Genomic DNA, 57,433 nt, shown 5'->3' on the forward strand with positions numbered 1-57,433 from the left:
GACCATAGCGTCAAAGGCTTCAGCGACGTTTGAGATCTCGTCGTGCCGCTTACGCATGATCGGAAACAGCCGCACGCTTAAATCGCCCTCAGCCACGCGGGAAAATCCTTCCCGCAGCTGACGCATAGGTCGCGTCAGATTCCAGGCCAGCAGCAGACTGAACAGCAATCCCACCGAGCCGGCGAAGACAAACATCGGCTCAGGAATATTCAGAAATTTGCGCGGCATCATGTTCAGCGTGCTGTCTTTACGCATGCCATCCAGGTCGTAGCGCAGCTGATAGGCTTTGCCATCCGCGCCGCGAACCCAGCTCACCACCTCTTCAGGAAAGCGCCCTCTGATATCCAGGTTGCCGCTGTTTTCTGATTGGGACGGCTTTGTCTGTTGGGTGACGTGGAAGAACTGCCGATCGCTGTTATCCCAGTCCGAGAGCATCGCGTTCAGCGCGTCAGGCCCGCCCCGCTCCAGCACTGACGCGGCGGAGGTCATCTGCAGATCCACAATACGGCGGATAGCCACGAGTTCAGGCGGTTCATGCCGTTTACCGGAGAGCGTAAAGCCGAGCCAGATAAGCTGGCTCATGATGACAAAAACGATCCAGAAGCCGATAAAGATCTTCCAGAACATGCGTCCACGGTAACTCTGCTTCATCGAATACGGTAACCGATGCTGCGAACGGTTTCGATGTTGATGCTGTCAGCGGTTAATGCACTGAGCTTCTGACGAATGTTACTGATATGCACATCGACGCTGCGATCATAGGCTTCACGCGGACGACCGAGTCCCTTTTCGGAGAGCTCATCTTTTGACACCACTCTGTCCGGCGCACGCAGCAGAAGATCCAGCAGATTAAATTCCGACGCCGTCAGATCAAAGGTTTTACCCTGCCATTCGCTGATGCGGGTGGCGGGATTAAGCATCAGCTCTCCCCAGCGCAGCGGCTCTCTGGCGTCTGGCTGTGGCGCCTGCTCTTCGAAACGGCGCAATACGGCGCGCAGACGCGCCACCAGCTCTCGGGGATAGCAGGGCTTGGGCATATAGTCATCCGCGCCCATCTCCAGACCGATCACGCGATCAATATTATCGCCTTTGGCGGTCAGCATAATCACCGGTATCCGGCTGTTCTGGCGCACCTGACGCAACACATCAATGCCGCTCATGTCGGGCAGCATAATGTCCAGGATCATGGCGGTGAACTCTCCTGATAACGCGCCCTGCACGCCGGCGCTGCCGGTCAGAACCAGCTGAGCATCAAATCCTTCCCCGATCAGGTACTGGCTTAACATCGTGCCTAATTCAACATCATCATCAACAAGCAAAATTTTCATGGTTATCTCTCTGGAGAATTGCCGCTATTTTGTCCTGTGCTGAACATTCGCGCAGCCTGATTTACGCGATCCTTACAGATTCAGTCTATCTGGCACCGAAAATTGGGGTTAAAAAAAAGGCCTGTGGGCAGTAAATGCACGCACAGGCCTGATTCCGCATTGGCAGAGGTTACTGATGATAGAGTCCGGTAGAGAGATAACGGTCACCGCGATCGCAGGCGATCGCCACCACCACGCTGCCAGGATTGGCCTGCGCAATGCGCAGCGCACCCGCCACCGCGCCGCCTGAACTGACGCCACAGAAAATGCCTTCACGGCGTGCCAGCGCGCGCATCGTCTCTTCCGCTTCCTTTTGCGTCATATCCATCACATCATCCACCAGATCGGGACGGTAGATCCCCGGCAGATAGGCCAGCGGCCAGCGACGAATACCCGGAATACTGCTGCCTTCGCTGGGCTGCAAACCGATCACCTGCACGCCCGTGTTGAGCTCTTTCAGATATCGTCCTACGCCGGTAATGGTGCCGGTGGTGCCCATGCTGGAGACAAAATGGGTCATGCGCTGGTTCGACTGCTGCCACAATTCCGGGCCGGTGGTCTGATAGTGACCCAGCGGATTATCGGGATTATTAAACTGGTCCAGCACCCGGCCTTCACCGCGCGCCGCCATCGCCTGGGCCAGATCGCGTGCGCCCTCCATGCCCTGTTCACGTGGCACCAGGATTAACTCTGCGCCATAGGCGCGCATCGCGTCCTGCCGCTCCTGACTCATGTTGTCGGGCATCAGCAGGCGAAGTCGGTAGCCTTTCATCGCCGCGATCATCGCCAGCGCAATCCCGGTGTTGCCGCTGGTGGCTTCAATCAGCTGATCGCCAGGTGCAATATCACCACGCAGCTCAGCCTGATTGATCATCGACCAGGCCGCGCGATCTTTTACCGAACCTGCCGGATTATTGCCTTCCAGCTTGAGCCAGACCTCGCTGCCGTTGGCGGGCGTCAGGCGCTGCAACTTAATCAGCGGGGTATTGCCGATGGTATTTTCGAGAGTCGTCACGGTGCGGTTCCTGGCATCTTACAAAACAGATGCGAAAAAAAGGCGGGAGTGTCACTCCCGCCCGGTGTTGAAGAGAAAATATCAGGCGCTTTGTGCAAAGGCAACTGCGCGCAGTGGCGTATCGCCCTTATAGAGACGCGCCTGCTGCAAGCCAACAAACAGACGCTCGCCGCGAATCGGCGCTGTCTGCTCACCTTCAAACACCACCGAGACCGGCTCGCTTTGCCAGCCTGCAGGCTGGACGACCAGCTGCCAGAAGTGTCCACGCGGGCTCACTTCCAGTACCTGTACCGGCAGCGGGGTTTCCAGACTGCTGCGGCGTGACACGTCGATTTCCCACGGACGCAGGAACAGCTCAACCGCGCCCTGGTGGGCCGAGGTATAGCCCAGCGGCCAGTGGTGCGCGCCAACGTGGAACTGTGATCCCTGAATCTCGCCATCAAAGCGGTTCACTTCACCCAGGAATTCCAGCACAAAACGGGTCGCCGGATCGCGCCACACATCATCTGGCGTGCCGACCTGCTCGATGTTGCCCTGGCTCATCACCACCACGCGATCCGCCACTTCCATCGCCTCTTCCTGGTCGTGGGTGACAAACACGCTGGTGAATTTCAGCTCTTCATGCAGCTGACGCAGCCAGCGGCGCAGCTCTTTACGCACCTGAGCATCCAGCGCGCCAAAGGGTTCATCCAGCAGCAGAATCTGTGGTTCAACCGCTAACGCACGCGCCAGCGCCACACGCTGTTTCTGGCCGCCCGACAGCTGTGCCGGGAAGCGATTCGCCAGATGAGCCAGCTGCACCATCTCCAGCAGACGGGTAACACGCTGTTTGATCTCCGCCGTTGAAGGACGCTCACGACGCGGCAGCACGGTCAGGCCAAAGGCGATGTTGTCGAATACCGTCATATGACGGAACAGCGCGTAGTGCTGGAAGACAAAACCGACCTGACGATCGCGCGCATGCAGGCGGCTGACATCGTTGCCATGAAAACGGATGTGACCGCTGTTCTGATGCTCCAGCCCGGCAATAATGCGCAGCAGCGTGGTTTTACCCGAGCCTGATGGGCCAAGCAGCGCCACCATTTCACCCGAGGCAATATCCAGAGAGATATCGTTCAGCACCGATGTGCGACCAAAGGATTTGTTGATCTTGTTAATCTCAATGCTCATGATTTCCCTCCTGTTGCAGGCGTTTGTGCTGTTGCTCTAAACGCCACTGCACAATGCTTTTCAGAAACAGCGTCACAATTGCCATCAGGGTTAACAGGGCGGCCGCGGTGAATGCGCCAACGGTGTTGTAGTCCTGATGCAATAATTCAACCTGAAGCGGTAATGTGTAGGTCTCACCGCGAATCGATCCCGATACCACCGAGACCGCACCAAATTCACCAATCGCACGGGCGTTGGTCAGCACGATGCCATACAGCAGCGCCCAGCGAATGTTCGGCAGCGTTACGCGGCGGAACATCTGCCAGCCAGAGGCGCCCAGCAGCACCGCCGCTTCATCTTCATGACTGCCCTGACTCAGCATCACAGGGACCAGTTCGCGCACCACAAACGGACAGGTCACAAACACCGTCGCCAGCACCATGCCAGGCCAGGCAAACATAATCTGGATGTTATGCGCATCCAGCCAGCCGCCGGCCGGGCCATTAACGCCCCAGAACAGCAGATACATCAGACCGGCCACAACCGGCGACACGGCAAAAGGAATATCAAACAGGGTCAGCAGCAACTGACGCCCCGGAAAGGTGAAGCGCGTCACCAGCCAGGCGAGCAGCGTGCCGAACACCAGGTTAACCGGTACGGTGATCAACGCCACCATCACGGTCAGCCAGATGGCGTGCAGCATGTCCGGATCCGCCAGATTGCTGAGAGCGACAATCAGCCCCTGATTCAGCGCTTCCCAGAAGATGGAGGCCATCGGCACCACCAGCAGCAGAATCGAGATCAGCGCGCCGATACTAATCAGCAGCCACTTGCCCCAGTTCACTGGCTGACGTGCAGCGTGATTAATCTGTGAAACCTCAGCCATTAGTGACCTCCCAGACGACGGCCAAAGCGGCTCTGTAATGTGTTAATCGCAAATAACAGAATCAGCGATGCCGCCAGGATCACCGAGGCGATGGCGCTGGCCGCCGGATAGTCGAACTCCTGCAGCCGGACAAAAATCATCAGTGAGGTGACTTCCGTTTTCCAGGCGATGTTACCGGCAATAAAGATCACCGCACCAAATTCACCCAGGCTGCGGGTAAAGGAGAGCGCCGTTCCGGCCAGCAGCGCCGGTGCCACTTCCGGCAACACGACGCGGCGGAAGCTCTGCCACGGCGTAGCACCCAGCGTTTCGGCCGCCTCTTCATACTCCGGGCCTAACTCTTCCAGCACCGGCTGTACGGTACGCACCACAAACGGAATGCTGGTAAAGGCCATGGCGATGGCGATACCAATCCAGGTATAGGAAATTTTGATGTCGAACTGAGCGAACCACTGTCCATACCAGCCGTTGACCGAAAAGAGTCCGGCCAGGGTCAGACCCGCCACCGCCGTAGGCAGTGCAAACGGCAGATCCATCAGGCCATCCAGCAGCGTCCGGCCCGGAAAACGGTAACGGGTCAGGATCCATGCCATCAGCATGCCGAACACCGCATTAAACAGTGAGGCGACGCCTGCAGAGAGCAGCGTTACTTTATAGGCGGCAATCAGCTGCGGATTGGTCACCACATCCCAGTACTGTTGCAGCGTCATCTGCGACAGCTGCATGATCACCGCGCTGATAGGCAGCAGCAGAATCAGACAGGTAAAGAGCAGACTGGTGCCGAGACTGAGACCAAAGCCGGGCAACACGCGTTTCTGGCTGGCTGCAAACATTATCCGCGCCCCGCCGCTAACAACTTATCAAGCTCACCGCCGCTGACGAAGTGCGTCTTCATCACCTTATCCCAGCCGCCAAACGCCTCTTCCACCCGGAACAGGTTGGTCTGCGGGAAGCGATCTTTCTGCTCCGCCATCAGCTGTGCATTGTTCACGCGATAGTAGTAGTGAGTAATAATATTCTGCGCTTCAGGCGTATAGAGATAGTTCAGATAAGCGCTGGCCGCATCAGCGGTTTTATTGGTGGCGACGTTTTTATCCACCCATGCCACCGGAAACTCCGCCAGAATGTTGGTTTTCGGCACCACCACTTCATACTCATCTTTGCCGTACTGGTTGCGGATGTTATTCACTTCGGACTCAAAGCTAATTAATACGTCGCCCAGGCCACGCTCAGCAAAGGTCGTGGTCGCACCGCGACCGCCGGTGTCGAATACTTCAACGTTTTTCAGAAATTGCGTCATAAAAGCACGGGTTTTGGCCTGATCGCCCCCGTCCGCTTTATCTGCTGCGCCCCAGGCGGCCAGATAGGTGTAGCGGCCATTCCCGGAGGTTTTCGGATTCGGGAAAATCAGCTTCACATCACTGCGGGTCAAATCTGACCAGTCGTGAATCTGTTTTGGATTTCCTTTGCGCACCAGAAACGCCATGGTGGAGTAGAAAGGCGAGCTGTTATTCGGCAGACGGCTTTTCCAGTCTGCGGCAATCAGGTTGCCTTTATCGTGCAGCACCTGCACATCCGTAACCTGATTGTACGTGACGACATCCGCGCGCAGTCCCTGCAGGATTGCCAGCGCCTGCTTCGATGAACCGGCGTGCGACATCTTAATGGTCAGTGGATCGCTGGGATGGCTGGCATCCCACTGTTTAACGAAGGGAGCATTCAGGGCGACAAACAGCTCCCGCGAAACATCGTAAGAGCTATTGAGGAGTTCAGTGGCATTGGCTGCGCCGGCCAGGCTCAGCGACAACGCGATACCGCTCACGATTTTTTTCATCGCTTGTAATGTCATTTGGCACCCTGAAAAAGTTTGATGCGGATCTCACCCGCTGAGGCACCAGTTTATTTATAACTCAGTGAAAACCAGTAACGGTTTTATATATCGTTTGATGATTTCAAAGTCGAAAAAAGCATAAGACGACGGCAGTGTTTATGCAGAAATCAGCAAAAGCCGATGGGGAGGAGGAACCCCGTGCCGTGCGCGCCGGCAAAGGTTTTGGGAGGCTCAGCGGCCGCCTGACGGGCGGCGCGCTGAAGACGAGGGATTAACGCTGCCAGACAATCTTGCTGATTTTCCAGCTTTTCAGCGTATCGTCCGAGGGCATTAAGCCCTCCGGTCCATGCCAGTCACCCTGATAAACATAGGTCAGATGCTGACTGCCAGGCGCACGGCATGCCACGTCACGCGCATCGGTGCCGCTGGCTAAGGTGCAGTTGTCGAAGGCTTTGCTGAACTTATTACTGAAGACATCACCCACTTTGCTGCCATCGCTGCTGGCGATTGCGCTGTCCATGACCTCAATACGTTCGACCTGCGACTGCCCGTAAATCACCAGCTTAACGTTACCATCATCCAGCGCCTGCCAGAAAGAGACCACCTGACCATTCTGGCTGCGCATGCCCTGACGCAGGCTATAGTCACCGTTCAGTCCGGCATTAATCGCGTCCTCTTTCATGGCGGTCGAGGCAGTTAACCCACCCACACCCTGTTCTGTCGCGGTCAGCGAGGAACCGAACCAGTTCCACGGCAGCGCCGAAGACCAGTGATACGTCAGCGGATTCCACCAGCTTGCCTGCTGGCTGCTGTCAGCGCCGGAACCCGAACTGGCACAGCCGCTCAGTACAACCGCGGCGATCAGTAGCGTGGAACGAACAGCTTTCATGAGAACTCCTGTAAATGCGATGCCGGAAAGGCGGAACTGATTGGAGTCGCAAAGCGACAAAAAGTTTAGTGAAGATGATGTTCGGGCAGAAAGCAGTCGCGACAGCGGCGGCTGGATTGCAGCCAGATCAACGCCAGCAGGTCAAAGAGCGTCAGCAGCAATGGCAGCGGTGAGGTGAGCAGATCGCCCTGCACAAACTGCATTCCCTGCCAGAGCAGATTCACCAGCAGCGACAGCGCCAGCACGCTGCGCCAGTGCTGCCAGAGTCGCGGCAGGCGGGTGCGATAGCCGGTCAGCAGCAGGCCTGCCAGCGCCGGTAAACCCAGCGCAAGGCCGATCCAGAACGCCTGACGATCCGGATAGAACAGCGCCAGCAGATCGTTGCCCTGCTGCCGTGACGCCCCGGCCATTACCAGCAGCAGCCAGGTCCGTGCCTGGAGTAACAGGATCAGCCAAAAAAGAAATGGCAGCCGCAGCTGCCCTCTGGCGTCATACTCGTCCGGCAGATAGCCCGGTGACGGCTTAGTATTCACGATCTTCGATCAGACGTTTACCAAACAGCAGCGCATCGACCGGCTCATAATCAAGCTTCTCATAGAACGCCACCACCTGATCATTCTCTTCACGGATCATCAGATGCAGTTTCGGACAGCCGCGCGCGATAAGCTTCTTCTCCAGACGGTTCATCAGCGCATTCGCAAAGCCGCGTCCCTGATAGTCGGGATGCACGGCCAGATAGTAAGCCGCGCCGCGATGGCCATCATAGCCGCCCATCAGTGTGCCAACGACCACGCCGCCCACTTCAGCGACCAGAAAGAGATCGGGGTCGTGATTCATTTTGCGTTCGATATCCAGCTCAGGATCGTTCCATGGCCGTAACAAATCGCAACGTTCCCATAAGGTGATCACTTCTTCAAAATCTTCCTGGCGGAAGGCGCGGATTTCCATCTTCATTACCTGCAAATAAGCACAATTTGCTGATTATCACGCATTCTCTGCCGCACGCAACCCTCCATGACGGGCGACAAATAAAAAAGCGCAAATTTACTGTTCGCGACCTGCAATACAAAGTAATGCCCTGAAATGGTTCTGTGATCGCAGGCAGCAGCCCCTTAGGCTATAACACCGGCAAGATTCCTGTTACCGGACCCGCACATGCACCTGCTTAAACGTTTGATTCATCGCCGTCAGTTACTGCTTTCCGGGCTGGCTCTGGCCATTTTATCGCCGCGCGCGGTTCAGGCTAAAGAGCAGTCTGCGCTTACTGGTGCAAATCGTCACTCGCGCCCTGCCCCGCCCGCTAAGAACGGGAAACGTATCGTGATGATCGATCCAGGTCACGGCGGCATCGACTCTGGTGCCGTTGGCGAAGAGGGTTCCGAAGAGAAACACATCGTGCTGGAGATTGCCGGTAACGTGCAGCGTCAGCTACAGAGCCATCCGCGCATAGAAGTGCGTCTGACCCGCGACAGCGACCACTTTATTCCGCTCTATCAGCGGGTAGAGATCGCCCACCAGCACGGCGCAGATCTCTTTATGTCGATTCATGCCGACGGTTTTACCAGTCCCGATGCCAGCGGTGCCTCGGTGTTTGCGCTCTCTAATCGCGGTGCCAGCAGCTCGATGGCGCGTTATCTGTCACAGCGGGAGAACGATGCGGACAAGCTGGGTGGCGTGAAAGCGCAGCAGCAGGATCACTATCTGCAGCAGATTCTGTTCGATCTGGTGCAGACGGACACCATCAAAAACAGCCTGACGCTGGGCAAGCATGTCCTGGATCAGATCCGCCCGGTTCATCATCTTCACAGCCAGCACACCGAGCAGGCGGCCTTCGCAGTACTCAAGTCACCGTCGATCCCCTCGGTGCTGGTCGAAACCTCCTTTATTACTAATCCGCGTGAAGAGCAGCTGCTCGGCACCACCGCGTTTCGTCAGAAAATCGCCTCTGCTATTGCCAGCGGCATCGTCAATTACTTTGATGAGTTTGATCGCCGCAACGCCTGATGCATGTCGTCGGTTCAGGCCGTGCGACTCGCCGCACTCATGCAAGCGGCGCGGTTTTGCGTATAATCGCGTCAGACTTTGACAAACCATAAGCGAAAAAATGGCTGATATTTCCCGCGTAAAAGCGTTCCTGCTCGCATTGCAGGATGAGATTTGTAACCAGCTGGCGGCTGAAGATGGCGGCGCAGCGTTTGCTGAAGATAGCTGGCAGCGCCCTGGCGGCGGCGGCGGTCAGAGCCGCGTGCTGCGCAACGGCGCGGTGTTTGAGCAGGCGGGCGTCAACTTTTCGCACGTGCATGGCGATCAGATGCCGGCATCCGCCACTGCACACCGGCCGGAGCTGGCGGGTCGCAGTTTTGAAGCGATGGGCGTGTCGCTGGTGATCCACCCGAACAACCCTTATGTGCCCACCAGCCACGCCAACGTGCGCTTTTTTATCGCGGAGAAACCGGGTGCCGATCCAGTCTGGTGGTTTGGTGGCGGATTTGACCTGACCCCTTTTTATGGCTTCGAAGAAGATGCGCTGCACTGGCACCAGACCGCCGCTGACCTCTGCCAGCCTTTTGGCGAGGATGTCTATCCGCGCTATAAAAAGTGGTGTGATGACTATTTCTATCTGAAGCATCGTGATGAGCAGCGCGGCATTGGCGGCCTGTTTTTTGACGATCTCAACACGCCCGACTTTGAGCAGAGCTTCAGCTTTATGCAGGCGGTAGGCCGCGGCTTTATGGATGCCTATCGGCCGATTGTGGCGCGCCGTAAAGATCACCCGTGGGGCGATCGTGAGCGTCAGTTCCAGCTCTATCGCCGTGGCCGCTATGTGGAGTTTAATCTGGTGTGGGACCGCGGCACGCTGTTTGGTCTGCAGACCGGCGGTCGCACTGAGTCGATCCTGATGTCGATGCCCCCGCTGGTGCGCTGGGAATATGATTATCAGCCCGATGCCGACTCACCTGAAGCCGCCCTCTATCGCGATTTCCTGCCGGTGAAGAACTGGCTGAACCTGCCAGTCTGATCGTTTCTGCCGCTGCAGCGCGGGTCTCAACCCGCGCTGCGCTTACCTCTCGCCTGATCGGCCTCTTCTTTTTTACAGGGCACAGATTGCTACAGTGTGGCCTGCGTCATTCCTCCTGACTGCTATGCTTATGGGTGGAATATGGCGCACCCCACGGTTAACACCGCATGACGGCTCCTTCGCACCGCCTCGCAGCGCAACAATCAGAGAAACCGCATGTTCATCAGAAACTCTCTGTTGCAATGTTATGGGTTCGCGTTCCCGGTAGCAGAACATGCCACAGACCGGCTGCGAGGCCTGAGGTGCCCCCTGTTCGCTTTCATTTTTCTTTTCAAGGAGTTTAGAGATGAACCAGCTAGAAGCCCTAAAACAGTTCACCACCGTGGTGGCGGACAGTGGTGATATCGAATCGATTCGTAATTACCATCCGGAAGACGCCACCACCAATCCCTCACTCATTCTGAAAGCGTCCGGTCTCGAAGGGTATAAGCACCTGATGGATGACGCGATTGAGTACGCCAAAAAACAGGGCGGCAGCAAAGAGACGCAGATTATCAACGCCAGCGACAAAGTGGCGATCAACCTTGGTATGGAAATCCTGAAAAGCATACCGGGCCGTGTTTCGACCGAAGTGGATGCGCGCCTCTCCTTCGATCGTGGCATGTGTGTGACCAAAGCAGAAAAACTGATTCGGATGTATGAAGAGCACGGTATCGATCGCTCACGCGTACTGATTAAGCTGGCCTCAACCTGGGAAGGCATCCGCGCAGCGGAAGAGCTGGAGAAAAACGGCATCCAGTGCAACCTGACACTGCTCTTCTCCTTTGCTCAGGCGCGTGCCTGTGCCGAAGCGGGCGTGTTCCTGATCTCCCCGTTCGTTGGCCGCATCTACGACTGGTATAACTCGCGCAAACCCATGGACCCCTACGTGGCAGATGAAGATCCGGGCGTGAAGTCCGTGCGTCGCATCTACGATTACTACAAAAAGCATCGTTACAGCACCATCATCATGGGCGCCAGCTTCCGTAAAGTGGAGCAGATTATCGCGCTGGCAGGCTGCGACCGCCTGACCCTGTCACCTAATCTGCTGGAAGAGTTGCAGAACAGTGATGCGCCGCTTGAGCGCAAACTGGAGCCTTCAACTGAAGGTTTCCACCAGCCGTCGCCGCTCTCCGAGGCGGAGTTCCGTTGGGAACATAATCAGGATCCGATGGCAGTTGAAAAACTCTCTGACGGCATCCGCCAGTTCGCGGTTGACCAGCAGAAGCTGGAAGATGTGCTCGCCGCACGCCTGTAGTCTTTATTTTAGTCGGGCGGGACTTTCCCGCCCTGATGCATAACAAGGGAGAACTTTATGTCCTCACGCAGAGAGTTGGCAAACGCGATTCGTGCACTGAGCATGGATGCGGTACAGAAGGCAAATTCAGGCCACCCCGGAGCGCCAATGGGAATGGCCGATATCGCCGAAGTGTTGTGGCGCGACTTCCTCCAGCATAATCCGACCAATCCCGCCTGGCTTGATCGCGACCGCTTTATCCTCTCCAACGGCCACGGCTCGATGCTGCTCTATAGCCTGCTGCACCTGAGCGGTTATGACCTGCCGATTGAAGAATTGAAAAATTTCCGTCAGCTGCACTCTAAAACGCCAGGTCACCCGGAAATCGGCTACACCCCAGGCGTTGAAACTACCACCGGCCCGCTGGGTCAGGGACTGGCTAACGCCGTGGGCTTAGCCATTGCAGAACGCACGCTGGCCGCGCAGTTTAACCGTCCGGATCATGAGATTGTCGATCACCACACCTATGTGTTTATGGGCGATGGCTGTCTGATGGAAGGCATCTCGCACGAAGTCTGTTCACTGGCGGGGACCCTGGGTCTCGGCAAACTGATCGGCTTCTATGACCATAACGGTATCTCGATCGATGGCGAGACCGAAGGCTGGTTTACTGACGACACCCATAAACGCTTTGAGTCCTACAACTGGCATGTGATTGGCGACATTGACGGCCATGACGCTGATGCCATTCGTGAGGCGATCAAAGAGGCGCAGAGCGTCACCGATAAGCCTTCACTGATTATCTGCCGCACTATTATCGGTTTCGGTTCGCCGAACAAAGCCGGTAAAGAGGAGTCGCACGGCGCGGCGCTGGGTGAGGCAGAAGTTGCCCTGACCCGCAAACAGCTCGGCTGGAACTATCCGGCGTTTGAGATCCCGGCTGAAATCTACCAGCAGTGGGATGCCAAAGCGGCGGGTGCTGAACGTGAAAAAGCCTGGGATGCAAAATTTGCGGCTTACAAAGAAGCCCATCCAGAGCTGGCGAAAGAGTATGAGCGCCGGATGAATGGCGAAATGCCCGCCAACTGGGAAACCGAAGCGACCCGGTTCATTCAGGAGTTGCAGGCTAACCCGCAGAAAATCGCCAGCCGTAAAGCGTCACAAAACTCGCTGGAAGCCTATGGCAAAATGCTGCCGGAGTTCCTCGGCGGTTCTGCTGACCTGGCACCGAGTAACCTCACCATCTGGTCTGGTTCTAAATCGATCAAAGAGGATCCGGCCGGTAACTATATTCACTACGGCGTGCGTGAATTTGGTATGACGGCGATTGGTAACGGTATCGCGCACCATGGCGGTTTCGTTCCCTACACCGCAACCTTCCTGATGTTTGTCGAATATGCGCGTAACGCCGCGCGTATGGCTGCGCTGATGAAGGCACGACAGATTCTGGTCTACACCCATGACTCCATCGGTCTGGGCGAAGATGGCCCGACGCACCAGCCGGTAGAGCAGATCGCCAGCCTGCGTCTGACGCCAAATATGAGCGTATGGCGTCCGTGCGATCAGGTCGAAACGGCCGTAGCGTGGAAAGCCGCCGTCGAACGCCATCACGGCCCGACAGCACTGATCCTTTCGCGTCAGAATCTGCTGCAGCCGGAACGTACCCCGGAGCAGATCGAAAACATCAAACGCGGCGGCTACGTGCTGAAGGATTGCGACGGCACACCAGAAGTGATTCTGATCGCGACCGGTTCAGAGATTGAGATCACCCTGGGTGCAGCGGATAAGCTCACTTCAGGCGGTCACAAGGTGCGGGTGGTTTCACTACCTTCTACTGACCTGTTTGATGCGCAGGATGCCGCTTACCGCGAATCCGTACTGCCGAGCGGCGTGAAAGCGCGTGTGGCGGTAGAAGCGGGTATTGCTGACTACTGGTTCAAGTATGTCGGTCTGGACGGTGCGATTGTCGGTATGACCACCTTTGGTGAATCCGCCCCGGCCAGTCAGCTGTTCCCGGAGTTTGGCTTCACGGTTGAGAATATCGTCAGCCACGCTGAAGCATTACTCAAGCCAGTTTAATGCTTATGCCCTTCCCGGCTCACCGGGAAGGGCCATTTCCACTTATAGCCTGATACATAAAAAAAACTCCATTCCCCTCTTCCCGCCCTGCGCAAACTCATTACTATAGAGCCGTCATACTTAATGCTGCCTGTGCGCTGGCTGTCCGTCTGTTCCTGCTGTTGTTCTGCCGGGATAACGCGGTTCTGTCCTGATGCATCCCGATGAGTGAAGGCAGATTTCCTCCGATTTTATAGCGAAGCCACTTCCGTTGAACATGCGCACACCCTATTTACTGGCCCTGATGGTTTCACTGCTTCCATTAAAAAGCATGGCGCAGGTCGCGCCCGATCCGCTGCTGGCCTCTCAGATTGTTGATCGCTATGCGGAACATATCTTTTACGGCAGCGGTGCAACCGGCATGGCACTGGTGGCGATTGATGGTAATCAGCGGGTGTTCGCCAGCTTTGGTGAAACCCGTCCCGGCAACAATGTCCGTCCGCAGAAAGATTCGCTGATTCGCATCGCCTCGCTGAGTAAGCTGATGACCAGTGAAGTGATGGTGAAGCTGGCTGAGCGCGGACAGATCCGCCTCGACGATCCCCTGAGTAAATATGCGCCGCCGGGTTCACGCGTGCCCACCTACAATGGTCAGCCCATTCGCCTGATCAACCTCTCGACCCACACCAGCGGACTGCCGCGCGAACAGCCAGGCGGCAAAGCGCAGCGTCCGGTATTTGTCTGGCCGACCCGTGGTGAACGCTGGGCGTGGCTGTCACGCGCTAACCTCAAAGCAGCACCGGGCAGCAGTGCCGCCTACTCCAACCTGGGCTACGATCTGCTGGGTGATGCGCTGTCGCGCGCCACCGGCAAACCCTATCCGGCGCTGTTTCAGCAGCTGATTACCCGCCCGCTCGGCATGAAGGACACGACGTTTACGCCGTCGCCTGAGCAGTGTGGACGCCTGATGGTGGCGGAAAAAGGGGCCAGTCCGTGCAATAACACCCTGGCGGCGATTGGCAGCGGCGGCGTTTACTCCACGCCGGATGATATGGGCCGCTGGATGCAGCAGTTCCTTAACTCTTCGGTTAACCACCGCACGCCGCAGATCGATCGACTGCAGACGCTGATCTATCGTCGCGATCAGCTGAGCAAGGTAGAAGGCATGGATGTGCCGGGTAAAGCGGATGCGCTGGGAATGGGCTGGGTCTTTATGGGGCCGAAAAATGGTCGCCCTGGCATTATTCAGAAAACCGGCGGCGGCGGCGGTTTCATCACCTATATGGCGATGGTGCCGCAGCATAACGTGGGGGTATTTGTGGTGGTGACTCGCTCGCCGCTGACCCGCTTTACGCCAATGAGCGACGGCGTGAATAATATGCTGGCCGAACTGGTCGGTAATCAGCTTGGCTCACCGATGATGGTGCAGGCGATTCATTAACGCTGCTGTACGCCACCGTCAGACTGGCTGACCCACAGGGTTGGCCAGTCATCACTGCTGTGCCAGGCGTCACAGGTCGACTCTTCCGCATACTCCGCTAACACAAAACGCGCGCCATCAAACTGCCAGCGTGTGGCACTGCCACAGTCACCCAATCCACGCCCTTTACCAAAGGTGTAGAGCTGGCCGCTGGCCGCATCATATTCGGCGTTAATCAGCTCAAGCTGCCGATCACTGGCACCTGGTGGGGTAAACGGCAGAGTTAAGGTGATGCCGCGCGCGACATACGGCTGGCTGCGCGTCACTTCAAACGCCAGATCGATCACGTTATAAGCCCCCATTTCACAACTCACCAGCAGCAGCGCGCGCTGATCGGTGAGTGGCGCCACGCTGACTTCACGGCGCAGTGGATCGAGTGAGCAGGAGTCGGTATTGACCCGCCAGGTGCCGTAATCAATTAATCCGCTGGTCTCGTCGCGCGTCAATGCCGCGGGTGGCTCGACAGCAGGCGGCAATGGCGGCAGCGCAGGCGGTGGTGGAACATCCCAGCTGGCGCGATCGCCACGTTTGACCCATGCGCTCATGCTGTTGACCCGCCCCTGGGTGTCATCCATCAGCAACAGCGCGGCCTTCATACCGCGCAGGGAGATCAGCGCATTGGGATCGAAAGTGAGCTGAAGGGTTTTCGCCTCCATCACCAGATCAAGAAACTCATCAATTGCGATGGCATTGCTGGTGGCGAGATGATGCGGTTCAACCGTCCAGTGTTTGAGGTCGGGTTTCAGACGGCGCTGATCCAGTAGCAGGTTATCCTGAAGCGAACCGCCAGGCAGCGCGCCACTGTAGGCACTGCCGTAGTCGATTCGCAGCAAGGGGCGATCGTTGACGCCCGCATGCCGCGAAATCGTCATCACTAACCCTTTGTCGCCCGGAATATTGCGCGCCACGCAAAAGGCTTCATTGTTGCAGGTGATTTGCCAGTCGTTGAATGACTTTTGCAACGGTTCCGCCTGAACACAGGCAACCCACAGAGACGGCAACAGCCACAGCGATTTCATCCAATACGACATTAAGAAAATCGATCCCCGAATACCCAGAGTGGAGAGGATAGCGCATCAACGGGCCTGCCAGGGTTCCCATTCTGTGAACCTGTGCAAAAAGCGCAGTTAACTGCTTAAAAAGCGTGCATGAAAAGTGGATTATGCTTCACTTTCCACGCTCAACGCCGTCACGCTGCAACAGGCTAACTGCATGATTTTTTATGGTATCAGCCAGCCAGCAATCTGCGCATGCTGCAACAGCATGACGGTTTTGCCGTCGCGAATGCGGCCATCGGCGACCATTGCCAGTGCGTCAGGGAAAGGCAGTTCCAGCACGTCGATCGACTCATCTTCAACGCCGCCGCCCGCATTGTCGCGCAGCGATTCATTATATTCCGCTGCGAAAAAGTGGATCAATTCAGTGACGCCGCCCGGCGACATATAGCAGGCATAGAGTTTCTCCACCTCGCCCACCGCATAACCGGTCTCTTCAATCGCCTCTTTGCGAATGCAATCTTCCGGAGAGTCGTCGTCCAGCAAGCCGGCACAGGCTTCAATTAACATGCCGCCCACGTTACCGTTGACGTAAGTGGCGATACGGAACTGGCGCGTCAGGACCACGCTGTTCTTTTCACGGTTATAGAGCAGGATGGTCGCCCCGTTTCCACGATCGTAGACTTCACGTTTATGGCGGATAACCTCGCCACGGCCATCGGTGATCTCATAGGTGTAGTTACGCAGCACAAACCAGTTTTCGGACAGGAGCTTATCTTTGATGATGTTGATCTTAAACGACATGAGGACTCCGCTACCGCATAAAGGGAGCCTTTCATCATAGGGGCAAGCTTGCGGGAAAACTATCTTAATTCTCGCGGTGAATGAGGCGGTTTACGCCAAAAAAAAGCCAGCCCCAAGGCTGGCCTGATTGCTGCAGCGCTTATCAGCGCGAGGTGTCGTCAGCCAGTCGGGTCGGCTGAGGCTCCTCTTCGTGATGATCCTGTTCGGTCTCAGCTATGGCGTGAACACGCTTACGCACGCCAAACCATCCCAGCACCAGCAGTACCGCGATCAGCGGAATGGAGGCGATGGTGTAAGTCCCGTTCGGGTAGTCAAACGCCATCAGCACCAGCACGCTGAACAGGAACAGCAGCGTCAGCCATGAGGTAAACGGCGCGCCTGGCAGCTTGAAGCTGACATCATCCGCCTTGCCCTCTTTAATCGCTTTGCGCAGACGCAGCTGACAAACCACGATAAAGGCCCAGGAGGAGATAATCCCCAGCGAGGCGATGTTCAGGACGATCTCAAACACCTGAGAAGGCACATAGTAGTTAAGCACCACACCAATCACATAGACGGCGATGGTCACCAGAATACCGGCATAAGGCACCTGCTGACCGTTCATCTTAGACATGAATTTCGGTGCAGAGCCACCCATCGACATGGAACGCAGAATACGCCCGGTTGAGTAGAGGCCCGAGTTCAGGCTGGAGAGCGCGGCACTCAGCACCACGATATTCATGATGCTGCCAACGTAAGGCACGCCCAGCTTCGAGAAGAAGGTAACAAACGGACTCTGACCCGCCTGATAGGCGTTCCACGGCAGCAGCAGCACCAGCAGGACCACAGAGCCAACGTAGAACAGGCCGATACGCCAGATCACGCTGTTGATCGCTTTCGGCAGCATGGTTTTCGGGTCTTTACATTCTCCCGCCGCCGTACCTACCAGTTCGATAGAGGCAAAGGCGAACACCACACCCTGAATCAGCACCAGCGCAGGCAGTAAGCCGTGCGGGAACATGCCACCGTTATCGGTGATCAGATGGAAGCCGGTGCTGTTGCCATCCAGCGGTTTGCCGGTGCCAAGGAACACCACGCCCACCACCAGGAAGATCACAATCGCCAGCACTTTCACCAGCGCGAACCAGAACTCCATCTCGGCAAACCACTTTACGCCGATCATGTTCATGGTGCCGACAATCGCCAGCGCGCCCAGGGCGAACACCCACTGTGGCACATCACCAAATGCGCCCCAGTAGTGCATGTAGAGCGCGACGGCGGTGATATCGACGATGCCGGTCATTGCCCAGTTGACGAAGTACATCCAGCCCGCCACGTAGGAGGCTTTTTCACCCAGGAATTCACGGGCGTAGGAGACGAAGCTGCCGCTGCTGGGACGGTGTAACACCAGTTCGCCCAGCGCACGCAGAATAAAGAAGGAGAAGATGCCACACACCAGATAGATGATGGCTAAGGCGGGGCCAGCAGCCTGCAAACGGCCACCTGCGCCCAGGAACAAACCGGTACCGATGGCACCGCCGATCGCAATCATCTGTACGTGACGGTTACCCATCGCCTTCTGGTAGCCGGCGTCATGAGAGTTGAGCCAGCGTCGTTTCGCAGCGCGCATCTCGCCTGGGGTTTTGTTTTTAGATTTCATAGCATTCCTGTTTGTCCTGACTATCAGTCGTCGCCCCCATTTCAGGCGTAATGCCCTGTGAAATGGGGTATTTTCCTCTGTGCGTTTGCCTGTGAGTGAGTGCCAGGCAGCGCGGGAATTTACGGCGATGAATCCTACCCGTTCTGCAAGAACGAAGCAAAATATACCGGGCAGATGCACAGGCTGATTTGTAAGAATCCATCCTGATGCACAAAAACAAAAAAACCGGCCATTTTCAGGCCGGTAAAAGCTACAGGGATGGAAACAGGAGGGTTGGGTTAGCGATAAATCTCTGCGGTGCCGCTCCACAGGCTGGAGTCGCCTGGGTTATCGACACCGATAACGCGGTAATGGCTGGCGCCCATCTCTTCCGCTTTTTGCGACAGCTGGCGATTCGCATCGTCCAGCGAGCCGCGAACACCGGAAACCGAAACGCTACCGATGCTCTGCATACTCTGCGCCTGCGACTGATCGACCGGCGCGGCGGCGAAAGTGGCAAATGAGGCGGTAGCCAGTAATGCGCCCGCCAGGACAGCATTCAGCTTTTTCATTGGATGCTCCTTAATCTGTGATCGGGGTTGAGTTGATGACTGGATGAATTATTAGCGCTGCAATGAAAAGCAACATCGGGACGATGTAAACCTGTTCCTTTTTTAAGCGTTGAACAGCAGCACGTCCTGGGAACTGTCAGTTGCGGTCATTTTATGTGCGATGTGTAACGTCCTGTGCGATAAACAGGGAATGGATCATTTGCGTTACGTTAATGCGCTCTTATAATTCCCGCACTCTCAACAGGGCCATTCATGTGATTGTTAAACGTTCCGTAACTCAAAGCATCGCTCAGGCGCTCAGCGCCATTGTCCTGCTGTCGCTGCTCACCACCGGTCTGGCATTAGTCACGCTCCTGAGCAGCCAGCGCGACGCGGAGGCGATCAATCTGGCGGGTTCACTGCGCATGCAGAGCTATCGCATGGCCTGGGATGCCAGCCGGCAGCCGCAAAATCTGGCTCATCATCTGGCGCGCTATCAGCAAACGCTGGATGCCCCGGTGCTGCAGAAACTTGATCGGCCCTGGGTACCCCGTGAAGTAAGTGTTCGCTATCAACGGCTGCGTGCCGCCTGGCCCTCGCTGCAGCAACAGTTGCAACAGGGCGATACCGTGGCTTATCAGCAGCAGGTGCCGATCTACGTCGGTGAAATCGATCGCTTTGTGCTGGGTCTGCAACGCTATACCGAGTTGAAAATGCATCTGGTGGCCGCCAGCAGCCTGGTGGGGGTCATTGCGATTGTGGCGCTGGCACTGATGACGATTCGCTTTACCCGACTGCAGGTGGTGCGCCCGCTTAATGCGCTTGTCACCGCCAGTCGCTATGTTGAGAGCGGCAACTTTGCTTTTCCGCCGCTGCACGTTGAGCAGCAGAATGAACTGCGGGTGTTGTCGCATGCCTTCAGCGGCATGGCGGCACGGCTGCATTCGCACTACCAGCTGCTGGAAAGCACGGTGCGCGCCAAAACAGAAGATTTAACCCAGGCGAATCGCACGCTGTCGCTACTCTATGACAGCTCACAAATGCTGACCGCCAGCCCGCTGCATCCGGCACTGTTTGAAGCCGTGTTAACCAATGTACTGACGCGCGAGAAACTGACGGCGATCCGGCTCGACAGCGACCAGTTTCAGTTTCGTGCCGGTGATGATCAGGCAGCCGGTCAGTGGCAACGTCTGCCGTTACAGCAGGACGAGCAGCAGATTGGCGAGCTGCGCTGGCAGACAGCTGGTGCCTCGCCTCCGGACGAACTGATGCGCAGCCTGGCGGCGATGCTGGGACGGGCTATCTGGATCTGGCAGGCACAGCAGCAGTATCAGCAGATGCTGCTGATTGAAGAGCGCACGACCATTGCCCGGGAATTACATGACTCGCTGGCGCAGTCGCTCTCGTTTTTACGCATTCAGCTGACCCTGCTGCGCCGCGCCGTTGATAAAGACGATAGCGCCGCCCATACCATTATCGCGGACTTCGATCAGGCGCTGGCCGAGGCCTATCGTCAGCTGCGTGAGCTGCTGACCACTTTCCGTCTGACCATTGAGCAGGCGGATCTGGTGGCGGCCATGCAGGCGATGATCGCCTCGCTGCAGGAGAAGAGCAGCGCAGAGATACACTTTAACTATCAGACCGGCCTGCAGAGTCTGGAAGCACAACAGCAGGTGCATGTGTTGCAGATCGTCCGTGAGGCGCTGCTGAATGCGATTCGTCACGCCAGTGCGCAGGTTATCCGTGTGGATTATCAGCACAGTGAAAAAGGTGAGCACTTACTGACAATTACGGATGATGGCGTGGGGATGAACAGCACTGACGAACCGCCGGGCCATTACGGCCTGACTATTATGGCGGAGCGCGCTCAGCGCCTGAGCGGCCATCTGACCCTCCACGCACAGCCACGGGGTACCAGGGTGGAGTTGCGCTTTCCACCGCAACCGGCGCGCCCGCTGGAATAGCAGGCCAGAGCGGGTCTTAATTCATTAAAATAATCTATCGGTTTGCGACCGCGGGCTATTCGATACAGAACAGGGTGTTGTCCCTGAACAATACCGTCTGATCTGCCGCAGTCTGAAACCAATGCAACGGAGAAAATATGCAACAGCCCGCATTAACATTGATGATTGTGGATGACCACCCGCTGATGCGCCGCGGTGTCCGTCAACTGCTGGCGCTCGATCCCCGGCTGGAGGTGATCGCCGAAGCCAGCAACGGCACTGAAGCGCTGGCGGAGGCCCGCCATCAGGAACCGGACATCATTCTGCTCGACCTGAATATGAAAGGCATGTCCGGACTGGATACGCTGAAGGCGCTGCGCCATGAAGGGATCAGTTCGCGCATTCTGGTGCTGACCGTTTCTGACGCCCGCAGCGATATTTTTGCCATGGTGGATGCCGGTGCTGACGGCTATCTGCTCAAGGACAGCGAGCCGGAGGTCCTGCTGGGGCATATCCTGCAGGCATCACGGGGCGAAAAGGTCTTCAGCGAGGGCGTCACCCGCTATCTGGCTAATCGCCAGCACAGTGCCGATCCTCTGCGTCAGCTCACCGAGCGCGAACGGGATGTGCTGCAGGAGGTGGCGCGTGGACTGTCGAATAAAGAGGTTGCCGCTATTCTGCATATCTCTGAAGAGACGGTAAAAGTGCACATTCGTAACCTGCTGCGGAAACTGGATGTCCGCTCACGCGTCGCCGCCACGGTGATGTGGCTTGAAAGCCGCAAATAGCCAACGAATTTACATTTTCTCCTCAATTTCTCCACGATTTCCCCCGCTGCCGCACGTAGAGTAAACGGCGGCGGAGAAACGTGGCAAAGACCCGCCGATTTTCCTGCCAGAGCGCCCGTTGCTGGTGGGCCTGACCAACGATAAAAGTAGTGAGGAGTGTCGATTTAATGTCGAATTTCTTTATCGACCGCCCTATCTTTGCCTGGGTTCTGGCGATTCTGCTGTGCCTGTGTGGCACGCTTTCGATTATTTCGCTGCCTATTGAACAGTACCCCGATCTGGCACCGCCCAACGTGCGCATCACCGCTAACTATCCGGGCGCATCCGCCCAGACGCTGGAAAACACCGTTACCCAGGTGATCGAGCAGAACATGACCGGCATCGATAATCTGATGTACATGTCCTCTAACAGCAGCAACACCGGCCAGGCACAGATCACCCTCACCTTTACCGCCGGGACCAATCCCGATGAAGCCCGTCAGCAGGTACAGAACCAGCTGCAATCCGCACTGCGCAAATTGCCACAGGCGGTGCAGTCGCAGGGTGTGACCGTCAATAAAACCGGTGACAGTAATATTCTGATGGTGGCATTCGTTTCAACCGACGGCAGCATGGATAAGCAGGATATTTCAGACTATGTCGCCAGTAATATTCAGGATCCGCTAAGCCGTATTGATGGCGTCGGCCAGGTTGACGCTTACGGCTCGCAATATGCGATGCGTATCTGGCTCGATCCCAATAAACTGATCGCCTATTCGCTGACCACGGAAGATGTGGTCAGTGCGATCCAGTCGCAGAACACCCAGGTTGCCGTGGGACAGGTGGGTGGCCTGCCGTCGGTAGAGAAACAGGCGCTTAACGCTACGGTCAACGCCCAGTCGATGCTGCAGACCCCTGAGCAGTTCCGGGCGATTACCCTGAAGAACAATCCCGATGGTTCGGTGGTGACGCTGGGCGATGTCGCCAGCGTGGCGCTGGGCGCTGAGAAGTATGATTATCTGAGTCGTTACAACGGCCAGCCCGCGTCAGGCCTGGGGGTGAAGCTGGCGTCCGGTGCCAACGAGATGAACACCGATAAGCTGGTGCGGGCGCGCATTGAGGAGCTGTCCCGCTACTTCCCGCACGGTCTGGAAGCAAAAATCGCCTATGAAACCTCCCCTTTCGTTAAAGCGTCAATCACCGATGTGGTGAAGACGCTGCTGGAGGCGATTGTGCTGGTATTTGGCGTGATGTACCTGTTTATGCAGAACTTCCGCGCCACCTTAATTCCTACTATTGCAGTGCCGGTGGTACTGTTCGGCACCTTCAGCGTGCTCTATGCCTGCGGGTTCAGCATCAATACCCTGACCATGTTTGCCATGGTGCTGGCAATCGGGCTGCTGGTGGATGATGCCATCGTGGTGGTGGAAAACGTTGAACGTATCATGCATGAAGAGGGACTCTCGCCGCGTGCCGCCACCCGAAAATCGATGGGCCAGATTCAGGGCGCGCTGGTGGGTATCGCGCTGGTGCTCTCTGCGGTGTTTGTGCCGATGGCGTTTTTCGGCGGCACCGTCGGCGCCATCTACCGTCAGTTCTCAATTACCATTGTGTCGGCGATGGTGCTGTCGGTGCTGGTGGCGATGATCCTGACACCGGCGCTCTGTGCCACGCTGCTCAAACCCGTTTCACAGGGCGAGCAGCCTGAGCGTCGCGGCTTCTTCGGCTGGTTCAATCGTCACTTTAATCGCAATGCTGACCGCTACGAGCGCGGGGTCGCGGGTATCCTGCGCAAGGGCGGTCGCTGGCTGCTGCTCTATCTCGGCATCATCGGCCTGATGGCCTTTCTGTTTCTGCGTCTGCCGACGTCGTTTCTGCCGCTGGAAGATCGCGGCGTATTCCTGACGCAGGTTCAGCTTCCGGCAGGCGCGACACTTGAGCAAACTGCCAGCGTCGTCGCCAAAGTTGAAAACTATTATCTCACCGAAGAGAAGGCCAACGTGCTGTCGGTCTTCTCCACCATCGGCGCAGGTCCGGGCGGCAATGGACAAAACGTGGCGCGTCTGTTTGTGCGGCTGAAAGACTGGGAAGCGCGGCCCGGTGCCGATCGCACCTCGTTCGCGATTATCGATCGCGCGACGAAGGCATTTCAGAAGATCAAAGAGGGCCGGGTGATTGCCAGCAGCCCGCCAGCCATCACCGGCATGGGCAGCAGCTCCGGCTTTGACCTGCAACTGCAGGATCACGCGGGCGTCGGTCATACCCAACTGATGGCGATGCGTGACAAACTGCTGGAGATGGCGGGCAATGACAACGCGCTGTCGCGGGTACGGCACAATGGACTGGATGACAGCCCGCAGCTGCAGATCGATGTTGATGCACGTAAAGCGCAGGCGCTGGGCGTGTCGCTGGATACCATCAACGACACCCTGACCACCGCGTGGGGTTCCAGCTACGTGAATGACTTCCTGGATCGTGGCCGGGTGAAGAAGGTCTATGTGCAGGCTGCGGCTGAATTCCGCATGCTGCCAGACGACATCAACAAATGGTACGTGCGCAATAGCAGCGGCAAAATGGTGCCCTTCTCCGCGTTTGCCACCAGCCGCTGGGAGACCGGTTCCCCACGTCTTGAACGCTACAACGGCTATTCGTCGCTGGAGATTGTCGGCGAAGCGGCCAGTGGCGTCAGCAGCGGCACGGCGATGGATGAGATGGAAAAACTGGTTAATGCCCTGCCCCTGGGCGTCGGGTTCCAGTGGACCGGTGCCTCTTATCAGGAGCGGCTCTCCGGTTCGCAGGCGCCGGCACTTTATGCGATTTCGCTGCTGGTGGTCTTTCTCTGCCTTGCCGCGCTGTATGAAAGCTGGTCGATCCCGTTCTCGGTGATGCTGGTGGTGCCGCTGGGCGTGGTCGGCGCGCTAATCGCCACCTGGATGCGTGGGCTGGAAAATGACGTCTATTTCCAGGTTGGCCTGCTGACAGTAGTGGGGCTATCCGCCAAAAACGCCATCCTGATTGTAGAATTTGCTAATGAGATCAACAGCCGTGGACGCGAGCTGGTGGAATCTACGCTGGAGGCATCGCGTCAGCGCCTGCGGCCGATTCTGATGACCTCGCTGGCCTTTATCTTTGGTGTACTGCCCATGGCGATCAGCAGCGGAGCGGGCTCCGGCAGCCAGCATGCCGTAGGAACCGGTGTGATGGGCGGAATGATCTCTGCCACACTGCTGGCGATCTTTTTTGTGCCGCTGTTCTTTGTGCTGGTACGCCGCCGCTTCCCGCTCAAAGAGAAGCCGCTCGACTAAGTAGAGGCGCAAATAAAAAGCGGTCACTGATATCAGTGGCCGCCTTATTTCTGTGTGTGGTAAGAATTCCAGCAAGCGGGATTAACCTGCTTTTTTCTTCGCGCGTTACTTGTTGCGTAACATCGCTTCGATAAATTCTTTCCAGGTTCCCATTTCGGTGTCAATCATAATGCCCTCTCTTATTGTGCTGGCAATGTTACGCTCTTTTTTTATACAGGTGAATACGTTTACACCTGTTATATCTATCGGCATACGCCATAAAAACATGAATGTTGCTGGTTTTGCAAGCTGACGCACACTTCAGCAACTCCTTAACCCCGTTGAAAATAATTTATTTTAAACCCAGCGGTAGACTATTTTATCAACATGGCGAAATTCCTAAGCTCTTATTGATAAGCAGGGTAATGGTTAGCTGCGAAATTGATAGCGTTTACCCGATGCCGGACGATGACCTTGCTGCCGTGCTCTGTGGCCCGATTCCCGCGCCTGTGCAGATGCCGCAACGGATCACACTATGGTAAACTCGCACTTTGGCTGCTTTTTTCAGCTTTCACTTCTCACAGGACAATAAGGATCGGGCAATGAGCACGCAGTGGGTGATGTTCGGGATTAAAAATTGCGACACCATAAAAAAAGCCCGGCGCTTTTTAACAGACGCAGGCGTTGACTATCACTTCCACGACTACCGTGCGGATGGCCTGAACGATGCCCTGCTGCAGGAGTTTATCGATGCACTGGGTTATCAGGCTCTGCTTAACACCCGGGGCACCACCTGGCGTAAATTGCCTGAGAGTGATCGCGACGCGGTTACCGATGCCAGCAGCGCCAAAGCGCTGATGCTGGCGCATCCCGCCATGATTAAGCGTCCGCTGTTGCGCGCCCCGGATGGCTCCCTGCTCGCCGGTTTCAGCGAAGCCACCTATCAGAATGCTATCCAGGAGAAGTCATAATATGTTTTGCCCGGTCATTGAGCTGACGCAGCAGCTTATTCGTCGCCCCTCTCTCAGCCCCGATGATGCCGGATGTCAGGCTCTGCTGATCGCCCGTCTTGAAGCTATTGGCTTTAAGATTGAAACGATGAACATCGACGACACCCTGAATTTCTGGGCCACCCGTGGCGAAGGTGAAACGCTGGCGTTTGCCGGTCACACCGATGTGGTGCCGCCTGGCGATGCCAGCCGATGGATTAATCCGCCATTTGAACCCACCATCCGCGACGGTATGCTGTTCGGTCGCGGCGCGGCCGACATGAAAGGATCGCTGGCGGCAATGGTGGTGGCTGCCGAACGTTTTGTTGCGGTGCGTCCCAATCACCGAGGGCGACTCGCCTTTATGATTACCTCTGATGAAGAGGCCAGCGGGGCCAATGGCACGGTTAAAGTGGTTGAGCGGCTGATGGCGCGCCGCGAACGGCTCGACTATTGCCTGGTCGGCGAGCCCTCCAGCACGGAAGTGGTGGGTGATGTGGTGAAAAATGGCCGTCGCGGTTCGATCACCGCTAACCTGATGGTGCATGGCGTGCAGGGCCACGTCGCCTATCCACATCTGGCGGATAACCCGGTTCACCGGGCGATGCCGGCGCTGAACGAGCTGGTCGCGACCGAGTGGGATCAGGGGAATGAGTTCTTCCCGGCGACCAGCATGCAGATTGCCAACGTCCAGGCGGGCACCGGCAGTAACAATGTGATCCCCGGCGAGCTGTTTGTGCAGTTTAACTTCCGCTTCAGCACCGAACTCACCGATGAGATGATTCGTCAGCGGGTCGCAGAGCTGCTGGATCGTCACCAGTTGCGTTACACCATTGAGTGGAAACTCTCTGGCCAGCCCTTCCTGACCACGCGCGGTAAGCTGGTTGATGCCGTCGTGAAAGCTGTAGCGCACTATAATGAAATTAAGCCGCAGCTGCTGACCACGGGCGGAACCTCCGATGGCCGCTTTATTGCCCGGATGGGTGCACAGGTGGTGGAACTGGGGCCAGTGAATGCCACCATTCATAAAATCAATGAGTGTGTGAAAGCCTCCGACCTGCAGATGCTGAGCCGGATGTACCAACGCATCATGGAACAACTGATCGCCTGACGGCGGTTTTAAGGAGCAGCAAATGGAATTTATTAAAGATTACTGGTGGATCCTGGTGATCCTGCTGATGGTTGGCGTGCTGATGAACGTTTATAAAGATCTGAAACGCATCGATCATAAAAAATTTATGGATAACAAACCCGACCTGCCGCCGCATCGTGATTTCAACGATAAATGGGATGACGACGACAACTGGCCGAAGAAGAAGTAAACGAAAAAGCCCCTGCTATGCAGGGGCTTTTTTATGGTTCTTCACAAAGTCAGCTCTCATCAGCGTTAAGATCGGGCTTGCGCAGGGGCTTTTTTACATCATCACGATAACATCATCGTCACCCGGTTTTGCGCCGCTTAACGCCTCATCAAAGTAGCGTTTTGGCACCGTATAACGCAGATGATTCAGCGCCAGCTCCATGCTGCGGTGATCGATGGCATGCTCCAGATCGTCAACGATATCCAGGGTAACGTCGCCACCGCAGGCGGTCAGCCGATGCTCCGCCTGCTGCGCATGGTGCAGCGGGACCTGCTCATCATAATCACCGTGGATCAGGTGGATGGTGGTGCGGGTACTGGCCTTCTCCGGCAGGGTAATAAACCGGCCATTAAATACCACCGCGCGGCCCGCCAGATCCGGATGCGCCTTAACCCCTTCCAGCACCATACTGCCGCCCTGCGAAAAGCCGATTAAGGCTGTCGCTTCCGGCCGCACGCTGCTCTTTTTTTGCCAGTGACGCACAGACCCAACAAACTGCGGCATGGCCGCATCAACCCGCTGCTGGACGGTCTGATCGTGCAGGTCGGTTTCGCCGAACCACTGACGACTCGCACCAGGCGAGCCGACGGACACCACCAGCGCGTCGGGAAACGTTCGGGCAAACCAGTTGCCAATCTCGCCCATTGAATCCGGGTTATCGCCAACGCCATGGTAGAGCAGAAACAGCTGTGCTGTGGTGGCAGGCTGTTGAACGATTACATATTTCAGTGTCATGTTGACCTCCTGTGTTCACTCTACGCCGCCTGGCATAAAATCATATGAGGATAATTTGAACCAGCTGGTCGAATTATTTCAACGGCAGGTGCAGCAAGGCTGCATCAACGCCCAGTGTCTGGAGGGCCGCTGCCGCCTGCTGACGCAGCGCTGCGACTAGCGCTTTGCGCCCACTCACTCCCGCCTGCTGGGCCAGTTCGCCCAGGGCTGTGGGTGTGGCAACCGCCGCAGCCAGCAGCGGTAAAGAGGCTGAACTGGCCTGCACCAGACGCTGCAACACCGGCAGGCTCGCTTCCAGTGGCCGCTGCGCCCAGGCAAAACCCGCCGCCAGACGAATATCCTGCGCGGTCAATCCGTCGTCAGTAACCTGATCAAACTGCAGTTCCAGTGCGATATGCTGGCGCAACAGCGGCCAGTCTCGCGCCAGCTGTTCTGCCGCGCGGTGCTGCAATGCCTCACCCGCAGCAGAACAGGGCAACATGGCCATCGCCGCGTAGCAGCCGCTGCTGGCTTCGCGCTGACTGCCAATCCGCACCAGGCTAAAGCCACAGGCGCGCCAGAACGCCCAGAGAGATTCAGTGTAGCCGAAGCTGACGGAGAGGTAGTCATATCCGGCTGCCGCACTGGCCGCTGCCGCAACCAGCTGCTGTCCGGTTCCCAGACGACGCCGCTCCGCCGCCACGGCAATACGGCTGATGCGCAGCGAGCGCAATGTCGCCGCCTCAGCCAGACCAGCGTGGGCTGCCAGCGACTGCGCCACCAGATTCCCGCGGGGTCGCCGGGTGCCCGCCCAGACCGCCTGTGCCAGTGCAGGTTCAAGACCGCCCTCTTCCACCAGCCAGAGCGCGCCCTGTAACGCCGACGCGTCGCCGGCCCGCCACAGCTGCATGCCCGGAGCATCCAGCAGGCGGCGCAGATCAAGTGGCGAGGTACGATAGTGTGCACTGGTCAGCAGACGATACGCGGCCTCCAGCGCGCTGAAATCGTGGCGCTCAACACGATGAGGCGTTACAGGAGAATCGGGTGCGGTCGCGGCGGCATCGTCAAACAGCAGCGCCTGGTTCAGCCACTGCTCCAGCGGATCGAAACGCGACCAGCGCAGTGGCTCATCGAGCGTAAAATAGTGTGCATCAGGAAGCCCGGCGCAGAATTTAAGGATAAACCCGCGCCCGCTTCCTTCATAGCCCTGTACGGTGGTGGTGAGCAATACGCGGGGATATCGACTGACCAGCGCCTGCAGCAGCGGTGCCGGGATCGCCGCCGCTTCATCCACAATCAGCCATTCCGCCTGCGGCGGCGTCTCCAGCGCCAGCAGCGCATCGGGTGCCATAAAGTGAAAAGCGTCAGCGGCGAAGGTGCTCAGCACCTCCGTTGAGGCTTTGGCCGGAGCCGTCACCAGACAATGTCCGTTCAATCGCGCCAGCATACCCGCCAGCGCCGATTTACCGCGTCCGCGGGGCGCGGTCAGCACGGCAACCCCCGATGGCAGCCTCATCAGCTGATCGAGTATCGCCTGCTGCTGCTGCGGTGCCTGACAGTGCCACTGCGGCCAGTCCGGCTGCGCCGGAAACCGGCATGGCTGATGCTGCCGCTCCAGCAGCACCTGGTCATCCGCTAATATCAGCTGTTGCAGGTGGTGAACAAAATAAGGGGTGGCGATGGGTTCAGCGACATCGGCCCAGCGCAGGCTGTCGCTGTCAGGCTGCTGCGCCCACTGTTCCCAGGGCGGCACCAGCAGTAACAGCCAGCTACCGGCGGTGAGCGTGCCAGCCAGCGCAGCGAAAGCGTCGGCATGAAAGCCCTGACGAGCGTCAAACAGAGCATGACGAAATTCACGGCCAAGCAGCGTGCGCACCGCAGCAGGCTGTTTGTGCAGGACCGGCGTTTTATACTGACCCGGCCCTTTATCCGAAGCAGAGAACAGCGGTTCCGGGCTCAACGCCAGCCAGTCGCCGGTCAGCGTTTCACGCCACGCCGCAGCCCGTAGTAAACACCAGGCCGGGTCGCCGCTGATCACCGCCAGACGACGCACACCGGCCTGCTGCATAAGCTGCGTAAGAGGCTGCAGACTCATTAGTTGCTGGCGAAGGTGTTGCACTGTCCTGGATTGCCACCATCAAACCCGCGCTTGAACCAGGTATAGCGCTGCTCAGACGTGCCGTGGGTGAAGCTGTCCGGCACTACGCGGCCCTGACCTTTCTGCTGCAGGCGGTCATCGCCAATTGCCTCGGCGGCATTCAGCGCTTCCTGCAGATCGCCCGCTTCCAGGATGTTTTCCTGCTGCATATAGTGTCCCCAGACACCGGCAAAACAGTCCGCCTGCAGTTCCATTTTGACGGAGAGCTGATTGACCTGCGTCTGGCTGGCACCCTGCTGCATCTCACGCACTTTCGGTTCAATACCCAGTAGTTTCTGGACATGGTGGCCAACTTCATGCGCGACGACGTAGCCCTGGGCGAAGTCACCGTCCGCGCCAAGTTTGGTTTTCATCTCGTCATAAAAAGAGAGGTCGATGTAGACGGTCTGATCGGCAGGACAGTAGAACGGCCCCATGACTGACTGTCCGGTACCACAGCCAGTGCGGGTTGCGCCGCGATACATCACCAGCTTCGGTGCCACATACTGTTTGTTCATCTGCTGGAACAGTTTGCCCCAGGTGTCTTCCGTGGTGGCCAGAATCACCTTCGTGAATTTCGCAGCCTCATCATCATTGGCGCTGACGCTGCGCTGTTGCTGCTGGCTGGTCGGTGCAACTTCGCCGCCTGTCAGCAGTGCGGTCAGGTCGTAACCGTAATAACCCGCGATGGCCACAACAATCAGCAGCACAATACCGCCTTTACCGCGCGGCAGACGAATCTGGCGGCCTCCGCCGCCTAAACCGGACGATTGATCGCGACGGTCTTCTACATTGTCGCTTTCGCGACGCCCTTGCCAGCGCATGCTGTTTTCCCTCAGTCATTTTTTCAGATGGCATGATTTTAGTTGTGTGAGGCAGCAATCACCAGCTTTACCCTGAAATGAAAAAAGGAGAGCCGGGGCTCTCCTTTTTGTTTCTGCGCGGCAGGCAAACTCAGTCGAGCTTCACGCCCAGCCGCTGTGCAACCGCTTCATAGGCTTCCACCACGCCGCCGAGGCTCTGGCGGAAACGGTCTTTATCCATTTTATCCAGCGTCTCTTTGTCCCACAGGCGCGCACCATCTGGCGAAAACTCATCGCCCAGCGTCACTTCGCCGTTAAACAGACCAAACTCCAGTTTGAAGTCGACCAGAATCAGACCCGCATCGTCGAACAGTTTGCTCAGCACCTCGTTGGCTTTAAAGGTCAGCTCCTGCATCCGCGCCAGGTTCTGTTTGCTGACCCAGCCAAAGGTTTCGCAGTAGGATTCATTAACCATCGGGTCATGCTTTGCATCATCTTTCAGGAAAAGATCAAACAGCGGCGGATTGAGCACAATGCCCTCTTCCACGCCCAGACGTTTTACCAGCGAGCCTGCGGCGCGGTTACGTACCACGCACTCTACCGGCACCATCTCCAGCTTCTTCACCAGCGCTTCAGTATCTGACAGCAGCGCTTCCATCTGGGTCGGGATACCCGCTTCCTGCAATTTAGTCATGATAAAATGGTTAAACTTGTTGTTAACCATTCCCTTGCGATCAAATTGCTCGATTCGGGCGCCATCACCTGCTGACGTATCGTTGCGGAATTCGAGTATCAGCAGATCCGGGTTATCGGTGCTGTATACGGTTTTCGCTTTACCGCGATACAACTCAGCTCGCTTTTGCATCTTGTTCACTCCAGACTTGAAATAACGGGTGTTCAGCGGCCAGTGCCGCTGCGGCGATTGCCTTGACGCAATCGTTTACTTCGCCGCGCGCTATTATGCCAAAAACAAAATAAAAAGGCCGGAGAATCTCCGGCCTTGGGCAACTTTATTTGTTCAGCGCCGCCTGGAACACGGCCACCAGCGCATCGTTCTGCGACTGGGTCAGCACATGCCCTTTCGGGTCGATGAATTGCAGACTGGTGCGGTTGTCGAGATCGCCGACCTGCACTTTGTAATCACCGTTTGGTAATTCCGGATCTTTCGCACCGACTGAATCCCAGTCGCTGCTGCTCAGTGACTTGTAGGTCACCTTCATGCTGCCGGTTGAGCGGGTCGTGTCGGTCACTTCCATCCCGACGCGTTTCATTGCATCAGGCAGACGCTGCCATGCCACATTGTATGGCGTACGCAGGATCAGCAGTGGCAGGCCGGTATCATCTGCACCGCTCTGCACATCAATGGCCCCATTCACCCGACCAGAGGCCGCGTTTTCACTCGCCGTATCAATCTTGTCCATACCGGTGCTGATGTCATTCAGCATCTGGGCGGTATAACGCTGGATCTGCACAGGTGAGGTAATGGTTTTACCATCCTGCTGCAGCTCCAGCAGACGAACGGTTAACTGCTGCTGATAGCTCTGCGACTGCACGCTGATCTGGTAGCGACCACGATACTGCTGATCTTCATCAGCACGGTTCCACTGCACCCAGTCCGTCGTCAGCTGCTGCCCTGCGTCATTACGGGAAGCAATCGGGAATTTGTATGACTGCACCACGTTGACGACCTGCGACCAGACTGAGCCGCGGCTGTTATCAATCATCAGCGCGCCGGTATTGTTGCTGAACTGTGCGCGGGTGCCGTTCATCAGCGCCAGCGGCTGGGCTGGCGGACGGATGTCGAGTTGCTTGCCGGTGGGTGCCTGACTGGTCGTGCGCGGCACGTCGAAATCACCACGCTGCACCGGCAGGATCATTCCGGCAGGTGCTTTCAGTTCATTTAACTGACTGGCTTCAAGATAAGATTCGTCACCGCTGACCTGGCGCTTATAACGCTGATCGCTTGAACAGGCCGACAACAGCATCAGGGTAGAAAGCCCCACCACTGTGGCTACTGTTGACCGCTTTACTGAGTAATTCATTCAAACTCCCTAAATTATCGCAAACCCGCTTTCACCAGCGCCTGCTCCACTTTCGGCTGGCCGGCTGCAGTCAGTGGCGTCATTGGCAGACGCAGCGTGTCGTTAGCGATTAATCCTAGCTGTTTCGCAGCCCATTTCACCGGGATAGGATTGGGTTCACAGAAAAGCGTCTGGTGCAGATGCATCAGACGCTGATTCAGGCGGCGTGCCTCGACGAAATTGCCCTGCTGTGCGAGTTGACACAGTTCGACCATTTCGCGCGCAGCCACGTTGGCCGTCACCGAAATGACGCCTTTGCCGCCCAGTTGCATAAAGTCCAGCGCAGTCGCGTCATCGCCACTCACCAGAATGAAATCTTCATTAACCAGCTCTTGGATCTGACTAACCCGCGATAAGTTCCCGGTTGCCTCTTTGATTCCGATAATATTTTTGATTTCGGCCAGGCGGGCAACGGTTTCCGGCAGCATGTCGCAACCGGTACGCGAGGGAACGTTATACAGCATCTGTGGCAGGCTGGTGCTATTCGCAATCGCTTTAAAGTGCTGGAACAGCCCTTCCTGCGTCGGACGGTTGTAATACGGGGTCACGGTCAGGCAACCCACAACGCCGGAATTTTCAAAACGCTTAGTCAGAGAGATGCCTTCAGCGGTGGCGTTTGCCCCGGTTCCGGCAATCACCGGAATACGGCCATCGGCCAGCTCCAGGGTCAGCATCACCACATCACCATGTTCTTCATGGCTCAGGGTAGCAGATTCGCCTGTGGTGCCGACGGAAACGATCGCCGCGGTGCTGCTGGCGACGTGATAATCAATCAGTTTTTTCAGACTCGACCGGCAGACATTACCGCTGTCATCCATTGGCGTAACGAGTGCAACAATACTTCCCGTAAACATTGGCGATCCCCTCGACAAACAAGTGCTTCATGGTACGTTTTACACTTAGGGAAAAGCAAGCCAGCCACGCCATTCCCGCGCTTGTCAGCAGTTTTTTTTATGTTTACCTTATGGTTATTAGCGAAAGCAGAGGAAAAGCCATTTTGCCGCAATCTCAGCCCCATCATCTGGTGATCACCGCGCTCGGTGTTGACCGTCCGGGTATCGTCAACACCATTACCCGACACGTCAGCAGCTGCGGTTGCAATATTGAAGATAGCCGTCTTGCCATGCTTGGGGATGAGTTCACCTTTATCATGCTGCTGTCGGGCAGCTGGAACGCGATCACACTGATTGAATCGACCCTGCCACTGAAAGGGGCAGAGCTGGAACTGCTGATCGTCATGAAGCGCACCAATGCCCGGCTCCGTCCGCCGATGCCCGACACCGCGTTCATTCAGGTTGAGGTGGCTGATTCGCCGCATATTATTGAACGCTTTACCGATCTTATCGATAAGCATCAGATGAATGTGGCCGAACTGGTGTCGCGCATTACGCCAGCGCAACACAATTTGCCACCTACGCTCTATATTCAAATGACCGCTCACAGTCCGACGCGAACCAGTGGCACCCCGTTTGAGCAGGCGTTTAATACCCTGTGTCAGGAGCTGAATGCTCAGGGAACGCTGCGCCTTTACAGTGTGTCAGATGCCGACAGCAGCGAATCTGTCAGCGCGGTACGCTAAGCTTTGGTCAATTAACCGGAGTTATTTCTCCACATTACTGCCACTGAAAGGTGACCGGCTATGTGGTGAAATACCCCCTGATGGTAATTTTCCCTCTGGCCGTTTCTGACCGGATGGTGTATTACCCACAGCCTGAATAAGAAAATGGAGAGATGTAATGAATCCACTGAAAGCCGGAGATACTGCACCCGCATTTAGCCTGCCCGATCAGGACGGCGAACACGTGAATCTGACCGACTTCCAGGGACAGCGCGTTCTGGTGTACTTTTACCCGAAAGCGATGACACCAGGCTGCACCGTGCAGGCGTGCGGTCTGCGTGACAACATGGATGAGTTGAAAAAAGCGGGCGTTGAAGTGCTGGGCATCAGCACCGACAAACCGGAAAAACTGTCAAAGTTTGTCGAAAAAGAGCTGCTGAATTTTACCCTGCTCTCCGATGAAAACCATGAAGTCTGCCAGGCGTTTGGCGTCTGGGGTGAAAAAACGTTTATGGGGAAAACCTATGACGGCATTCATCGCATCAGCTTCCTGATAGATGCTGAGGGCAGGATCGAAAAAGTGTTTGATAACTTCAAGACCTCGAATCACCACGACATGGTGCTGGATTACGTCAAGTCAGCCTGATGTTGAGGGGCGCGGTAGCCTTAACGCCGCGCCCTGCTTAGCTGCCTCTTCCCCGCCCGTTTTTATCCTGCCGTTGCGAAACACTGTGAGTTAACGCGATTACGCGGCGGCCACGATAACGCAGTTGCGCCCGGCATTTTTCGCTTCATAGAGCGCCGCATCCGCCTGTTTTAAACTGCCTTCCAGCCCGACATCCTGCGAACCATTCCATGCCGCGACGCCGATAGACAAGGTAATGCGACCCACGTCGGTGAGCCAGGCTTCTGCAATGCCCAGTCGCACGCGCTCGGCGATAATCTGCGCCTCATCCAGCGCCGTTCCCGGCAGCAGCATCAGAAACTCCTCTCCGCCGTTGCGGCACACCACATCAGACTGACGGGCGCTGGCACGCAGCGTGCTCGCCACCTGCTGAATCACCCGGTCGCCCACATCGTGGCCCCAGCTATCGTTGACGTTTTTAAAGTGATCGATATCCAGCGCCAGCACCGAGAAAGGCTGACGTAGCGTGCGGTAGTACTCCAGTACCGCATTAAGACCACGCCGATTCAGCAACTGAGTCAGGGGGTCGGTCTGGGCTTCCGAACTCAGACGACCGATTTTGTCCTGCACCAGTCCGATGCCGGTGAGCAGCGCGCGCTTGACCTGCGCCGCCTCAAAATACCAGGCACTGATGCCGCCAATCTCTTTTGATACGCCCTGCGCATCCATCCGGCTGGCTTTGCGGGCCAGCTGGAACAGTGGTCGGGCAATCAGCCGTGCCAGCCCTAACGCAACCAGCAGGGTCAGCAGTGCGAACGGCACCGAGTTCTTCAGGACTTTCATTAACAGGCCTGAAAGCGGGTTCAGCGTGACGTTAATCGGCTTCAGTGCCACCACCGTCCAGCCGGTGGTCGGGACGACGGCATAGCCCGCCAGCTGCGTCGACTCACCTGCACCCGCAAGCATCAGCGAGCCATTGGTCTGCTCGTCACGCGGACTGACGATGGCGGGCAGAACTTTACCAATCAGCTGACGATTCTGGTGATACAACACCTCATTATTACTGTCGAGCACATAGACCGTGGTGCCATCACGGTAGAATTGTTCACCCAGTAGCGCATTCAGAATGCTTTTTTTCTTCAGATAGATCGTGCCGCCGATGTAGCCCAGATAGTCGCCATCGGGACTCCAGATTGGCCAGGAGACAAATACCAGCAGATTATTGGCTGCAGAAAGGGTCGGTTTACTGATGATCGGCTGCCGCAGCGTCAGCGCTTCGCGGGAGGCGTCGCTGGTGACACGCATCCCTTTCAGCGTCAGGGATTCAGGCGAGATCGCTTTGATCGCGCCCTGCTCATCCACCACGGCTACCGAGTTGAAACTGGTGGTCTGCTCACGCAGACGATTGACTTCGCTATTCAGCAGTCCTTCATTATTAAAGTCACGGCTTAGCTGATTGGCGCTGTAGTGCAACTGTGACTGCGCCAGCTGGAAGAAAATTTCACTGGTTGAGGCCAGCTTGGCGGCATAGGCCCGGTTAGCCTCAAGCGTGGTGTCAATCAGCACCTGGCGCTGCACCCGCCAGGTAGCATAGAGCGTATTCGCGAGCGTGATAACAATGCTGACAATCACCAGCAGGGCGATCAGATTGCGCAAGTCGGCCTTGGGCCGAAAGAGCTTTAACATGGCGTCGCCGCCCCGGAGAAGAGTGTCATGTCGTGAATGCCTGATTATTTTTTTAATGTGTGCCAGAAGCCCTGATAGCCGGGTTTAAGTCTACACTGTGTCGGCATTTTTGAGCAGCATTAAGACAAATATCACCCCGCTTAATACAGATTTAGCTGGCACTAATCGATTAACCCCTGACTATCGTAAAATGGCCAGGGTCCCGAAAAGTGGCCAATCGCGCACTGATGCGTGACCATTCCCTGCACTGGCTGCCAGCAATGGAGCAAAAAGCCGGGCGGCTCCAGAATAAAGTGAGCCGGTCCCTCCGGGTGCAGATCCAGAGCCACCTGATGCGACACGCCGGGTGCGACACAGGCCAGGGTTCCGGCAAAGCGGGTCTGCAGGCTGCGATGCAGATGACCACAAAGCACCCGCTCAACCTGCGGATGGCGGACAATGATCGCCTCAAGTGCCTCAGGATGGCGTAACCGTTGCCGATCCATATGCGCAATGCCACAGGCAAAAGGGGGATGATGCAGCATCACCAGCGTGGGCTGATCCGCGGCCTCGCGCAGTGCCTGATCCAGCCATTGCAACTGCTGCTCATCCACCTCCCCCCACGGCTGTTGCGGTACGCTGGAGTCCAGGGCCAGCAGCCTGACGCCGCCCACGCTAAGCTGCCAGTTCAGGGTCGGCCCCGCCTGCAGGTAGGTGTGATCCGGGAAGGCAGCACGCAGTGCCTCGCGATCGTCGTGATTGCCCGCCATCAGATAAAAGGGCAACTGGAGGCGCTGCAGGGCTTCGCGCAGCGTCTGATACTCTTCCGGCCTGCCAAAATCGACCAGGTCGCCGGTAATCACCACCACATCGGGACGCGGCTGCAGCGCGTTAAGGGTATCGATAACTTGCAGTAAAGCGGCATGGGTATCGACCTGTTTATAAGAGAGACGACCAAAAGCCTTGATATGCAGATCGCTGATTTGCGCGATGACTGTGGGTTGAACAGACACAACAGACTCCTTAGCAACTAAATTCCAGCGCGGCCTGGCGGGTCAGCGACCAGCTGATGCGCTGTCCCGCCTGCCAGATTTCGCGAGCATGACGCTCGACCTGAATGGGGTTATCCAGCCCGATATCGATCAGTAAGCGCTGCGAGGCGCCAAGAAACGTACTGCCCACCACCACACCGCGCTGGGCATAGCGGGTGTCGTCAGCCAGCAGCACATCTTCCGGGCGGCAAAAACGCAGGGGATGACCGTCGGGATCGTGCGCAATGCAGTTTATGGCGCCCACAAAATCCGCTACAAAGCGGGAGGCCGGGCGCTGATAAATTCCCTGCGGAGTATCCAACTGCATCAGACGGCCCTGCTCCATCACCGCGATGCGATCGCCCAGCGCCATCGCTTCCTGCTGATCGTGGGTGACGTAAACCGCAGTGATCGCCAGCCGCTTGAGCAGCGCGCCGATCTCCAGCCGCAGTCGATCGCGCAGCCTGGCGTCAAGCGCCGCCAGCGGCTCATCGAACAACAGGACTTTAGGCCGGGCGGCCAGCGCACGTGCCAGCGCCACCCGCTGCTTCTGCCCGCCGGACAATTTATCAATCGCCCGGTGGGACAGATGTGTCAGGTCAACCAGTGCCAGCATTTCCGCGACCCGCGCATCACGCTCGGCACGTGGCACGCCCTGCACCTTCAGACCATAGGCGACGTTCTGCGCCACGTTGAGCGTCGGGAACAGCGCGTAGTTCTGAAACACCATGCCAACGTTGCGTTTCTCAATCGGCAGCGCGGTGACGTTACGCTTGTCAAACCAGATCTCTCCCGGGGGATCGCTGCTATCCAGACCGCTGATAATACGCAGCAGCGTGGTTTTGCCACAGCCTGACGGCCCCAGCAATACCAGTGTTTCACCGGCGTGAACCTGCAGGTCGAGCGGATGCAGCGCGACCTGCTGATTAAAGCGACGCGAGCAGTGGCGCAGCGTCACGTTGACGGCCTCATTCATACGGTTTCCTCTCTCTGCTGCCGCGAAGATTGCCGTTCCAGCCAGTGATTACAGGCGTTGAGCAACAGCAGCAGCGGTAAAATCATCATAATAAAGATCAGGGTATAGGCGGACCCGACTTCCAGTCGCATCGAGGTGTAGCTGTCGGCCAGACCGACCGGCAGGGTTTTGGTCAGTGGCGTGTGCAGCATCCAGGTAATGTTGAACTCCCCCACCGACAGGGTGATCACCATAAATGCGCCCGCCAGAATGCCGTTGCGGCAGTTCGGGACGACCACGGTAAAGAAGCGGCGCCAGAAGCCCGCCCCCAGGCTGGCGGCGGCTTCTTCAAGGCGCGGCAGATCAATCGCCTGCATCACCGACAGCACCGGTCGGATCATAAAGGGCAAGGTAAAGAGCACATGGCCGATCAGGATGAAGAGCCAGCTGTCGCGCAACGCGCTGAACTGACCATAAAGCAGAATGATGCCCAGTGCGGTGGCCAGGCCCGGCAATGCGACTGGCAGCATCAGGCACTCCTCAATGCGGCTGGCCCAGCGTGACGGTGATTTCAGTAAGCCCCAGGCGGCCGGCACGCCAGCGATAACCGTCACCGCCAGACAACTCAGAGCGATCAGCAGCGACAGCCAGAAGGTGTCGGCATACATCTGCCACACCTGTTCCACCCACTTCAGCGTCAGGCCGCTGCGCAGGCCAGTGAAATAGTTCTGCGTGACGCCCGCCAGCATCGAGAGCACAACCGGCACAATCATAAACAGCGCGGTGAGGCTGGTGATCACCACCTGCAGCCAGAACAGCCCCCGGCGTTTCATGTCTTCTCCTTACGGCGGGCAGCCAGTCCGTTCGCCAGCATCAGCGCCAGCCAGGCCACCGTCCCCATCACCACCGAAAGCGCCGCTGCGGTGGCAAAGTTGGCGTAATTAGTGAACTCACCATAAATGGTCAGCGGCAGCACCGCGAGCTCTGTGCCAAGGGTAAATGCGGTGCCAAAGGCGCCCATGCTGGTGGCGAAACAGAGCGCGCCGCAGGAGAGCAGCGCCGGTTTCAGCCCAGGAATGATGACGTCAATGATGATGCGCCACTGGCTGGCACCCAGCGATCGGGCGGCCTCTTCCAGCGAACGGTCCAGCTTTTCACTGGCCGCCACCAGCGTCACGATGGCGCGCGGCAGCGAAAAATAGAGATAGCCAATAAATAAGCCGCTGAGCGAATAAGCAAGGACCCAGCGCTCATGAAACAGGCTGAGACTGAGTTGCGCCAGAACACCCTGACGCCCCGCCAGCATGACCATCAGAAATCCCACCACCACGCCCGGAAAGGCCAGCGGAAAGGTCAGCAGCGCCAGCAGCGTGCCTCGCCCGGTAAAGCGCTGCCGTGCCAGAAAGCAGCCCACCACCGCAGCAATCAGCAGCGTCACCAGTGTGACCGCTGCCGAGAGCAGCACGGTATTCAGCAGGCTTTGCAGATATTGCGGCTGGCTGATTACCGTCCAGTAGCCGCTGTGGTGAGTTGTACGATCTTCCGTCATACCGATCTGCAACAGACGAGCAAACGGCAACAGCCAGAAGGCAGCAAAGAACAGCAGCGCAGGCAGCAGCATCCACGGCCAGTTTGCCCCCAGCGGCCGAAGGCGGTGGCGAACTGAGTCGCCAGCAGCAAACGGATTGATCTCTGAGAGTAACATCAGCGGATCTCGCTCAGGTAACGGGCGGAGAAGCTCTTCTGCGCGTCGGCCATTTGCTGATAATCAACCGTGTGAGCGCGCGCATAGTCGCTGTCAGGCAGAAAATATTTCTTCGCTTCGGGTGACATCGCCCCCGCCCGGACCGGACGCAGCCAGGCATTAGCCCAGATCGCCTGACCGGCATCTGACAGCACGAAATCGATCACTTTCTTACCGTTGGCCGGATGCGGCGCATTTTTCACCAGGCTGATGACGTAAGGCACCGTGACCGTCCCCTCGCTGGGGATCACAAATTCCACATTGGCGTGATCTTTGTAGCGGGCGCGATAGGCGTTGAAGTCGTAGTCGATCAGAATCGGGATTTCGCCTGAAATCAGCCGGGCATAGGCGGTCTGCTTAGGCACAATCGGCTGGTTGCGTTGCAGTGCTTTGAACCAGTTGATGGCCGGGGTGAAGTCATGAAGACTGCCGCCTTTCGCCTGGTTCACCGCGACGGCTGCAACGTAGCCCACAAAGGCGCTGGCCGGATCAAGATAACCCACCATGCCTTTATATTCCGGCTTCAGCAGATCATCCCAGGAACGCGGCACCGGCGCGCCACCCAGCGCATCAACATTGACCATAAAACCCATGGTACCGGAGTGCAGCGCTACCCACTTGCCAGCAGGATCTTTCATGCCTGCCGGGATCTGATCCCAGTTTGCCGGTTTGTAAGCGCTAACCACGTCTGCACTGACTGCCTGAATGCCGAAGCTGACGCCGTAATAGACCACGTCGGCGACCGGATTGCTTTTCTCGGCGACCAGCTGCGCCAGCGCCTGACCCGAATTTTTATTGTCCTGCGGCACATGAATGCCCGTCGTTTTTTCGATCGCCTGAAGCTGTGTCGCCCAATCGGCCCACTCTGGCGGGCAGTTGTAGCAGATAGCATTTTCAGCCGCCTGCGCCCACGATGAGGCAAGCGTGCATCCGGCCAGCAGCGCAGCGCTGGCGATAGGTTTGAAGTTAACGGTGAGTGACATGATGTTCCCCTGAAAAAGAGCCATGAAATGCCGGGGCGACACTCTCCCCGAAACGTAAATGATGTGCCAGCAAATGGGTTTTACCGCCGACGGGATTCAGAAGCAGGTCAATAGCGCGCGCGCCCATTAGCGCAATCGGCTGCACCACGCTGGCCAGTGAAGGTGAAAGCTGTTCGCCCAGCTCAATGCCATCGAAGCCGACCACGGAGAGCTGATTCGGAACGCTGACGCCGGCACGCGCAGCGGCGCCCAGCAGGCTGATAGCCAGCAGATCGTTACTGCAAATCACCGCCGTCAGCGGCGAAGGTGAATTAATCAGCGGCAGCAACGGATGGAAATCGGACTGGATATGGCTGGGCATCTCAATCATCGCCTGCGGCGTCAGACCGGCCTGCTGCATGGCATCGCAGTAGCCGAGATAGCGCAGACGGGCGCGGTCAGATTGCTGCATAGGGCCCGCAGCCATCACGATGTGGCGGTGGCCCAGTGACACCAGATGAGCGGTCGCTTCGGCAATGGCTTTGCGGTTATCTACGCACAGCGCGGGCCATTCGTGCTGTTGCGGTACGTTGTGGGTCAGCACGAAGGGCATCTTCGCCGCCGCCAGTGTCGGCAGCAGCGCACTGCTGTCGGCATCTGCCACCGTCAGTACCAGACCGGCGACACGCTGGTGCAGCATATGTTCGACAATGGCCGCTTCCCGCTCAGCCTGATAATCACTGGTTGCTACCAGCAGCCCATATCCCGCCAGACGAGCCTGCTGCTCCATCGCCTGTAATTGCATGGCAAAAACCGGATTGAGCAGTGAAGGCAACAGGACGCCAAGCGTGGTGGAGTGCTGGGTGCGGAGCTGACGGGCAATATGATTCGGGCGGAAACCGATCTGTTCCGAGGCGGCAAGCACCTTTTGCAGCGTGCCCGGTTTTAGCAGATGAGGGTCAGAAAAGGCGCGCGCAGCGGTTGCGCGGGAGACCCCTGCCAGTCTGGCTACGCTGATTAAATCGGTCATGACTGCCTCGTTTATTGTCGATGAGATCGATCTCATTGCGACAACACTAGCGGCGTTCTATGACAGGGGCATCACAGGAATTTGACGGGCAGGTGACAGCGGCAGTGACGCCGCTGTGGGGGAATTAAAGCATCAGGAAGGCGTAACCGCTGTTTTCCAGGGTCGCAACGGTGGTGCCGCTGGAGATAGTGTGAGTGACCATCGGGTCGATCCAGTTGCGCTCAAGCTGATGAAAAGCCACTGACTGATCGCAGATAGTGACCTGAACGCCCGCTTTTTTCAGCTCGCTGATCAGCTTCAGGTTCGGGTTATCGACGCCGTAGGCTTTGCTGAACTGGTCATTATTCAGCGCTGATGAAACCGCGTCGCCGTTAATTGACACCACAAATTTCAGCTGGTCGAGTGGCACACCTGCCGCATAATAGAGGTTGGTGACGCGCGCTACGCGCTCCAGACCGAGATTCGGCTTACGAATATCCCCTTCACTGCGGTTGATCTGGAATACTATTTTATTACTCAGGCCCGCTGTCGTGCCGGGTTTAAATGCAGGCGTATCGACATAATGTATTTTTCCGTAGCCTTCAATCGCTGGCGTACTCCAGAAATCAGCAGGTTCGGATTTATTATCCGCCATTTTCCCGCTGACCTTATCGAATAATTCCGGCAACTGTAAAACATTGCCTCCGATAAATCCCGCTACGGCTGCCATCACCACTAAAGCTGCTGGACGCATTAACTCTTCTCCCGATCGTTTAAAACATCAATTACATTGCCAGCCACGCGTATCCCTGGTTTTGCAGGGTTGATACGGTGGTCGGACTGGAAAGTGCATGGACTACAGATTTATCAATCCAGTTATTAGGATAGTGATGGAATGCCACGGACTGATCGCAGACCGAGACTTTCACTCCCGCCTGATTCAGCTCATTAATCAGCTTCAGGTTTGGATTTTCGATGCCATAAAACTTTTTAAAATGGGCGTTATCCAGCATGGCGGGCGTCGCATCGCCGGTGACCGAAACGACAAACTTCAGCTGATCGGCCGGAATGCCGGAGGCGATATATAAATTCACCACGCGCGCCACACGCTCCAGTCCCAGATTGGGCGCGGTCATCGCGCCATCGCTTCGGGTAATCTGGAAAACAATTTTATTGCTCAGGCCCGCCACCGGTTTAAACGCGGCGTCGGGCTCATAATGAATTTTGCCGTAACCTTCAATCGCTGGTGTGCTCCAGAATCCCGGGGCTTCCTGTGGCTCGGTTGCAAAATGGCGTGTCACTTTGTCATAAATCTCGCCACTCTGTGTGACAGCCGCGCCAACGACTCCGCCAATAATGGCGATTAACGCGTATGAAACAACTGAACGCATAACACTTCTCTCCGGCAAATAATGTCTGGCAGATTCAGGACTGAATCAGGTCGGCTATCTATATCACAGCGCAGGCATAATTCTCGCCTGCGTAAATTCAGGTCAGCGCGCGGCTGATAACTGCTGAAATTATTCACCTTCCGTATTAATCGAAAAGTTTCATTATGAGGAAAAAAAGGTCTTAATCAGAATGGACCTGACTCTTTGTGCTCTTTTCACTTCCTGTGACATTAACAGCAATAAATAACAGCCAGGCGTAGTTGGAATAAGCAGGATAAAGGCGGGAGCTACGATTTAATTTATCAATGGCGAAGAGGAGATTCACGGCTCAGAGAGGGCTATTTTTTCAGAGTAGACCTGGAAAAACTCATGCCATAGTCAGTTTTTTTGAGTGAATTTACATAACTTTAAAAAAATCCGCTCACAGGCTAAATCTGCGCGGCAGCAGATTCTGCTTTATTATGCCGAAGCGCATTGGGAATAAATGAATAAGGCGTTACTTAACCGCTCACAAACCCGGCGATACTCCGCCGGTTTTTATTCGTTTAACCGCGGTTTAAGTTGGCAGGATGTTCAGTTTTTTTCGTCAAAATGGGCGATCTTGCACAAATTACGTCGGTCGCTTGCCAGAAAACGACATTTCATTCTTTTGATGCTCTGGTTAAGATAGTCACGAACCGTCGTTATCTGCGAAAAATGGAACATTCCCGCTGCGCACCTGTCCATTTTCAGGGCCTCTCTACAGGATTAAGGCATGTTGAACCGGTTAAAGAAAACGCTGATCGCCGCGCTCCTTCCGACGCTCATTTTCACTACTCTGTCACCTGCTTACGCCGATGTCAGTGATTCACTTCCCGATATTGGCACTACGGCCGGTTCGACGCTGTCGATTAATCAGGAACTGCAGATGGGCGACTTTTATGTGCGCCAGCTGCGTGCCAGTGCGCCGCTGATCAACGATCCGCTGCTTAATCAGTATATTAATCAGCTGGGTCAGCGACTGGTGTCGCATGCCGACTCAGTGAAAACCCCGTTCCACTTCTTTCTGATTCAGAACGATGAGCTCAACGCCTTTGCCTTTTTTGGTGGCAACGTGGTGCTGCACTCTGCGCTGTTCCGCTATACCGAAAATGAAAGCCAGCTGGCGTCAGTGATGGCGCATGAGATCTCACACGTTACCCAGCGCCATCTGGCGCGCGCAATGGAAGATCAAAAGCGCAATGCGCCACTGACATGGGTCGGTGCGCTGGGCTCAATTCTGCTGGCGATGGCCAATCCGCAGGCGGGCATGGCAGCACTGACCGGCACCCTGGCGGGAACTCAGCAGGGAATTATCAGTTTTACCCAGGGTAATGAGCAGGAAGCTGACCGCATCGGAATTCAGGTACTGCAGCGCGCCGGGTTTGATCCTCAGGCGATGCCGAACTTTTTACAGAAGCTGGCCGATCAGAGCCGCTTCTCCTCGAAGCCTCCTGAAATTCTGCTGACGCATCCCCTGCCTGACAGCCGTCTGGCGGATGCCCGCAACCGCGCTAACCAGATGCGGCCGGTGGTGGTGCAATCTACAGAAGATTTCTATCTGGCAAAGGTGCGTTCACTGGGCATGTACTCCACCGGGCGTAATCAGCTCACCGACGAACTGCTGAGCCAGTATGCCAGCGGCAATTCTCGTGAGCAGCTGGCGTCACAATATGGCAAAGCCATACAGTTTTTGCAGGCGAAAAGTTTTGCCGATGCGAAGCGGATTATGACGCCGTTGCTGGCGAAACAGCCGAATAACGTCTGGTTCCTGGATCTTATGTCGGACATCGATATCGGCCTGAATCAGCCACAACAGGCGATCGCCCTGCTCAGCGCCGCCACCAGTGCAAAAAACAGCCCGGTGGTGCAGCTCAACCTGGCCAACGCCTACGTTGAAGCGAAACAGTATGCCAACGCCAGCCGTATTCTGAATCGCTACACCTGGGCTAATAAAGATGATCCCAACGGCTGGGATTTGCTGGCCCAGGCGTCTGCACAGCAGGGACTGAATGATGAAGAATTATCGGCGCGGGCAGAGAGTCTGGCTCTGAATGGCCAGCTCGATCAGGCGATCACCGCGCTTGGCAGCGCCAGCGCACAGGTGCCGCTCGGCAGCCTGAAACAGGCGCGCTACGATGCCCGTATCGATCAGCTGCGCCAGTTACAACAGCGCTTTAAGCAATATCAGAAAGGCTGAGCATTCACGCTGCGAATAGAGGAGAGTCTGAGATGGTGACGATTTACCACAACCCGCGCTGCAGCAAGAGCCGTGAGACGCTGGCGCTGCTGAACGCCCGCGGGATAGAGCCGGAAGTGGTGCTCTATCTGCAAGCGCCGCCCGATCGCGAGACGCTGCAAATCCTGTTAAAGAAACTGGGAATGCAGAGCGCACAGCAGTTGATGCGGACTAAAGAGGCGATCTATAGCGAACTGGCACTCAGCGACAAAAGCGAAAGTGCACTGCTGGATGCGCTGGTGGAACATCCGGTGCTGATTGAAAGGCCGATAGTGATCAATGGCGACAAGGCGCGGATCGGACGTCCGCCCGAAGCGGTGCTCGACCTGTTTTAAAGGCCGAGTGTCTCTTTCACAAACGGAATGGTGAGTTTACGCTGGGCGCTGATCGAGGCGCGATCAAGCCGATCCAGCGTATCAAACAGGGTGCGCATTTCACGATCCAGTCGCTTCAGCAGGAAGCGCCCCACATCTTCCGGCAGCTCAAATCCGCGTAACCCGGCGCGCAGTTGCAGCGCCTGTAATTTGTCTTCGTCGGAGAGAGGCTGCAGGCGATAGATCTGCCCCCAGTCCAGCCGCGAGGCGAGATCGGGCAGTTGCAGATTAAGCTGGCGTGGTGGACGATCGCCGGTAATAAACAGCCGCGTATTGCCGGTTTCCAGAATACGGTTATAGAGATCGAAGATCGCCATTTCCCATTCAGGCTCGCCTGCAATGCACTCGATGTTATCGATGCAGACCAGTGACAGCTGCTCCATCCCTTCCAGTACTTCCGGTACAAACCAGGTGCGTTTGTCCAGCGGAACGTAACCGACCGCTTCGCTGCGCGCTGACATCTCGGCGCACGCGGCGTGCAGCAAATGGCTCCGCCCTCCGCCTTCGCGTGACCAGAAGTAGAGATAGCTGCCATGTTGTTGGTTGAGAGCGCCTTTCAGCGCGGCAATCAGCGACGGGTTTTCCCCCGGCCAGAAGCTGGAGAAGGTTTCATCGTCAGGTAAATAGAGTGGCAATGACAATTGTGCCGGCGTGTTCAGAAGCACCTCAGCAAGAGAACAAGCAAAAAATCGGGGGAAGTCTAACACAGTTTTCAGAAAGAGATGAATGGGGCGTCCCTGCCCCGATCCTGTCAGGCTTGCTGCGATCACGGCTCGCGCGATTCTTCAGCCTCCAGCACCACTTCTTCCGGACGCAGCAGCGAGATCACACGGAAGATCAGCGCTAATCCAACCCCTACGATTGTCGCCAGCGCCATGCCTTTCAGCTCCGCAGCACCGATATGCACCTTCGCACCGCTGACGCCGATGATCAGGATCACCGAGGTCAGGATCAGATTTTGCGCTTTGTTGTAATCGACTTTGGATTCGATCAACACCCGGATACCGGATGCGCCGATCACGCCATACAGCAGCAGCGACACGCCGCCCATTACCGGTACCGGGATCGCCTGGATCACCGCCGCCAGTTTGCCGACACAGGAGAGCAGGATCGCCAGAATCGCCGCGCCGCCAATCACCCAGGTACTGTAGACGCGGGTAATCGCCATCACCCCGATGTTTTCACCGTAGGTGGTGTTAGGCGTTGAACCAAAGAAGCCGGAGATGACCGTTGATAAGCCGTTAGCGAACATCGAACGATGCAGGCCAGGGTCGCGAATCAGATCTTTCTTTACAATGTTGGCGGTGACCACCAGATGACCGATATGCTCGGCAATCACCACCAGCGCCGCAGGCAGGATCGTCAGCATCGCCACCCACTCAAAACGCGGGGTATAGAAAGTTGGCAGCGCAAACCAGGGGGCTTTGATCACGCCGCTCCAGTCAACGATGCCCATAAATGCAGAGAGCAGATAACCCGCCACCACCCCGACCAGAATCGGGATGATCGCCAGGAAGCCACGAAACAGCACGGAACCGAATACCGTCACTGCCAGCGTGACCAGCGAAATCAGCACGGTTGTACTGTCGGGCGCACTGCCTTCCGCGGGCAGCAGACCTGCCATATTAGCGGCTACACCCGCCAGCTCCAGACCGATGACGGCGACAATCGCGCCCATCGCCGCCGGGGGAAACATCACATCGAGCCAGCCGGTGCCCGCGCGTTTGACAATCAGCGCCACCAGACAGAACAGCACGCCGCACAGGATAAATCCGCCCAGCGCGACCTCATACCCCAGCGGCAGCAATAGCAGTACTGGCGAGATAAAGGCAAAACTGGAACCGAGGTAAGCGGGAATTTTGCCTTTACAGATAAAGAGGTAGATCAGCGTGCCTACGCCGTTAAATAACAGCACCGTCGCCGGGTTTATGTGGAACAGAATCGGTACCAGTACCGTGGCACCAAACATGGCGAACAGGTGTTGCAGGCTGAGTGGAATGGTTTGCAGTAACGGCGGTCGTTCACTGACGCCAATGGCGCGACGAGTCATCATTTATCCCCTTGTGTTATTTATCCCCCAGGGCGCGCGACTCTGGCACAGCAGCAGGCACGCCGGTGAGCCTCGCAGCCACACCAAACCCGTTCGGGGATCTTTTTTTTGCCAAAAAAAAGCCGACTCTCTGGTCGGCTGTGCGATTATTTGGTTCCGAAAATCTTGTCCCCGGCATCGCCGAGCCCGGGAATGATGTAACCCTTCTCATTCAGTCCCTGATCCACTGACGCGGTGTAGAGCTCAACGTCAGGATGCGCTTTCTCCAGCGCGGCAATCCCTTCTGGTGCGGCAACCAGTACCAGCACTTTAATGCTGGTGCAGCCCGCTTTCTTCAGCAGGTCGATGGTGGCGATCATGGAACCGCCGGTCGCCAGCATAGGATCGACGACCAGCGCCAGGCGCTCTTCGATGTTAGAGACCAGCTTCTGGAAATAGGGAACCGGCTCCAGTGTCTCTTCATCACGGTAAACACCCACCACGCTGATACGGGCGCTGGGAACGTGCTCCAGCACCCCTTCCATCATGCCAAGGCCAGCACGCAGAATCGGCACTACCGTGATTTTTTTGCCTTTGATCTGATCGATCTCTACCGGGCCGTTCCAGCCCTCAATGGTTACGCGCTCTGTTTCCAGATCGGCGGTCGCTTCGTAGGTCAGCAGGCTGCCCACTTCAGACGCCAGCTCGCGAAAACGCTTTGTACTGATATCATGCTCACGCATCAAGCCCAGTTTATGTTTGACCAGCGGGTGTCTGACTTCCACGATCTTCATTGGTGTTCTCCCGGAATGAGTTGAGCTAAAAAAAAATCGCGGGATTATACCGCCTTTTACGCTCCGCGCCACCTGCTCTTGCGCAAAGCCGCGGGTTTTACCGGGACAAATAGAGGATTAATGAAAATCGCCCGATGCGCAATCCCGGACTCGCAAACGTTTGCCTGCACTGATAGAATTGCCGCGCTTTATTTTAAACCACCAACCGCAACTCGCGTGGGGACCTCGCAGTGACCGACAAAACCTCTCTCAGTTACAAAGACGCCGGTGTTGATATTGATGCTGGTAACGCTCTGGTTGACCGTATTAAAGGCGTAGTGAAAAAGACGCGTCGCCCGGAAGTGATGGGTGGACTGGGCGGTTTTGGTGCGCTTTGCGCGCTGCCGCAGAAATACCGTGAACCGGTGCTGGTCTCCGGCACCGATGGCGTTGGCACCAAGCTGCGTCTGGCGATGGATCTCAAACGTCACGATGCCATTGGTGTTGACCTGGTGGCGATGTGCGTCAACGACCTGGTAGTACAGGGCGCCGAGCCCCTCTTCTTCCTCGACTACTACGCTACCGGCAAACTGGATGTGGATACCGCCTCTGCGGTGATCACCGGCATCGCCGAAGGTTGTCTGCAGTCGGGTTGTGCGCTGGTGGGCGGTGAAACCGCTGAGATGCCAGGCATGTATCACGGCGAAGATTACGATGTGGCCGGTTTCTGTGTTGGCGTGGTGGAAAAGTCAGAGATCATTGATGGCAGCAAGGTGCAGGATGGCGACGTACTTATCGCCCTCGGCTCCAGCGGCCCGCACTCCAACGGCTATTCGCTGGTGCGTAAGATTCTGGAAGTCAGCAACACCGATCCGCTGGCTGAACAGCTGGAAGGCAAACCGCTGGCCGATCATCTGCTGGAACCGACCCGCATCTACGTGAAAAATATCCTGAGCCTGATTGAGCAGGTCGATGTGCACGCTATCGCACACCTGACCGGCGGCGGCTTCTGGGAGAATATTCCGCGCGTGCTGCCCGACAACACTCAGGCCGTCATCGACGAGAAGAGCTGGCAATGGCCAGCCGTCTTCAGCTGGTTACAGCAGGCAGGCAACGTCAGCCGTTTCGAGATGTACCGCACCTTTAACTGCGGCGTCGGCATGATCATCGCCCTGAGTCCGGCAGACGCGGACAACGCGATTGCGCTGATGCAGGCAGCGGGCGAGAAAGCCTGGAAGCTCGGCGTAATTAAAGCGTCTGATGCCGAAGAGCGTGTGGTCATCAACGGATGAAAAAGCTGGTTGTACTGATTTCCGGCAACGGAAGTAACCTTCAGTCCATCCTTGACGCCTGTGCAAGCGGGCGGATTCACGGCAGCGTGGCTGCCGTGTTCAGCAACCGCGCCGCCGCTTATGGCCTTACGCGGGCGCAGGAGGCAGGCATTCCCGCCCACTCGCTTGCCGCCAGCGACTTCACTGACCGCGAAGCCTTCGATCGCCAGCTCATCGCTGAAATCGAAGCCTACAGTCCAGACCTGATTGTGCTGGCAGGATATATGCGCATTCTCAGCAGCGCGTTCGTGGCCCATTTTCACGATCGCCTGCTGAATATCCACCCTTCCCTGTTGCCGAAATATCCGGGTCTGCATACGCATCGTCAGGCGCTGGAAAATGGTGATAGCGAACATGGCACCTCCGTGCATTTCGTCACTGACGAGCTGGATGGGGGTCCGGTGATCCTGCAGGCAAAAGTCCCGGTATTTCCCGGCGACAGCGAAGCGGAGATTACGGAGCGGGTGCAGCATCAGGAGCATGCCATCTATCCGATGGTAATCGGCTGGTTTGTTGAGGGTCGTCTGGCGATGCGTGACGGCCAGGCCTGGCTGGATGGCGAACCGCTGCCGCCGCAGGGTTATGCTAACGACTGACCCGACAGGGGAAGCCGGGGCTTCCCCTGAAGTGCTGGCGGTCGGGGTAAAGGCTCAGGGAACCATTGAGCCGTCTGACATAACAACCTGCTCTGCTCCCGTTACTGACTTAACCGTAGCGCCCCGTAATATAATCTTCGGTCCGTCGCTGTTTTGGCGCGGTAAAGATACGGTCAGTCTCATCAAACTCCACTAACGCGCCCTGATGCATAAACGCGGTGTAATCTGACACGCGAGAAGCCTGCTGCATGTTGTGCGTCACCAGCACCAGCGTGAAATGCTGCTTGAGCGTGGTCATCAGCTCTTCAATCACCAGCGTGGAGATGGGATCCAGCGCGGAGGTCGGCTCATCCAGCAGCAGAACTTCCGGTTCAATCGCAATGGCGCGGGCAATCACCAGCCGCTGCTGCTGTCCGGTAGAGAGCGTCAGCGCATTCTGTGACAGCTGATCTTTGACCTCACTCCACAGCGCCGCCGCGCGCAGCGCACGTTCACAGGCTTCGTTCAGCACCCGCCGGTCGCGTACACCCTGTAAACGCAGCCCGTAGACCACATTTTCATAGATCGATTTTGGAAAAGGATTGGGCCGCTGAAACACCATGCCGACCCGACGACGCAGCGCCGAGAGATCCTGCTCGGGTCGCAGGATCGGCTGCGATCCCAGCAACACCTCACCCTCGACCCGGCAATGATCAATCACATCATTCATGCGATTAAAGCAGCGCAGCAGCGTCGATTTGCCACAGCCCGAAGGGCCAATCAGCGCGGTAATCTTGTTTTTCGGCACCTGCAGCGAAATAGCCTGCAGCGCCTGGCGCTCGCCATACCACAGCGACAGCTGGTTAACGGTCAGCGCGATATCCGTGTCGGACGTCATAGTCATAGCCTGTTATTGAGTCATAAGGCGATAGCGTTCACGCAGACGGTGACGCAGGCCCATCGCCAGCAGATTAAGCGACAGAATAATCAGCACCAGCAGCAGCGCGGTGGCGAACACCAGCGGCCGGTCAGCTTCAATATTCGGACTCTGAAACGCCAGATCGTAAATCTGGAAGCCCAGATGCATAAATTTGCGATCCAGATGCAGATAAGGAAACACCGCGTCGACGGGCAGTTCCGGCACCATTTTTACCACGCCAACCAGCATCAGCGGCGCGGTTTCACCAGCGGCACGCGCCACCGCCAGAATCAGGCCGGTCAGCATGGCAGGCACCGCCATCGGCAGCACCACGTTCCACAGGGTTTCCGCCTGAGTCGCGCCCAGCGCCAGCGACCCCTGCCGCAGGCTGTTGGGAATGCGGGATAGTCCCTCTTCGGTCGCCACAATCACCACCGGCAGCGTTAGTAACGCCAGAGTCAGCGACGCCCACAGCAAACCAGGTGTCCCGAAGGTGGGATTGGGCAGCGCGCTGGCGAAGAAGAGCTGGTCTATCGTGCCGCCCACCAGCCAGACAAAGAAGCCCAGACCAAATACGCCATAGACGATTGAAGGAACGCCTGCCAGATTGACCACCGCGATGCGCACCAGTCTGGTCAGCGCATTGCGTCCGGCATATTCATGCAGCCAGATGGCGGCGATGACACCCAGCGGCATCACGACCACCGACATCAGCAGCACCATCAGCACGGTGCCAAAGATCGCCGGGAACGCCCCGGATTCACTCTCGCCTTCAGCGGGTGAATCACTGACGAAACGCCACAGCTGATGCAGAAAATGCAGCGTTTTGCCGGTCAGCGTCATCGCGTTCGGCTTCCAGCTGTCAACGATTTCGGTCAGCGGGATCGCATGTTCGGTGCCATGCACATCCCGCAGGATTAACAGATCGCGCTGACTCTGCTGTTGCAGCGAAGCCAGTGTCTCGCTCAGCTGATTAAACCGGCGCTGCAAAGCGGCCTGATTGGCCTGATATTCTGACTCGGCCTGCAGATCAAAGCGCCCGGCAGCACGGTTTGTGGCCGCCTGCTCATCAAGCTGCTCACGCTGGCTGTTGAGGCGCGCCATATCGACCCGGCGAATCTGATTAGCCTGCCGCACCAGCATCTGCACCTGTCCGAGCCGCTGATGTAGCAGTGCATCGGGATCCTGCGCAGTCAGCTCTTCATTATCCTCACGCAGGCCGACAAACCAGCCGTATGCCTGACCATGGCTGCGGCGCTGCAGCACCATGATGTCCGCGGGCTGGCTGACCTGCGCCGCCGTGCGACTGTAAACCACCCGGAAATCGGGTGCGTCCCAGTCACGGTTACCGGTTTTAATCAGATAGCGATTAACCTGTCCGCCGCTGTTGCCCTGCTCATCTGCCGGGGCCGGAAAGCGCCGCTGATGTTCCAGGGTTTCACCCAGCAGGCGCGTATCGCCCCCTTCAGGCTGGCTAAACGTATAGAGATCGACGCGCTGCGGCCAGAAAGCGCGCACGCCCTGCCAGGCCAGTAACCCAATCAGCAGCGTAAAGGCCAGCAGGCAGACGGCTACGGCACCGGCGGTTAGCCAGCGCCAGCGATCGTTCTGTTGCATCGCTTTCATGCCTGCTCCTCATGCTGGCTGTAGCGCTGGCGCAGCCGCTGACGGATCAGCTCGGCAACCGTGTTGATCACCAGCGTAAACAGCAGCAGCATCAGGGCACTGAGAAACAGCACGCGATAATGAGCGCTCCCCGCCGCCGCTTCCGGCATCTCAATGGCGATATTGGCGGACAGCGCGCGCAGGCCGCTGAACAGGCCACCTTCACTTTGCGGCGTGTTGCCGGTCGCCATCAGCAAAATCATGGTTTCTCCTACGGCACGCCCCAGACCAATCATCAGGGCGGCAAAAATACCGGCGGAAGCACCCGGCAGCACAACGCGGGTCAGGGTTTGCCACGGCGTCGCGCCCAGTGCCAGCGAGCCCTGCCCTAACGCTGCGGGCACGCTGAACAGCGCATCCTCAGAGAGGGTAAAGATCAGCGGTACCAGCGCAAAGCCCATCGCCAGCGCGGCCACCAGCAGATTGCGCTGTTCGTAATGCGGCAGCCAGTCGCCCGCATCCGGTATCAACAGCGTGGGCAGCCACAGCGTCAGCAGCGTGACCAGCAGCAACAGCGGCAGCAGAATCAGCACTTCACGACCCGGCTGACGCCAGCGCGGCGGTAAACGCGCGCTGAATACGCCGGACAGCAGCAGCGTGCCCGCCAGCGTCAGCGGCAGCAGCAGCACACCTACCAGCGCCTGACCAATATGCGGCGCGAGCCAGATCCCGGCAATCAGCCCCACCACTACGCTCGGCAGCGCGCCCATCATTTCGATTGCCGGTTTGACCCAGCGTCGCAGGCCTGGCGCCATAAACCAGGCGGTGTACATCGCCGCCGCCAGCGCCAGCGGTGTGGCAAACAGCAGCGCTAAACTCGCCGCTTTCAGCGTACCCATCACCATCGGCATCAGGCTGAACTTGGCCTGATAACTGTCACCCGCCGCGGTCGATTGCCAGATCCAGTCCGGTCCGGGATAATTTTCATACCAGATTTTTTGCCAGAAATTGCGCCAGGTGACGTCCGGCCACGGATTATCAAGCCGCAGAGTCTGCCAGCTTCCCGCCCGTTCAATCAGCAGGCTGTCGCCACGCGGCGAAAACTGCGCCTGCACAATGCCAGGTTCCAGCTGACGCTGCAGTATCGGGCCATCCTGCTTGCTGGCAAACAGCCGTAACAGCCCCTGTTTACTGAGCGTCGCAAACACGCGGCGTTGTGATTCCGTCACCAGAATGGTCTCGCCGTCGCTGTTGGCAAAGGTACGAATGCGCTGCAGGCGCGGCCCCTGTTCGCTGGCGATAGCAAACCACTGCGTGACGCCGCTGTGATCCTGAATCAGCAGGCTTTTACCGCCCACCAGCAGATGCAGACTTTTTGGCCGCTGCGGCAGGGTGTGCGTTTCGCGCAATAGTGCACGGTCATCGTCAAGTTGCCAGACCCGCAGCAGATTGCCTTCGGTGGTGTAGAGCAGATCGCCGGCCGGCGAGAGCGCCAGCAGATCCAGCTGGCGTTGCGGCAGCGGGATAACCGAGGCCTGGCGATCGGTGCCGAGCGTCAGCACCCGGAGTCCGGCCTCAGTGAGTGCGGCTATACGCCACTGACCCGCATGGCGCGTCGCCAGCGCCATCTTCGTCACTGCGCCATCAGGCAGATGAAACGGTTTGTCTCCCAGCGGAAAACGCCACTGCTGGTCGGCGGTTGGCTGAATCAGAGTCAGCGCACCCTGCATATTCAGCAGTAGCGTCTGCTCATCGGCACTCCGCACTATCTCCCCGGGCGGCGGGGTCAGGGCCAGTGCCGGTTCCGCAGGCTGACCATCCAGCGGAATAAAACGCGCCGCACCCCGCTCGCTGATGCGCCAGCCGACCTTCCCCTGATTGCCAATCGCTAAGGCTGGCGCACGATCCCAGAGTTGCTGGCTGGCCGCAATCTGCAGGCCCGGCGCATTAAACAGCGGTAATACCACGCCAATCAGCCAGCAGAAGAGCAGCAGCATCAATAGCAGGATCGCCACGCCACAGCAGGTGACCAGCCGCCGCGTCAGACGGTCAACGGCACGACGCTTACGATCGCTGAATTGGACAGGAATGTGGTTTGCGCTCATGCGGTTCCGCTAGCAGGCCAAAATAAGCCGCTATGTTGCCCGTAGCCGATTGATAAGACAACTCCTGGCGTTGGACAACGCTGCCATACTCTCGCCATAATGTTGGTGGATACTGGATCTTCAGTCCTGCAACCGCTAAATGGAGTGAGAATGGGTCAGGTAAAGCTTTATATTGAAAAAGAATTAAGCTGGTTATCCTTTAATGAACGGGTTTTGCAGGAAGCAGCAGACAAAAGCAATCCACTGATTGAGCGGATGCGCTTTCTGGGTATCTACTCCAACAATCTCGACGAATTCTATAAAGTGCGTTTCGCCGACCTCAAACGCCGCATTCTGATTGGTGAAGAGCAGGGTTCCGCCAGTACACCACGCCATCTGTTTAAGAAAATTCAGCAGCGGGTAATGAAGTCCGATCAGGAGTTTGATGCGTTATATAACGATCTGCTGCTGGAGATGGCACGTAACCAGATCTTCCTGATCAATGAACGTCAGCTTTCATCCAATCAGCAGGCGTGGCTGCGCCACTACTTCAAGCACGAGCTGCGTCAGCATATCTCGCCGATTCTGATCACCCATGAAACGGATCTGACCGAATTCCTTAAAGATGACTACACCTACCTGGCGGTAGAGATCATTCGCGGTGACAATATTCAGTATGCGCTGCTGGAAATTCCGTCCGACAAAGTCCCGCGTTTCATCAATTTACCGGCAGAGCCACCGCGCCGCCGTAAGCCAATGATCCTGCTGGATAACATCTTGCGCTACTGCCTGGATGACATTTTTAAAGGTTTCTACGACTACGACGCGCTCAACGCCTATTCAATGAAAATGACGCGTGACGCCGAGTACGACCTGGTCACGGAGATGGAGTCGAGCCTGCTGGAGCTGATGTCCTCCAGCCTGAAGCAGCGACTGACGGCGGAACCGGTGCGTTTCGTCTACCAGCGCGATATGCCAGACACGATGGTGTCGCTGCTGTGCCACAAGCTTTCCATCTCAAACCTGGACTCCATCCTGCCAGGCGGCCGCTACCACAACTTCAAAGACTTTATCGGCTTCCCTAACGTCGGCAAAAATAACCTGGTGAACCGCCCGCTGCCGCAGATTCGCCACATTGGCTTTGATGGCTTCCGCAACGGCTTTGATGCGATTCGCAATCGCGACGTGCTGCTCTACTACCCGTACCACACCTTTGAGCATGTGCTGGAGCTGCTGCGTCAGGCGTCGTTCGACCCCAGCGTGCTGGCGATAAAAATCAACATCTACCGCGTTGCTAAACACTCCCGCATCATGGATGCGATGATCCATGCCGCCTACAACGGTAAAAAAGTCACGGTGGTGGTGGAGCTGCAGGCGCGCTTTGATGAAGAAGCCAATATTTACTGGGCGAAACGCCTGACTGAAGCGGGCGTGCATGTCATTTTCTCCGCACCAGGCCTGAAGATCCACGCCAAGCTGTTCCTGATCTCACGCCGCGAAGGCGAAGAGATTGTGCGCTACGCGCATAT

The 57,433-nt window shown here is 57.1% G+C and carries 54 protein-coding genes (2 of these 54 running past the window's edge); 18 read left to right on the top strand and 36 right to left on the bottom strand.

Translation table 11 applies throughout. The features are described from left to right. From AC6I8B_RS14035 to AC6I8B_RS14080, 10 genes are all read right to left on the bottom strand, one after another. On the bottom strand, positions 1 to 651 hold the beginning of the coding sequence (locus AC6I8B_RS14035; RefSeq protein WP_157352731.1) for an ATP-binding protein. 690 nt of this gene lie to the left of the window's left edge; only the first 651 of its 1,341 coding nucleotides appear in the window; it begins with the start codon at positions 649 to 651; its stop codon lies beyond the left edge, outside the window. After that, positions 648 to 1,328: a response regulator transcription factor gene (locus tag AC6I8B_RS14040; RefSeq protein ID WP_010671364.1), complete on the bottom strand. Its 681-nt coding sequence runs from the start codon at positions 1,326 to 1,328 to the stop codon at positions 648 to 650. The genes AC6I8B_RS14035 and AC6I8B_RS14040 overlap by 4 nt, the downstream gene beginning before the upstream one ends. Positions 1,329 to 1,497: 169 nt before the next feature. Next, a complete protein-coding gene (gene cysM / locus AC6I8B_RS14045) occupies positions 1,498 to 2,382 on the bottom strand; it encodes a cysteine synthase CysM (RefSeq protein WP_010259921.1) in 885 nt (294 codons plus the stop codon). Positions 2,383 to 2,463: 81 nt separating this feature from the next. Beyond that, positions 2,464 to 3,552, bottom strand: coding sequence for a sulfate/thiosulfate ABC transporter ATP-binding protein CysA (gene cysA / locus AC6I8B_RS14050; protein WP_010259925.1), 1,089 nt, complete (start codon positions 3,550 to 3,552; stop codon positions 2,464 to 2,466). Continuing rightward, the gene (gene cysW, locus AC6I8B_RS14055) at positions 3,542 to 4,417 is read right to left on the bottom strand and encodes a sulfate/thiosulfate ABC transporter permease CysW (RefSeq protein WP_010259929.1); all 876 of its coding nucleotides are present in this window, start codon (positions 4,415 to 4,417) and stop codon (positions 3,542 to 3,544) included. Before cysW ends, cysA begins: the two co-directional genes overlap by 11 nt. Beyond that, on the bottom strand, positions 4,417 to 5,250 hold the full coding sequence (gene cysT / locus AC6I8B_RS14060; protein WP_010259932.1) for a sulfate/thiosulfate ABC transporter permease CysT: 834 nt from the start codon (positions 5,248 to 5,250) through the stop codon (positions 4,417 to 4,419). Before cysT ends, cysW begins: the two co-directional genes overlap by 1 nt. Continuing rightward, positions 5,250 to 6,266 (bottom strand): sulfate ABC transporter substrate-binding protein, encoded by a 1,017-nt coding sequence (locus AC6I8B_RS14065; RefSeq protein WP_033772378.1) that lies wholly within the window; start codon positions 6,264 to 6,266, stop codon positions 5,250 to 5,252. Before AC6I8B_RS14065 ends, cysT begins: the two co-directional genes overlap by 1 nt. A gap of 253 nt (positions 6,267 to 6,519) precedes the next feature. Next, entirely contained in the window at positions 6,520 to 7,137 is a 618-nt protein-coding gene (locus tag AC6I8B_RS14070) for an RpoE-regulated lipoprotein (RefSeq protein WP_010671361.1), read from the bottom strand. Positions 7,138 to 7,202: 65 nt separating this feature from the next. Beyond that, positions 7,203 to 7,670 carry a DUF2919 family protein gene (locus tag AC6I8B_RS14075; protein ID WP_010259942.1) on the bottom strand — a complete coding sequence of 156 codons (468 nt, stop codon included), beginning with the start codon at positions 7,668 to 7,670 and terminating at the stop codon, positions 7,203 to 7,205. Further along, positions 7,660 to 8,085, bottom strand: a complete 426-nt coding sequence (locus AC6I8B_RS14080) for a GNAT family acetyltransferase (protein WP_003848834.1) — start codon at positions 8,083 to 8,085, stop codon at positions 7,660 to 7,662. Before AC6I8B_RS14080 ends, AC6I8B_RS14075 begins: the two co-directional genes overlap by 11 nt. A 207-nt stretch (positions 8,086 to 8,292) precedes the next feature. Between AC6I8B_RS14080 and amiA the strand changes: the two genes are divergently transcribed. From amiA to ampH, 5 genes are all read left to right on the top strand, one after another. Then, positions 8,293 to 9,141, top strand: a complete 849-nt coding sequence (gene amiA, locus AC6I8B_RS14085; RefSeq protein WP_010259947.1) for an N-acetylmuramoyl-L-alanine amidase AmiA — start codon at positions 8,293 to 8,295, stop codon at positions 9,139 to 9,141. Positions 9,142 to 9,241: 100 nt separating this feature from the next. Beyond that, on the top strand, positions 9,242 to 10,156 hold the full coding sequence (gene hemF / locus AC6I8B_RS14090; RefSeq protein WP_010671360.1) for an oxygen-dependent coproporphyrinogen oxidase: 915 nt from the start codon (positions 9,242 to 9,244) through the stop codon (positions 10,154 to 10,156). 346 nt (positions 10,157 to 10,502) lie between these two features. Further along, positions 10,503 to 11,453: a transaldolase gene (tal, locus tag AC6I8B_RS14095; protein WP_010259954.1), complete on the top strand. Its 951-nt coding sequence runs from the start codon at positions 10,503 to 10,505 to the stop codon at positions 11,451 to 11,453. 57 nt (positions 11,454 to 11,510) lie between these two features. Beyond that, the gene (gene tkt / locus AC6I8B_RS14100) at positions 11,511 to 13,511 is read left to right on the top strand and encodes a transketolase (RefSeq protein ID WP_010259958.1); all 2,001 of its coding nucleotides are present in this window, start codon (positions 11,511 to 11,513) and stop codon (positions 13,509 to 13,511) included. A gap of 256 nt (positions 13,512 to 13,767) precedes the next feature. Next, positions 13,768 to 14,931 carry a D-alanyl-D-alanine-carboxypeptidase/endopeptidase AmpH gene (gene ampH / locus AC6I8B_RS14105; RefSeq protein ID WP_497817472.1) on the top strand — a complete coding sequence of 388 codons (1,164 nt, stop codon included), beginning with the start codon at positions 13,768 to 13,770 and terminating at the stop codon, positions 14,929 to 14,931. Here the strand turns inward: ampH and AC6I8B_RS14110 are convergent. From AC6I8B_RS14110 to AC6I8B_RS14125, 4 genes are all read right to left on the bottom strand, one after another. Beyond that, entirely contained in the window at positions 14,928 to 16,001 is a 1,074-nt protein-coding gene (locus tag AC6I8B_RS14110; protein WP_033772384.1) for a DUF1176 domain-containing protein, read from the bottom strand. The genes ampH and AC6I8B_RS14110 overlap by 4 nt on opposite strands. A 189-nt stretch (positions 16,002 to 16,190) precedes the next feature. After that, entirely contained in the window at positions 16,191 to 16,769 is a 579-nt protein-coding gene (nudK, locus tag AC6I8B_RS14115; RefSeq protein WP_157352736.1) for a GDP-mannose pyrophosphatase NudK, read from the bottom strand. A 142-nt stretch (positions 16,770 to 16,911) separates the two neighbouring features. Then, complete coding sequence (gene ansP, locus AC6I8B_RS14120) at positions 16,912 to 18,408, bottom strand: L-asparagine permease (protein WP_010671357.1); 1,497 nt, start codon at positions 18,406 to 18,408, stop codon at positions 16,912 to 16,914. A 278-nt stretch (positions 18,409 to 18,686) separates the two neighbouring features. Further along, positions 18,687 to 18,959 (bottom strand): YdgH/BhsA/McbA family protein, encoded by a 273-nt coding sequence (locus AC6I8B_RS14125; protein WP_010671356.1) that lies wholly within the window; start codon positions 18,957 to 18,959, stop codon positions 18,687 to 18,689. Between the two features lie 254 nt (positions 18,960 to 19,213). Here AC6I8B_RS14125 and narQ point away from each other — a divergent pair, with 254 nt between their 5' ends. The 3 genes from narQ to acrD all read left to right on the top strand — a co-directional run bounded on the left by narQ (position 19,214) and on the right by acrD (position 24,953). Next, positions 19,214 to 20,902: a nitrate/nitrite two-component system sensor histidine kinase NarQ gene (gene narQ / locus AC6I8B_RS14130; RefSeq protein ID WP_029519734.1), complete on the top strand. Its 1,689-nt coding sequence runs from the start codon at positions 19,214 to 19,216 to the stop codon at positions 20,900 to 20,902. Between the two features lie 137 nt (positions 20,903 to 21,039). Next, on the top strand, positions 21,040 to 21,669 hold the full coding sequence (locus tag AC6I8B_RS14135) for a response regulator (protein ID WP_033758590.1): 630 nt from the start codon (positions 21,040 to 21,042) through the stop codon (positions 21,667 to 21,669). 167 nt (positions 21,670 to 21,836) lie between these two features. Further along, a complete protein-coding gene (gene acrD, locus AC6I8B_RS14140) occupies positions 21,837 to 24,953 on the top strand; it encodes a multidrug efflux RND transporter permease AcrD (protein WP_157352737.1) in 3,117 nt (1,038 codons plus the stop codon). Positions 24,954 to 25,058: 105 nt separating this feature from the next. Here acrD and AC6I8B_RS14145 read toward each other — a convergent pair whose 3' ends face one another. Next, entirely contained in the window at positions 25,059 to 25,250 is a 192-nt protein-coding gene (locus AC6I8B_RS14145; RefSeq protein WP_010259981.1) for a hypothetical protein, read from the bottom strand. A 284-nt stretch (positions 25,251 to 25,534) separates the two neighbouring features. Here AC6I8B_RS14145 and AC6I8B_RS14150 point away from each other — a divergent pair, with 284 nt between their 5' ends. The 3 genes from AC6I8B_RS14150 to AC6I8B_RS14160 are packed head-to-tail and all read left to right on the top strand — an operon-like array spanning position 25,535 to position 27,243. Next, the gene (locus AC6I8B_RS14150; RefSeq protein WP_010671352.1) at positions 25,535 to 25,903 is read left to right on the top strand and encodes an ArsC family reductase; all 369 of its coding nucleotides are present in this window, start codon (positions 25,535 to 25,537) and stop codon (positions 25,901 to 25,903) included. 1 nt (position 25,904) lies between these two features. Then, positions 25,905 to 27,032: a succinyl-diaminopimelate desuccinylase gene (gene dapE, locus AC6I8B_RS14155; RefSeq protein WP_010671351.1), complete on the top strand. Its 1,128-nt coding sequence runs from the start codon at positions 25,905 to 25,907 to the stop codon at positions 27,030 to 27,032. A 22-nt stretch (positions 27,033 to 27,054) separates the two neighbouring features. Continuing rightward, positions 27,055 to 27,243, top strand: a complete 189-nt coding sequence (locus AC6I8B_RS14160; protein WP_003848800.1) for a YpfN family protein — start codon at positions 27,055 to 27,057, stop codon at positions 27,241 to 27,243. Positions 27,244 to 27,336: 93 nt separating this feature from the next. Here AC6I8B_RS14160 and ypfH read toward each other — a convergent pair whose 3' ends face one another. The 6 genes from ypfH to dapA form a co-directional block, all read right to left on the bottom strand. Then, positions 27,337 to 28,017, bottom strand: a complete 681-nt coding sequence (gene ypfH, locus AC6I8B_RS14165; protein ID WP_010259992.1) for an esterase — start codon at positions 28,015 to 28,017, stop codon at positions 27,337 to 27,339. Positions 28,018 to 28,090: 73 nt separating this feature from the next. After that, positions 28,091 to 30,091, bottom strand: a complete 2,001-nt coding sequence (locus tag AC6I8B_RS14170; protein WP_157352739.1) for a tRNA(Met) cytidine acetyltransferase TmcA — start codon at positions 30,089 to 30,091, stop codon at positions 28,091 to 28,093. Next, entirely contained in the window at positions 30,091 to 30,957 is an 867-nt protein-coding gene (ypfJ, locus tag AC6I8B_RS14175) for a KPN_02809 family neutral zinc metallopeptidase (RefSeq protein ID WP_010259999.1), read from the bottom strand. Before ypfJ ends, AC6I8B_RS14170 begins: the two co-directional genes overlap by 1 nt. Positions 30,958 to 31,087: 130 nt before the next feature. Next, positions 31,088 to 31,801 (bottom strand): phosphoribosylaminoimidazolesuccinocarboxamide synthase, encoded by a 714-nt coding sequence (purC, locus tag AC6I8B_RS14180; protein ID WP_010260002.1) that lies wholly within the window; start codon positions 31,799 to 31,801, stop codon positions 31,088 to 31,090. A 145-nt stretch (positions 31,802 to 31,946) separates the two neighbouring features. Next, on the bottom strand, positions 31,947 to 32,978 hold the full coding sequence (gene bamC / locus AC6I8B_RS14185) for an outer membrane protein assembly factor BamC (protein WP_010260005.1): 1,032 nt from the start codon (positions 32,976 to 32,978) through the stop codon (positions 31,947 to 31,949). Positions 32,979 to 32,992: 14 nt separating this feature from the next. Next, positions 32,993 to 33,871 (bottom strand): 4-hydroxy-tetrahydrodipicolinate synthase, encoded by an 879-nt coding sequence (gene dapA / locus AC6I8B_RS14190; protein WP_157352741.1) that lies wholly within the window; start codon positions 33,869 to 33,871, stop codon positions 32,993 to 32,995. 143 nt (positions 33,872 to 34,014) lie between these two features. Between dapA and AC6I8B_RS14195 the strand changes: the two genes are divergently transcribed. Both AC6I8B_RS14195 and bcp read left to right on the top strand, forming a co-directional pair. Continuing rightward, entirely contained in the window at positions 34,015 to 34,596 is a 582-nt protein-coding gene (locus AC6I8B_RS14195; RefSeq protein WP_010260011.1) for a glycine cleavage system transcriptional repressor, read from the top strand. A gap of 157 nt (positions 34,597 to 34,753) precedes the next feature. Further along, positions 34,754 to 35,221: a thioredoxin-dependent thiol peroxidase gene (gene bcp, locus AC6I8B_RS14200; protein WP_010260016.1), complete on the top strand. Its 468-nt coding sequence runs from the start codon at positions 34,754 to 34,756 to the stop codon at positions 35,219 to 35,221. A 99-nt stretch (positions 35,222 to 35,320) separates the two neighbouring features. On the opposite strand, the gene AC6I8B_RS14205 is transcribed toward bcp, so the two are convergent. The 9 genes from AC6I8B_RS14205 to AC6I8B_RS14245 all read right to left on the bottom strand — a co-directional run bounded on the left by AC6I8B_RS14205 (position 35,321) and on the right by AC6I8B_RS14245 (position 43,957). Further along, entirely contained in the window at positions 35,321 to 36,886 is a 1,566-nt protein-coding gene (locus AC6I8B_RS14205; protein ID WP_010260020.1) for a sensor domain-containing diguanylate cyclase, read from the bottom strand. Between the two features lie 161 nt (positions 36,887 to 37,047). Beyond that, on the bottom strand, positions 37,048 to 37,878 hold the full coding sequence (locus AC6I8B_RS14210) for a phosphodiesterase (RefSeq protein ID WP_022624147.1): 831 nt from the start codon (positions 37,876 to 37,878) through the stop codon (positions 37,048 to 37,050). Positions 37,879 to 37,888: 10 nt separating this feature from the next. Next, a complete protein-coding gene (locus tag AC6I8B_RS14215) occupies positions 37,889 to 38,872 on the bottom strand; it encodes an ABC transporter ATP-binding protein (RefSeq protein WP_157352744.1) in 984 nt (327 codons plus the stop codon). After that, positions 38,869 to 39,684 (bottom strand): ABC transporter permease, encoded by an 816-nt coding sequence (locus AC6I8B_RS14220; RefSeq protein WP_022624145.1) that lies wholly within the window; start codon positions 39,682 to 39,684, stop codon positions 38,869 to 38,871. Before AC6I8B_RS14220 ends, AC6I8B_RS14215 begins: the two co-directional genes overlap by 4 nt. Then, positions 39,681 to 40,556, bottom strand: coding sequence for an ABC transporter permease (locus tag AC6I8B_RS14225; RefSeq protein WP_157352746.1), 876 nt, complete (start codon positions 40,554 to 40,556; stop codon positions 39,681 to 39,683). Before AC6I8B_RS14225 ends, AC6I8B_RS14220 begins: the two co-directional genes overlap by 4 nt. Continuing rightward, the gene (locus AC6I8B_RS14230) at positions 40,556 to 41,578 is read right to left on the bottom strand and encodes an ABC transporter substrate-binding protein (protein WP_033769710.1); all 1,023 of its coding nucleotides are present in this window, start codon (positions 41,576 to 41,578) and stop codon (positions 40,556 to 40,558) included. Before AC6I8B_RS14230 ends, AC6I8B_RS14225 begins: the two co-directional genes overlap by 1 nt. Then, positions 41,562 to 42,587, bottom strand: coding sequence for a substrate-binding domain-containing protein (locus tag AC6I8B_RS14235; protein WP_022624142.1), 1,026 nt, complete (start codon positions 42,585 to 42,587; stop codon positions 41,562 to 41,564). Before AC6I8B_RS14235 ends, AC6I8B_RS14230 begins: the two co-directional genes overlap by 17 nt. Positions 42,588 to 42,711: 124 nt before the next feature. Continuing rightward, positions 42,712 to 43,320, bottom strand: coding sequence for a DsrE family protein (locus AC6I8B_RS14240; RefSeq protein WP_010671341.1), 609 nt, complete (start codon positions 43,318 to 43,320; stop codon positions 42,712 to 42,714). Positions 43,321 to 43,351: 31 nt separating this feature from the next. Further along, positions 43,352 to 43,957 carry a DsrE family protein gene (locus AC6I8B_RS14245; protein ID WP_010671340.1) on the bottom strand — a complete coding sequence of 202 codons (606 nt, stop codon included), beginning with the start codon at positions 43,955 to 43,957 and terminating at the stop codon, positions 43,352 to 43,354. 754 nt (positions 43,958 to 44,711) lie between these two features. On the opposite strand from AC6I8B_RS14245, the gene bepA reads away from it, so the two are divergent. Together bepA and arsC are read left to right on the top strand one after the other, a co-directional pair. Beyond that, positions 44,712 to 46,175 (top strand): beta-barrel assembly-enhancing protease, encoded by a 1,464-nt coding sequence (gene bepA, locus AC6I8B_RS14250; protein ID WP_010260049.1) that lies wholly within the window; start codon positions 44,712 to 44,714, stop codon positions 46,173 to 46,175. 32 nt (positions 46,176 to 46,207) lie between these two features. Continuing rightward, positions 46,208 to 46,549, top strand: coding sequence for an arsenate reductase (glutaredoxin) (gene arsC / locus AC6I8B_RS14255; protein WP_157352748.1), 342 nt, complete (start codon positions 46,208 to 46,210; stop codon positions 46,547 to 46,549). Here the strand turns inward: arsC and hda are convergent. From hda to upp, 3 genes are all read right to left on the bottom strand, one after another. After that, on the bottom strand, positions 46,546 to 47,247 hold the full coding sequence (gene hda, locus AC6I8B_RS14260; RefSeq protein ID WP_195719715.1) for a DnaA inactivator Hda: 702 nt from the start codon (positions 47,245 to 47,247) through the stop codon (positions 46,546 to 46,548). The two genes, arsC and hda, sit on opposite strands and share 4 nt — an antisense overlap. Before the next feature lie 107 nt (positions 47,248 to 47,354). Next, positions 47,355 to 48,638 (bottom strand): uracil permease, encoded by a 1,284-nt coding sequence (gene uraA, locus AC6I8B_RS14265; RefSeq protein ID WP_010260058.1) that lies wholly within the window; start codon positions 48,636 to 48,638, stop codon positions 47,355 to 47,357. A gap of 146 nt (positions 48,639 to 48,784) precedes the next feature. After that, positions 48,785 to 49,411: a uracil phosphoribosyltransferase gene (upp, locus tag AC6I8B_RS14270; protein WP_009088774.1), complete on the bottom strand. Its 627-nt coding sequence runs from the start codon at positions 49,409 to 49,411 to the stop codon at positions 48,785 to 48,787. A gap of 230 nt (positions 49,412 to 49,641) precedes the next feature. On the opposite strand from upp, the gene purM reads away from it, so the two are divergent. Beyond that, positions 49,642 to 50,682 carry a phosphoribosylformylglycinamidine cyclo-ligase gene (gene purM / locus AC6I8B_RS14275; protein WP_010671337.1) on the top strand — a complete coding sequence of 347 codons (1,041 nt, stop codon included), beginning with the start codon at positions 49,642 to 49,644 and terminating at the stop codon, positions 50,680 to 50,682. Beyond that, positions 50,679 to 51,317, top strand: coding sequence for a phosphoribosylglycinamide formyltransferase (purN, locus tag AC6I8B_RS14280; protein ID WP_010671336.1), 639 nt, complete (start codon positions 50,679 to 50,681; stop codon positions 51,315 to 51,317). Before purM ends, purN begins: the two co-directional genes overlap by 4 nt. Before the next feature lie 109 nt (positions 51,318 to 51,426). On the opposite strand, the gene pstB is transcribed toward purN, so the two are convergent. From pstB to AC6I8B_RS14295, 3 genes are read right to left on the bottom strand one after another with little or no spacing between them, the layout of a single operon-like run. After that, positions 51,427 to 52,194 (bottom strand): phosphate ABC transporter ATP-binding protein PstB, encoded by a 768-nt coding sequence (pstB, locus tag AC6I8B_RS14285; RefSeq protein ID WP_010260068.1) that lies wholly within the window; start codon positions 52,192 to 52,194, stop codon positions 51,427 to 51,429. A 12-nt stretch (positions 52,195 to 52,206) separates the two neighbouring features. Beyond that, positions 52,207 to 53,841: a phosphate ABC transporter permease PstA gene (pstA, locus tag AC6I8B_RS14290; protein WP_157352750.1), complete on the bottom strand. Its 1,635-nt coding sequence runs from the start codon at positions 53,839 to 53,841 to the stop codon at positions 52,207 to 52,209. Next, positions 53,838 to 55,925: an ABC transporter permease subunit gene (locus AC6I8B_RS14295; RefSeq protein ID WP_157352752.1), complete on the bottom strand. Its 2,088-nt coding sequence runs from the start codon at positions 55,923 to 55,925 to the stop codon at positions 53,838 to 53,840. The genes pstA and AC6I8B_RS14295 overlap by 4 nt, the downstream gene beginning before the upstream one ends. 150 nt (positions 55,926 to 56,075) lie before the next feature. Here AC6I8B_RS14295 and ppk1 point away from each other — a divergent pair, with 150 nt between their 5' ends. Continuing rightward, positions 56,076 to 57,433 carry the 5' portion of a polyphosphate kinase 1 gene (gene ppk1, locus AC6I8B_RS14300; protein WP_010260075.1) on the top strand. The gene runs 703 nt beyond the window's last position, so only the first 1,358 of its 2,061 coding nucleotides appear in the window; it begins with the start codon at positions 56,076 to 56,078; its stop codon lies off the right edge, out of view.

Source organism: Pantoea sp. X-Soil-ISGK-285, from assembly GCF_059730815.1.

Bases quoted from the DNA above. Each gene is read 5' to 3' on its own strand.
- AC6I8B_RS14170 (WP_157352739.1), bottom strand. From the start codon at position 30,091: ATGAGTCTGCAGCCTCTTACGCAGCTTATGCAGCAGGCCGGTGTGCGT.
- ampH (WP_497817472.1), top strand. From the start codon at position 13,768: ATGCGCACACCCTATTTACTGGCCCTGATGGTTTCACTGCTTCCATTA.
- AC6I8B_RS14150 (WP_010671352.1), top strand. From the start codon at position 25,535: ATGAGCACGCAGTGGGTGATGTTCGGGATTAAAAATTGCGACACCATA.
- dapE (WP_010671351.1), top strand. From the start codon at position 25,905: ATGTTTTGCCCGGTCATTGAGCTGACGCAGCAGCTTATTCGTCGCCCC.
- uraA (WP_010260058.1), bottom strand. From the start codon at position 48,638: ATGACTCGTCGCGCCATTGGCGTCAGTGAACGACCGCCGTTACTGCAA.
- AC6I8B_RS14215 (WP_157352744.1), bottom strand. From the start codon at position 38,872: ATGAATGAGGCCGTCAACGTGACGCTGCGCCACTGCTCGCGTCGCTTT.
- tkt (WP_010259958.1), top strand. From the start codon at position 11,511: ATGTCCTCACGCAGAGAGTTGGCAAACGCGATTCGTGCACTGAGCATG.
- arsC (WP_157352748.1), top strand. From the start codon at position 46,208: ATGGTGACGATTTACCACAACCCGCGCTGCAGCAAGAGCCGTGAGACG.
- AC6I8B_RS14205 (WP_010260020.1), bottom strand. From the start codon at position 36,886: ATGTTAAAGCTCTTTCGGCCCAAGGCCGACTTGCGCAATCTGATCGCC.
- AC6I8B_RS14070 (WP_010671361.1), bottom strand. From the start codon at position 7,137: ATGAAAGCTGTTCGTTCCACGCTACTGATCGCCGCGGTTGTACTGAGC.
- AC6I8B_RS14245 (WP_010671340.1), bottom strand. From the start codon at position 43,957: ATGCGTTCAGTTGTTTCATACGCGTTAATCGCCATTATTGGCGGAGTC.
- AC6I8B_RS14125 (WP_010671356.1), bottom strand. From the start codon at position 18,959: ATGAAAAAGCTGAATGCTGTCCTGGCGGGCGCATTACTGGCTACCGCC.
- pstA (WP_157352750.1), bottom strand. From the start codon at position 53,841: ATGAAAGCGATGCAACAGAACGATCGCTGGCGCTGGCTAACCGCCGGT.
- AC6I8B_RS14040 (WP_010671364.1), bottom strand. From the start codon at position 1,328: ATGAAAATTTTGCTTGTTGATGATGATGTTGAATTAGGCACGATGTTA.
- ypfJ (WP_010259999.1), bottom strand. From the start codon at position 30,957: ATGCGCTGGCAAGGGCGTCGCGAAAGCGACAATGTAGAAGACCGTCGC.
- pstB (WP_010260068.1), bottom strand. From the start codon at position 52,194: ATGACGTCCGACACGGATATCGCGCTGACCGTTAACCAGCTGTCGCTG.
- dapA (WP_157352741.1), bottom strand. From the start codon at position 33,871: ATGTTTACGGGAAGTATTGTTGCACTCGTTACGCCAATGGATGACAGC.
- AC6I8B_RS14110 (WP_033772384.1), bottom strand. From the start codon at position 16,001: ATGTCGTATTGGATGAAATCGCTGTGGCTGTTGCCGTCTCTGTGGGTT.
- bcp (WP_010260016.1), top strand. From the start codon at position 34,754: ATGAATCCACTGAAAGCCGGAGATACTGCACCCGCATTTAGCCTGCCC.
- AC6I8B_RS14225 (WP_157352746.1), bottom strand. From the start codon at position 40,556: ATGTTACTCTCAGAGATCAATCCGTTTGCTGCTGGCGACTCAGTTCGC.
- acrD (WP_157352737.1), top strand. From the start codon at position 21,837: ATGTCGAATTTCTTTATCGACCGCCCTATCTTTGCCTGGGTTCTGGCG.
- cysT (WP_010259932.1), bottom strand. From the start codon at position 5,250: ATGTTTGCAGCCAGCCAGAAACGCGTGTTGCCCGGCTTTGGTCTCAGT.
- amiA (WP_010259947.1), top strand. From the start codon at position 8,293: ATGCACCTGCTTAAACGTTTGATTCATCGCCGTCAGTTACTGCTTTCC.
- cysW (WP_010259929.1), bottom strand. From the start codon at position 4,417: ATGGCTGAGGTTTCACAGATTAATCACGCTGCACGTCAGCCAGTGAAC.
- AC6I8B_RS14065 (WP_033772378.1), bottom strand. From the start codon at position 6,266: ATGACATTACAAGCGATGAAAAAAATCGTGAGCGGTATCGCGTTGTCG.
- AC6I8B_RS14135 (WP_033758590.1), top strand. From the start codon at position 21,040: ATGCAACAGCCCGCATTAACATTGATGATTGTGGATGACCACCCGCTG.
- AC6I8B_RS14235 (WP_022624142.1), bottom strand. From the start codon at position 42,587: ATGACCGATTTAATCAGCGTAGCCAGACTGGCAGGGGTCTCCCGCGCA.
- AC6I8B_RS14240 (WP_010671341.1), bottom strand. From the start codon at position 43,320: ATGCGTCCAGCAGCTTTAGTGGTGATGGCAGCCGTAGCGGGATTTATC.
- AC6I8B_RS14220 (WP_022624145.1), bottom strand. From the start codon at position 39,684: ATGAAACGCCGGGGGCTGTTCTGGCTGCAGGTGGTGATCACCAGCCTC.
- bamC (WP_010260005.1), bottom strand. From the start codon at position 32,978: ATGAATTACTCAGTAAAGCGGTCAACAGTAGCCACAGTGGTGGGGCTT.
- cysA (WP_010259925.1), bottom strand. From the start codon at position 3,552: ATGAGCATTGAGATTAACAAGATCAACAAATCCTTTGGTCGCACATCG.
- AC6I8B_RS14160 (WP_003848800.1), top strand. From the start codon at position 27,055: ATGGAATTTATTAAAGATTACTGGTGGATCCTGGTGATCCTGCTGATG.
- AC6I8B_RS14230 (WP_033769710.1), bottom strand. From the start codon at position 41,578: ATGTCACTCACCGTTAACTTCAAACCTATCGCCAGCGCTGCGCTGCTG.
- hemF (WP_010671360.1), top strand. From the start codon at position 9,242: ATGGCTGATATTTCCCGCGTAAAAGCGTTCCTGCTCGCATTGCAGGAT.
- purN (WP_010671336.1), top strand. From the start codon at position 50,679: ATGAAAAAGCTGGTTGTACTGATTTCCGGCAACGGAAGTAACCTTCAG.
- AC6I8B_RS14295 (WP_157352752.1), bottom strand. From the start codon at position 55,925: ATGAGCGCAAACCACATTCCTGTCCAATTCAGCGATCGTAAGCGTCGT.
- ansP (WP_010671357.1), bottom strand. From the start codon at position 18,408: ATGAAATCTAAAAACAAAACCCCAGGCGAGATGCGCGCTGCGAAACGA.
- purC (WP_010260002.1), bottom strand. From the start codon at position 31,801: ATGCAAAAGCGAGCTGAGTTGTATCGCGGTAAAGCGAAAACCGTATAC.
- ypfH (WP_010259992.1), bottom strand. From the start codon at position 28,017: ATGACACTGAAATATGTAATCGTTCAACAGCCTGCCACCACAGCACAG.
- upp (WP_009088774.1), bottom strand. From the start codon at position 49,411: ATGAAGATCGTGGAAGTCAGACACCCGCTGGTCAAACATAAACTGGGC.
- bepA (WP_010260049.1), top strand. From the start codon at position 44,712: ATGTTGAACCGGTTAAAGAAAACGCTGATCGCCGCGCTCCTTCCGACG.
- AC6I8B_RS14080 (WP_003848834.1), bottom strand. From the start codon at position 8,085: ATGGAAATCCGCGCCTTCCGCCAGGAAGATTTTGAAGAAGTGATCACC.
- tal (WP_010259954.1), top strand. From the start codon at position 10,503: ATGAACCAGCTAGAAGCCCTAAAACAGTTCACCACCGTGGTGGCGGAC.
- nudK (WP_157352736.1), bottom strand. From the start codon at position 16,769: ATGTCGTTTAAGATCAACATCATCAAAGATAAGCTCCTGTCCGAAAAC.